Here is a 54,651-nt window from a genome sequence, read left to right as displayed (position 1 = left end):
AAGACTAGTCCGAGTTTTATTCGTCCATAGTGCTGCGATGCCCGTCCTAGACCATCCCCTGATCGACCGCTTTCTCGATGCCCTGTGGCTGGAGAAGGGCCTGTCGCCACATACGCGTTCCGCCTACCGCAGTGATCTCGGCCACTTCCACGTCTGGCTGCAGGCGCGTGGCGGTGAACTGCAGCACGCCGGGCGCGAGAGCATCCTCGATCACCTCGGCTGGCGCCTGGAGCAGGGCTACAAGGCGCGCTCCACAGCGCGCCTGCTGTCGGGGCTGCGCGGCTTCTACCGCTACCTGTTGCGCGAAGGGCTGATTGGCGAAGACCCGACCCTGCAGGTTGAGCTGCCGCAGTTGGGCCGACCTCTGCCCAAGTCGTTGTCCGAGGCCGATGTCGAGGCCTTGCTGGCAGCGCCGGAGCTAGACGATCCGATTGGCCTGCGTGACCGCGCCATGCTTGAGGTGCTCTACGCCTGCGGCCTGCGCGTGACCGAACTGGTGTCGCTGACCCTGGAGCAGGTCAACCTGCGCCAGGGCGTACTGAGGGTGTTCGGCAAGGGCAGCAAGGAACGCCTGGTGCCGCTGGGCGAGGAGGCCATCGCCTGGGTCGAGCGCTATACCCGCGAGGCACGGTCCTTCCTGCTCGGCGGCAAGCCCAGCGACGTGCTGTTTCCCAGCCTGCGTGGCGAGCAGATGACCCGGCAGACCTTCTGGCACCGCATCAAGCACCAGGCCAAGGTGGCCGGCATCGCCAAGCCGCTGTCGCCGCATACCCTGCGGCATGCCTTCGCCACCCACCTGCTCAACCATGGCGCCGACCTGCGCGTGGTGCAGATGCTGCTGGGCCACAGCGACCTGTCGACCACACAGATCTACACCCACATCGCCCGCGCCCGCCTGCAGGAACTGCATGCCCAGCATCACCCCAGGGGGTGAGCAGCACTTCTGCCTCAAGAGCCGCTTGGCGTCTGCGTTCGGCGCTGCAGGTCGGCTGTGGTAGTCTGGCGCTACTGTTACAGGAGTGCTCCATGTCTGTTGCTCGCGTTCTGAGTGGTGCCATTCTCGGCCTCGCTGCTTCCATCGCCCTGGCCGCCGATCCCGATCAAGCCATCCGATCCACCCTGAATTCGCTTGAACCAGGTTTACCTATCGAAGCTATTGCCGAGAGTCCGTTCACCGGTCTGTATCAGGTTCACCTCAAGGGTGGGCGTCTGCTGTATGCCAGTGCCGATGGCAAGTTTTTGTTGCAGGGCAATCTCTATCAGTATCGCGATGGTGAAGCGATCAACCTGACCCGCCAGGCTGAGAGCAAAGGCATTGCCAAAGAAATCAACGCAATTCCTACCAGCGAGATGGTGGTGTTCTCGCCCAAAGAGCCGGCCAAGGCGCATATCACTGTGTTTACCGACACCGACTGCGGCTACTGCCAGAAGCTGCACAGCGAGGTGCCGGAGCTCAATCGCCGTGGTATCGAGGTGCGCTATGTGGCCTTCCCGCGTCAGGGCATCGGCAGCCGCGGCTACAACACCTTGGTCAGCGTCTGGTGCGCCAAGGATCGCAAAGAGGCCATGAACCTGGCCAAGTCGCGTGAGAATGTGCCTGCGGCGACCTGCACCAACCCGGTGGCCAAGCAGTACGAACTGGGCCAGATGGTCGGCGTCAGTGGCACCCCTTCGATCATTCTCGGCAACGGCGAGATGATTCCGGGCTATCAACCGGCACCGCAGCTGGCTGAAATCGCCCTGCAGGCCAAGTGATTCGGCCTGCGCGCCGATTGACCTAGGGTACTGGCGCTTCGTAAAGTGCGGCTCTTTTGTGCGGCCGGGGCTCGCCCCGGCCGTTTCGTGTAGCAGATGGGGAAAACAACGTGAAACCGGTGAAAGTGGGCATCTGTGGGCTGGGTACCGTCGGTGGCGGTACCTTCAACGTACTCAAGCGCAACGCCGAGGAGATTGCCCGCCGTGCCGGGCGTGGAATCGAAGTTGCGCAGATTGCCGCTCGTCGCCCCAACCCGAAGTGTGAAACCGGTGCCACCCCCATCACCGCCGACATCTTCGACGTGGCCAACAACCCGGAAATCGACGTGGTCATCGAGCTGATCGGTGGCTACACCCTGGCCCACGAGCTGGTGCTCAAGGCCATCGAGAACGGCAAGCACGTGGTCACCGCCAACAAGGCGCTGATCGCCGTGCACGGCAACGAGATATTCGCCAAGGCCCGCGAGAAGGGCGTCATCGTCGCCTTCGAGGCTGCCGTCGCCGGTGGTATCCCGGTGATCAAGGCGATCCGTGAGGGCCTGGCCGGTAACCGCATTAACTGGCTGGCCGGCATCATCAACGGCACCGGCAACTTCATCCTCACCGAGATGCGTGAGAAAGGCCGTGCCTTCGAAGACGTATTGAAGGAGGCCCAGGCCCTGGGCTATGCCGAGGCCGATCCGACCTTCGACGTGGAAGGTATCGACGCCGCCCATAAGCTGACCATCCTCGCGTCCATCGCCTTTGGTATCCCGCTGCAGTTCGACAAGGCCTACACCGAAGGCATCAGCAAGCTAACCAGCGCCGACGTGAATTATGCCGAGGCCCTGGGCTACCGCATCAAGCACCTCGGCGTGGCCCGTCGCACCGAGGCCGGTATCGAGCTGCGCGTGCACCCGACCCTGATCCCGGCCGACCGCCTGATCGCCAACGTCAACGGCGTGATGAACGCGGTAATGGTCAACGGCGATGCTTCCGGTTCGACCCTCTACTACGGCGCTGGCGCCGGCATGGACGCCACCGCGTCCGCCGTGGTGGCTGACCTGGTCGACGTGGTGCGTGCCCTGACCAGCGACCCGACCAACCGCGTGCCGCACCTGGCCTTCCAGCCGGATGCCCTGAGCGACCACCCGATCCTGCCGATCGGCGAGAGCGAGAGCGCCTACTACCTGCGCATCCAGGCCAAGGACCATCCGGGCGTGCTGGCCCAGGTGGCGAGCATCCTGTCCGAGCGCGGCATCAACATCGAATCGATCATGCAGAAAGAGGCCGAAGAGCAAGACGGTCTGGTACCGATGATCCTGGTCACCCACCGGGTCGTCGAATCGCGTATCGACGACGCCATCGCCGCCCTCGAAGGGCTGGCCGACGTGGTCGGTAAAGTCGTGCGTATCCGCGTCGAGCAACTGGTCTGAGGTAAGAAAGTCATGCGTTATATCAGCACCCGCGGCCAGGCACCGGCCCTCAACTTCGAAGACGTCCTGCTTGCCGGCCTGGCTAGCGACGGTGGCCTCTACGTACCGGAAAACCTGCCGCGCTTCACCCAGGAAGAGATCGCCTCCTGGGCCGGCCTGCCGTACCACGAGCTGGCCTTCCGCGTGATGCGCCCGTTCGTTACCGGCAGCATTGCCGATGCCGATTTCAAGAAGATTCTCGAAGAGACCTACGGCGTGTTCGCCCACAACGCCGTGGCGCCGCTGCGCCAGCTCAACGGCAACGAGTGGGTGCTTGAGCTGTTCCACGGCCCGACCCTGGCCTTCAAGGACTTCGCCCTGCAGCTGCTCGGTCGCCTGCTCGACCATGTGCTGAGCAAGCGCGGCGAGCGCGTAGTGATCATGGGCGCCACCTCCGGCGATACCGGTTCGGCCGCTATCGAAGGCTGCAAAGCCTGCGAGCACGTCGACATCTTCATCATGCACCCGCACAACCGTGTGTCCGAGGTGCAGCGCCGGCAGATGACCACCATCCTCGGCGAGAACATCCACAACATCGCCATCGAAGGCAACTTCGACGACTGCCAGGAGATGGTCAAGGCCAGCTTCGCCGACCAGGGCTTCCTCAAGGGCACCCGTCTGGTGGCAGTCAACTCGATCAACTGGGCGCGGATCATGGCCCAGATCGTCTACTACTTCCACGCTGCCCTGCAGCTGGGTGGCCCGGCGCGCTCCGTAGCCTTCTCGGTGCCGACCGGCAACTTCGGCGACATCTTCGCCGGCTACCTGGCGCGCAACATGGGCCTGCCGATCAGCCAGCTGATCGTCGCCACCAACCGCAACGACATCCTGCACCGCTTCATGAGCGGCAATCAGTACGTCAAGGACACCCTGCACCCGACCCTGTCGCCGTCGATGGACATCATGGTCTCGTCCAACTTCGAGCGCCTGCTGTTCGACCTGCACGGTCGTAACGGCGCCGCTATTGCTGGCCTGATGGACACCTTCAAGCAGGGTGGCGGCTTCAGCGTCGAGGAAGACCGCTGGACCGAGGCGCGCAAACTGTTCGACTCCCTGGCCGTCAACGACGAGCAGACCTGCGAAACCATCACCGAGGTGTACAAGGAGTGCGGCGAGCTGCTCGACCCGCACACCGCCATCGGCGTGCGCGCCGCGCGTGAGTGCCGTCGCAGCCTGGCGGTGCCGATGGTCACCCTGGGCACTGCGCACCCGGTCAAGTTCCCGGAAGCGGTGGAGAAGGCTGGCATCGACGCGGTTCCGGCACTGCCGCCGCACCTGACCGACCTGTTCCAGCGCGACGAGCGCTGCACCGTGCTGGCCAACGACCTGCAGACCGTGCAGCAATTCGTCGCCGCCCACGGCAACCGCGGCAAGCCGCTGTAAGGTTGAGCCGTGACGAAGAGCCCCGCCCAGTGCGGGGCTTTTTTATGGGCGGCGCATGGCCCTGTAGTAGCCAGCTGTTACCCTGGCTTGTGTGAGGCGGCGCAGACTGGCGCCACATTCACCCAAGGAGGCTGCTGTGATGACGGCGAAGAAGATCCTGATGCTGGTCGGCGACTACGTCGAAGACTACGAGACCATGGTGCCGTTCCAGGCGCTGCAGATGGTCGGCCATACCGTGCATGCGGTGTGCCCCGGCAAGAGCGCCGGGCAGACCGTGCGTACGGCCATCCACGACTTCGAGGGCGACCAGACCTACAGCGAGAAGCCGGGGCACAACTTCGCCCTCAACTTCGATTTCGCCAAGGCATCCGAGAGCGCCTATGACGGCCTGCTGATTCCTGGCGGCCGTGCCCCCGAGTACCTGCGCCTGAATGCCGAGGTGATCGCCCTGGTGCAGGCCTTTGCCAAGGCCGGCAAGCCGATCGCTGCCGTGTGCCACGGCGCCCAGCTGCTGGCCGCCGCCGATGTGCTCAAGGGCCGCGGGTGCAGCGCCTACCCGGCCTGCGCGCCGGAAGTGCGCCTGGCCGGTGGCGAGTACGTGGAGGTGCCGATGGATGGCGTGCACGTCGACGGCAACCTGGTCACTGCCCCGGCCTGGCCGGCGCATCCGGCCTGGCTGGCGGCGTTCCTGAAAGTGCTGGGCTGAGAGAGGAGAGCAGGGACATGTGCGAGCTGTATGTAAAGGCCGATCCGATCCTCTACGAGTCGCGCTCGCGCTCCCTGCGCATCCGCGGGGTGGTCACCACCCTGCGTTTAGAAAATCAGTTCTGGGACATCCTGCGCGAGATCGCCGAGGTCGATGGCATGACCACCAACCAACTGATCACCAAGCTGTACGAGGAGGTCATGGACTACCGCGGCGAGGTGGTCAACTTCGCCTCGTTCTTGCGCGTCAGCTGCACGCGCTTCCTGGCGCAACGCCCGCAGCCGAGTGCCGAGGTGCTCAGCCTGGTGCAGTCGCGCTAGGTTAGCGCCCATAAAAAAGCCCGCAGTGAGCGGGCTTTTTTATGGCTGCCGATCAGTGCTTGCGTGGCACTGGCTTGAGCAGCTCTTCCGGCGGCATCTCGCAATTGATCTTGCGGCCGAGCAGCTCTTCGATCGGTGGCAGGGCGAAGGCGTCGTCCTCGCCGGCGAAGCTGATCGAGGTGCCGCTGGCGCCGGCGCGGCCGGTACGACCGATGCGGTGCACGTAATCGTCCGGCACTTCCGGCAGGGTGAAGTTGATCACGTGGCTGATGCCGTCGACGTGGATGCCGCGGCCGGCCACGTCGGTGGCGACCATCACGCGGATCTTGCCTTCGCGGAAGCCTTCCAGGGTCTTGATCCGTTTGTGCTGCGGCACGTCGCCGGACATCTGCGCGGCGCTGACGCCGTCGCGGATCAGCTTCTCCTCGATGCGGCGTACCTCGTCGCGGCGGTTGGCGAATACCATCACCCGCTGCCAGTCGTTCTGTGTCACCAGGTTGTACAACAGCTTGTACTTGTCCTGGCTGGAGACGGCGTAGACGTGCTGCTCGACGGTATCGCTGGCGACGTTTTCCGGCTCGATCTCGACGATGGCCGGGTTCACCGTCCACTGGCGGGCCAGGTTCATCACGTCTTCGGTGAAGGTCGCGGAGAACAGCAGGGTCTGGCGATCGCCCTTCATCGGGGTCTGGCGGATGATCTGGCGTACTTGGGGGATGAAGCCCATGTCGAGCATGCGGTCGGCTTCGTCCAGCACCATCACCTCGACCATGTCCAGGTGCACTTCGCCGCGCTGGTTGAAGTCCAGCAGGCGGCCAGGAGTGGCGACCAGGATGTCGCAGTAGCGCGACTCGAGCTGCTTGAGCTGCTTGTCGAAGTCCATGCCGCCGACGAACTGCATGACGTTGAGGCCGGTGTACTTGGTCAGGGCCTCGGCGTCCTTGGCGATCTGCACCACCAGTTCGCGGGTCGGCGCGATGATCAGCGCGCGCGGCTCGCCCATGTAGCGCTCTTTCGGCACCTGGGTCTGCAGCAGCTGGGTGATGGTCGAAACCAGGAACGCGGCGGTCTTGCCGGTGCCGGTCTGGGCGCGGCCGATGGCGTCCTTGCCCTTCAGGGTGTGGCCGAGGACCTGGGCCTGGATCGGCGTGCAGTAGGGGAAACCGAGGTCGTGGATGGCGTGCATCAGCTCGGGGGCCAGCTTGAAGTCGTGGAAGCGCGTCTTGCCTTCCTGCGGTTCGACCACGAAATCTTCCAGCTTCCAGGTATCCACCGGCTTGGCCGGGCGCTCGCGGCGCGGCTTGTCGGCGCGTGGCTTGGCGTCCTTGGCCGGACGAGGCTCGCTGGCCTGCTTCGGCTTGGCATCGCGCTGGCCGCTCTGCTTGGCGGGGGCGCTGGGAGGCGTGGCGGGAATGCTGTTGGCGGGCTGTTCGGCTTCGCCCTTGCTGAAGATTTTCTTGAGTGCTTTGAGCACGGCCGTCTCGTATTGGTCAAGGAATGAACGGTCGCCAGTGTAAAGCAAGAAGCCCGCGCGGCGAAGTGCTGCGCGGGCTGCGGCCGGTCAATCGGGCAGGTTGGCCAGCAACAGGTCGCGCACGTTGCCGCCCATGATCGCGGCGATGTCGGCGTCGCTGAAGCCGGCGCGTTGCAGACCCTCGGTGATCTGCGCCAGGCCGGTGCTGTCGAACGGCGCCGTGATCGTGCCGTTGAAGTCCGAGCCCAGGGCCACGTGGGCGACGCCGACCTTGTCCGCGGCGTAGCGGATGGCGCGGACGATGGCGCCGACCGAGGTCTCGCAGACGGCGGCGTCCCAGTAGCCGATGCCGATTACCCCTCCGGTGGCGGCGATGCGTTGCAGGTGGTCATCGGTGAGGTTGCGCGGACCGGGGCAGGTGCTGGCGACGCCGGTGTGGGAGACCAGCACCGGGCGCTTGGCCATGGCCAGCACGTCATCGATCAGCGGCTTGGAAGCGTGGGCCAGGTCGACCAGCATGCGTTTCTCTTCCAGGCGGGTGATCACCTGGCGGCCCAACGGAGTCAGCCCGCCCTTGTCCAGGCCGTGGGCCGAGCCGCCGACTTCGTTGTCGAAGAAGTGGGTCAGGCCGGCGATGCGGAAACCGGCGTCGTACAGGCGGTCGATGTTCTCCAGCTTGCCTTCGATGGGCTGCAGGCCCTCGGTGGCCAGTACGGTGGCCAGGCGCTGCGGGTCGCGCTGCCAGTCTTCCAGGTAGCGGGCCAGCTCGCCGCGGTTGTGGATCAGCACCAGTTTGCCGTCGCTGGCGGCTGCGGCCTGCTTCAGCTTGTCGGCCTGGTACAGGGCCCGGGCCAGCAGACTGCTCCAGGTTTCCCGCGGCCAGCGCTGGGCCATGGCCAGGACGGTGATGTTGTCGGTGTCGCTGGGGTTGCTCTCGTAGTTGATGCCGCGGGGGGTCTTGGTCACGGTGGAGAACACCTGCAGACCGACATGACCCTCCAGCAGGCGCGGCAGGTCGGAGTGGCCGTAATCGTGGCGCTCGAGCAGGTCGCGCTGCCAGAGCAGGGCATCGTCATGCAGGTCGGCGACGAACAGGCGCTGGTGCAGCTGCTCGGCCTTGTCGCTGGCAGGATAGGGTGCGGGGTTGGCCACGCCGTTCATGGCGCGGTCGAGCAGGGTGGGGACGGTGAAGAAGATTCCCGCGCCCACTGGCACGAGGATCAGCAGGGCGAGCAGCAGCTTGCGCATGGGAACATCCGATCGTTGTTGTTATGCGCCGGACTCTAACAAGGCGTGCCTGCGGGTGGCGATGGGCTGGCGGTTTCGCTGGGGGATTTGGCGGGGGAGGCCTGCTCAGCCGAACAGGCGATTGCGGCCTTGCTGCTTGGCCTTGTACAGCGCTGTGTCGGCTCGGGCGATCAGGCCTTCCAGGCCATCCTTGTCCTGCATCTGGGTCATGCCGATGGACACGGTGACGCCCGGTAGGATGCCCACCGGCGAATAGAAGGAGCCGATCTGCTCCAGGCTCTGGCGCAGGCGCTCGCCGATGGTGCGGGCCGCCGCGGCGTCCAGTTCCGGCAGGAGGATGACGAACTCTTCGCCGCCGTAGCGCACCAGGCTGTCCTTCGGCCGCAGCTGGTTGCGCAGAGTGTGCGCCACCAGGCACAGGGCGTAGTCGCCGGCCAGGTGGCCGTGCTGGTCGTTGTAGGCCTTGAAGTGGTCGACATCGAGCATGAGCATGCTCATCGGCTGGCCGTTGAAGGCGCAGCGGGTGCTCTCGCGCTCGTAGACATGCTCCAGCCAGCGGCGGTTGAAGCAGCCGGTGAGAATGTCGACGTTGGCGCTCTGCTCGCTGTCGAGGATCAGCCGGTTGCCCTGGCGTACGCGATCACAGAGCAGCTCCAGCAGGTTCTGCATCAGCTCGGGGGACTGGTTGAACAGCTTGATCAGCGACTCGCGGTGCAGGCGCAGCACCAGCGATGGCTGGGTGGCGACCACATAGGCCGAGGGGCGGTCGTTGTCGATGAAGCTGATTTCGCCGGCGCAGTCACCGGGGAGCAGGGTGCTCACCGGCTGGTTGTCGAGTGAGCCGAGATAGACCTTCAGTTCGCCTTCCAGCAGCAGGTAGAGGTGCTGGTTGCGATTGAAGGGGGAGAGGAGGATCTCGCTGGACTCCAGCTCGCAGGCACGGAATTCCTGCAGCAGTTGCTGCAGGTTGCTGGCCGCGACGTTCTGGAACAGTCGCAATTGGCTGATCTGCTGGAGATCCTGCTGCCAGTCGGTGTTTTTCATCGCGAGAATGAATGACCTGTCCGGCTAATGCGGGTTGTGGTGGGCATCGCTTAACACTCCCTGTCCAGGGCGAACACCTGCCGCGACCTTATGCTCGGCAATATTGCCTACGCAATGCTCAGGCCAGAGCCTCCCGACCAGCGGTCGCAAGCGATGGACGGGGCTGGGGTCGATGTCATTCGCTTGACCCTTCAGCCCCTACTTAGCACGGCCAGGGCCGCTTGCGACGGGTGCTTGACGCGGTTGTCAGGCGCCCAGCCGTTGCAGCAGCCAGTCGCCGATGTCCTGGATCTCCTCCAGTACGACTTCGTGGCCCATGGGGTACTCGCGCCAGTCCACTGCCACGCCCTGTGCGACCAGTGCATCGTGTGCGGCGCGGCCCATGGCCGGCAGCACCACCTCATCCTGGCTGCCATGCAGGCAGAGCACCGGGAGCTTGCGGCGCGATTCATCCAGTTGCAGGTCCTCATCGAAAGTCGGCGCGTAGGTGGACAGCGCCATCAGGCCGCCCAGCGGACCCTGCCAGCGCAGGAAGGCGGTGTGGAAGACCACTGCGCCGCCCTGGGAGAAGCCGGCCAGGATGATGCGTGCCGGGTCGATGCCGCCATCGCGCTGCGCCTCGATCAGTCTGATGACCGTCTGCGCCGAGACTTCCATCTGCTCCTTGTCGATGGCGCGCGCAGGGCTCATCGCCAAAATGTCGTACCAGCTGGGCATCGACCAGCCGCCATTGATGGTCACCGGGCGGCTCGGCGCCTGCGGCAGCACGAAGCGGGTGGTCGGCAGACGCTGCTGCAGCATCTGGGCGACGGGCTCGAAGTCGTAACGGTCGGCGCCCAGGCCGTGTAACCAGATGACGCAGGCGTCTGCGCGTTGTGCGGGGTCGAGTATCAAGGCGTCTTGCATGTCTGCTCCAAAATGGTGCGCTTGCGTCATTTGCGAGCGCGGCGTCTGTGTTCTTTCAGCGAATCCGTTAACAAGATGTCGCACGGCTAAAACTTTGCCTATTGACCTCCGGTCAATGCGCTAAGGCTGCGAAAGTGGTACGCGGCTTGCTGTAGTGAGCGGGTCCGGCGGGGGCCGCCATGGAGCGGAAAGCCGGACAATCTGCTGCGTCTCTTTTCCGTAAGACCTACGGAGATGGATGAGTCATTCGCCGCTCTTGAGATCGGCATCTAGACTCACTCCAGGTTCGCACCCCGGTTGACCCCGCCATGGTGGCGGGATCGAACGTGCCTCACAAGGGTACGGCGGCAGGACCGAGACTCGACCAAACAAGAACACTTGGAGGTTTTGATGAAGATGGTGAAATCCACCCTGGCAGTACTGACTACGGCCGCAGTTCTCGGGGTGAGCGGCTTCGCTCATGCCGGTGCGACCCTGGATGCGGTGAAGAAGAAAGGCTTCGTGCAGTGCGGTATCAGTGACGGTCTGCCGGGCTTCTCCTACGCCGACGCCAAGGGCAACTACCTGGGTATCGACGTGGACGTGTGCCGCGCCGTCGCCGCCGCCGTATTCGGCGACGCCTCCAAGGTCAAATACAGCCCGCTGACCGCCAAGGAGCGCTTCACCGCGCTGCAGTCCGGCGAAGTCGACATGCTGTCGCGCAACACCACCTGGACCAGCTCGCGTGATGCGGCCATGGGCCTGAACTTCACCGGCGTGACCTACTACGACGGTCAAGGCTTCCTGGTGAACAAGAAGCTCGGCGTTTCCAGCGCCAAGGAACTGGACGGCGCCACCGTGTGCATCCAGGCCGGTACCACCACCGAGCTGAACCTGGCCGACTACTTCCGCGCCAATGGCCTGAAGTACACCCCCATCACCTACGACACCTCCGACGAGAGCGCCAAGTCCCTGGAGTCCGGCCGTTGCGACGTGCTGACCTCCGACCAGTCGCAGCTGTACGCCCAGCGCATCAAGCTGGCCGCGCCGGACGACTACGTCGTTCTGCCGGAAGTGATCTCCAAGGAGCCGCTCGGCCCATCCGTACGTCAGGGTGACGAGGAGTGGTTCGACATCGTGCGCTGGAGCCTGTTCGCGCAGCTCAACGCCGAGGAACTGGGCGTGACTTCCGCCAACGTGGAAGAAATGGCCAAGACCACCAAGAACCCGGACATCGCCCGCCTGCTGGGCGCCGAGGGTGATTTCGGCAAGGATCTGAAACTGCCGAAGGACTGGGCCGTACAGATCGTCAAGCAAGTCGGTAACTACGCCGAAATCTTCGAGCGCAACGTCGGTGCCGGCAGCGAGCTGAAGATCGAGCGTGGTCTCAATGCCCTGTGGAACAAGGGTGGTCTGCAGTACGCACCGCCGGTGCGCTGACCGCCATGCCATCGCCCCTCGTGTGAGGGGCGATGGTGTTCCTGATTTCGCGAACTCCGCGCCGCAATTCATGGGCGCGGAGTTTCCATGAGGGCCGTTATGCAAAATCCCCCTATTTCTTCGCGCCCGCGGACATCGGTCTGGACCGATCCGCAGGTGCGCGGCTGGCTATTCCAGCTCATAGCCGTGGTCGCCGTCGTGGCGATCGGCTGGTACCTGTTTCACAACACCCAGCACAACCTCGCCCAGCGCGGGATCATCTCCGGTTTCGGTTTCCTTGATCACAGCGCAGGCTTCGGTATCTCCCAGCACCTGATCGATTACAAGGAGAGCGACACCTATGGTCGCGTCTTCGTCATCGGTCTGCTCAATACCCTGTTGGTGGCTGGGATCGGCATCGTGCTCGCGACCATCCTCGGCTTTATTCTCGGCGTGGCGCGGCTGTCGCCAAACTGGATGATCAACAAGCTGGCCACGATCTATATCGAGATCTTCCGTAACATCCCGCCGCTGCTGCAGATCTTCTTCTGGTATTTCGCCGTGTTCCTGCCGCTGCCCGGTCCGCGGCAGAGCGTCAACATCGGTGACACCTTCTTCCTCAGCAACCGCGGCCTGAACATGCCGTCGCCGAGCATGGCCGAAGGTTTCTGGCCATTCTTCATTGCCGTGATCATCGCCCTGGCGGCGATCTGGTTCATCGCCCGCTGGGCGCGCCAACGCTTCGAGTCCACCGGCAAGGGCTTCCCGACCCTGATCAGCAGCCTGCTGCTGATCGTCGCGTTGCCTGGCCTGGCCATGCTGGTGTTCGGCGATCCCTTCCACTGGACGGTGCCGGCGCTCACGGGTTTCAACTTCCGTGGTGGCTGGGTAATGATCCCTGAGCTGATGGCGCTGACCCTGGCGCTGACCGTGTACACCGCGGCCTTCATCGCCGAGATCGTGCGCTCCGGCATCCAGTCGGTCAGTCATGGCCAGACCGAGGCGGCCCGTTCGCTCGGCCTGCCGGCTGGCAAGACCCTGCGTCTGGTGATCATCCCGCAGGCCCTGCGCGTGATCATCCCGCCGCTGACCAGCCAGTACCTGAACCTGGCGAAGAACTCGTCGCTGGCCGCCGGCATCGGCTATCCGGACATGGTCTCGCTATTCGCCGGCACGACCCTGAACCAGACCGGCCAGGCCATCGAGGCCATCGCCATCACCATGAGTGTGTACCTGGCCATCAGCATCAGCATTTCGATCCTGATGAACTGGTACAACAAGCGCATCGCGCTGATCGAGCGGTAAGGAGAAGCGCATGGAAGTTCATCAATTTCGCCCCAGCCTGCCGCCGCCACGCATGAGCGTGGGCGTGGTCGGCTGGCTGCGATCCAACCTGTTCTCCAGCTGGTTCAACACCTTGTTGACCCTGCTGGCTATCTACCTGGTCTGGCTGATCATCCCGCCGCTGTTGAAGTGGGCGATCTTCGAGGCCGACTGGACCGGCACCACCCGCGCCGACTGCACCAGCGAAGGCGCCTGCTGGGTGTTCATCAAGGAGCGCTTCAGCCAGTTCATGTACGGCTTCTACCCGGAAGAGCTGCGCTGGCGCGTCGACCTCACCGTGTGGCTGGCGGTGATCGGCGCGGCGCCCCTGTTCGTTCCGGCGATGCCGCGCAAGGCCGTCTATGGTCTGGCGTTCCTGGTGATCTACCCGCTGCTGGCCTACTGGCTGCTGCACGGTGGCTTCCTCGGTCTGTCCACGGTCTCCACCAGCCAGTGGGGCGGCCTGATGCTGACCCTGGTGATCGCCGCCGTCGGCATCTCCGGCGCCTTGCCGCTGGGCATTCTGCTGGCGCTGGGCCGACGTTCGAAGATGCCGGCGATCCGCGTGATCTGCGTGACCTTCATCGAGTTCTGGCGCGGCGTGCCGCTGATCACTGTGCTGTTCATGTCCTCGGTGATGCTGCCGCTGTTCCTGCCCGAGGGTCTGCATTTCGACAAGCTGCTGCGCGCCCTGATCGGGGTGATCCTGTTCCAGTCCGCCTACATTGCCGAAGTGGTACGTGGCGGCCTGCAGGCGATTCCCAAGGGGCAGTACGAGGCGGCTGCGGCCATGGGCCTGGGCTACTGGCGGATGATGGGTCTGGTGATCCTGCCGCAGGCGCTCAAGCTGGTGATCCCGGGCATCGTCAACACCTTCATCGCCCTGTTCAAGGACACCAGTCTGGTGATCATCATCGGCCTGTTCGACCTGCTCAACAGCATCAAGCAAGCCACCACCGACCCGGCCTGGCTGGGTATGGCGACCGAGGGCTACGTGTTCGCCGCCCTGGTGTTCTGGATCTTCTGTTTCGGCATGTCCCGCTATTCCATGCGCCTGGAGCGCAAGCTGGACACCGGCCACAAGCGTTAGGAGTCATAGACCATGACCGAAGTTAAGAAAGAAGCCGCGGCCGAGCCGATCATTCAGCTGCAGGGCGTGAACAAGTGGTACGGCCAGTTCCACGTGCTCAAGGACATCAACCTCAACGTGCAGCAGGGCGAGCGTATCGTCCTCTGCGGCCCGTCGGGTTCCGGCAAGTCCACCACCATCCGCTGCATCAACCGCCTGGAGGAGCACCAGCAGGGCCGCATCATCGTCGATGGCACCGAGCTGACCAGCGACCTCAAGCACATCGAGGCCATCCGCAGCGAAGTGGGCATGGTGTTCCAGCACTTCAACCTGTTCCCGCACCTGACCGTGCTGCAGAACTGCACCCTGGCGCCGATGTGGGTACGCAAGCTGCCCAAGCGCAAGGCCGAAGAGATCGCCATGCACTTCCTTGAGCGCGTGCGCATCCCCGAGCAGGCGCTCAAGTACCCGGGCCAGCTCTCCGGCGGCCAGCAGCAACGCGTGGCCATCGCCCGCGCCCTGTGCATGAAGCCGAAGATCATGCTGTTCGACGAGCCGACCTCGGCCCTCGACCCGGAAATGGTCAAGGAGGTGCTGGACACCATGGTTGGCTTGGCCCAGGACGGCATGACTATGCTCTGCGTGACCCACGAGATGGGCTTTGCCCGCACCGTGGCGGATCGGGTGATCTTCATGGATCGTGGCGAGATCGTCGAACAGAACGAGCCCAATGCGTTCTTCGACAACCCGCAGAACGAGCGGACCAAGTTGTTCCTCGGCCAGATCCTCCACTGATCTGCGCTGCAGTAAAAAGAAAGGAGCCCTCGGGCTCCTTTTTCTTTGCACGCTATTCGGCGAGCGGCTGGCGCAGGCGCTTGCGGAAGGCCCCCGGCGTCTCGCCACACAGCTGCTTGAACAGCTTGGCGAAGGTGGCGCGATCGGCGTAGCCGACCTGGGCGGCGACCTGTTCCAGCGAGCGCGCCGGGTTGCGCAGTGCACTCTGCGCGGCGCTGATGCGCAGGCGCTGCAGGTAGTCGTTGGGCGTCAGGCCGGTGGCCGCCTTGAAGCGGCGCAGCAGGGTGCGGGTGGAGCAGTTGGCGCGCTCGGCCAGCAGCGCCAGGTCGATGGCCTGGGCGTGGTGCTGCTGCAGCCAGCGCAGTAGCGGGGCGATCAGCGGGTCGTCCTGCCCGGCCATCGGCAGCAACGGGGCGAAGCGGCTCTGGCCGCCGCGCTCGCGCTCCACCACCAGGGCGCCGGCCACGCGTTGCGCCAGCCAGTCGCCGCCATGCACGGCGATCAGGTGCAGGCACAGGTCGAGACCGGCCTGGGCACCGCCGGAGCAGAAGCGATTGTTGTCTTCGGTGAACAACTGGTCGATCTGTAGGCGCACCTTGGGGAAGCGTTGGCGGAAGTTGTCGGCCAGGGCCCAGTGAGTGGTGGCGCGACGGCCGTCCAGCACACCGGAGGCGGCCAGCAGGCAGGCGCTGCTGCACAGGCTGGCCAGTTGCTGGTGCTGTGGGCGAGCGGCCAGCCAGGCGAGTAGGACGGCGTTGTGCTCCAGGGTGCGGTCGAGTGCGCTGCCGGTGGCGGGTATCAGCAGCAGGTCGGCGCGCTCGGCCAGGCTCAGGTCGCCATCCACGCGCAGCTGTGCATAGCCCAGCTGCACCGGCTGGCCGTCGGCGCTGACCCGTTGCAGTTCGAACAGTGCCTCGCCGGCCATTTGGTTGGCCAGGCGGAAGGCGTCATCGGCCATGCTCAGGCTGGAGAGCACGGTCTGCGGGCAGGTGTAGAGGGCTATGCGGATCATCTGGCGATTATTGACACAAAGTTGTCTGTATCGCCAATCGCCAGCCGTCGCTCGCGCGACCATACTCTGCCCATCACAACCCGGAGCAGCGTTGCCATGGCCCACCCCAATGCCGAACTGATCGACCGTTTCTACCAGGCTTTCCAGCGCCAGGATGCCGAGGCCATGGCCGCTTGCTACGCCGACAACATCGAGTTCTCCGACCCGGTATTTCGCGATCTCAAGGGTCGTGATGCCGGCGACATGTGGCGCATGCTCTGCGCCCGCGCCAAGCAGTTCTCCCTGACCTACGAAGTGCTCGAGGCGGATGACCGCCAGGGCCGCGCGCGCTGGGTGGCGACCTACCTGTTCAGCCAGACCGGGCGCATGGTGGAGAACCACATCGAGGCCAGCTTCCGCTTCGAGGGCGGCAAGATCGTCGAGCACCGTGACCGCTTTGACCTGTGGCGCTGGTCCCGCCAGGCCCTGGGCGCCAAGGGCATGCTGCTCGGCTGGCTGGCGCCGGTGCAGAACGCCATTCGCAAGCAGGCCCTGGGCGGGCTGCGTGCCTGGCAGGCCGGGCGCTGACTGGCGTAAGCTCGGCGGCCCCGCATTGCGCTGCCGAGCCATGACCGATACTCCTCCCTCCAAGCCCTGGTCCGTCTACCTGGTGCGTGCCGAGAACGGCGCGCTGTACTGCGGCATCAGCGATGATCCGCAGCGGCGCTTCGAGCAGCACCGGGCTGGCCGCGGCGCGCGCTTCTTTTACTCCAGCCCGGCGCAGGCGCTGGTTTACATCGAGAGCTGCGCGGACAAGAGCGCCGCGCTGCGGCGTGAGCGGGCGATCAAGGCGCTGGCCAAGGCCGCCAAGGAGCGCCTGGTGCAGAGTTGCACCATGCAGGGAACTGATAGCACCCAATCAGTCTGACTGGGTAGGCCATTGCCTGTCCGGGCGTTAAGCTGCCCATCCACTGCCACCGACGCGGAGCCCGTCATGCACGAGTTGATCCTGCACCACTACCCGACTTCACCGTTCGCCGAGAAGGCGCGCCTGCTGCTGGGCTTCAAGCAGCTGTCCTGGCGCTCGGTGATGATCCCGCCGGTGATGCCCAAGCCCGACCTGACCGCGCTGACTGGCGGTTACCGCAAGACCCCGGTGCTGCAGATCGGTGCCGATATCTATTGCGACACCGCGCTGATCGCCCGCCGCCTGGAGGCTGAGAAGAGCGTTCCGGCGCTGTTCCCGGAAGGCCAGGAATTCGTCGTCGCCAGCTTCGCCCAATGGGTCGACTCGGTGGTGTTCCAGCATGCCGTGAGCCTGGTGTTCCAGCCCGAATCCGTGGCACTGCGCTTTGCCAAGCTGCCGCCGGAAGCGGTCAAGGCCTTCATCGCCGACCGTGCTGGGCTGTTCAGCGGCGGTACTGCGACTCGCCTGCCGGCGGAAGTCGCCAAGCACAACTGGCCGAGCATCATGGCGCGCGTCGAGCAGCAACTGGCGCGTGAACAGGGCGGTTTCCTGTTCGGCGAGCCGTCGGTAGCCGACTTCTCCCTGGCCCACTGCCTGTGGTTCCTCAAGGGCACCCCGGTCACCGCGCCGCTGGTCGACGCCTACCCATCGGTCAGCGCCTGGCTGGGTCGCGTGCTGGGCTTCGGCCATGGCGCGCCGAGCGAGCTGAGCGCCGCCGAGGCCATCGAGATCGCCCGTGCGGCCACGCCGGCGGCTCTGCCGAGCGAGCAGTTCGCCGAGCCCAATGGCTTCCAGGCCGGTCAGCAGGTGAAGATCGCCGCGACCGACTACGGCGTCGATCCGGTGGAGGGTGAGCTGGTGTTTGCTGGCGCCGAGGAGCTGATCCTGCGCCGCGAGGACGAGCGCGCGGGCGTCGTGCACGTGCACTTCCCGCGCCTGGGCTTCCGTATCGAAGCTCTGTAAGCAGGAACCAGGGCGGCGCTAGCGCAGCGCCGCCTTGATGCCCTCCGGATTGTAGCCGCGCAGGACGGTGTCGCCGATGGTCATCAGCGGAAAGCCCCGGCCGCCGAGTGCATCGTAGGCGCGGCGGCCTTCGCTGGACTTCTCGATGTCGAACTCGGTGTAGGGAATGCCCTGTTCGGCGAGGAAGCTGCGGGTCTTGGCGCAGTAGCCGCACCAGGCGGTGGCGTAGAGCACCACCGGCGTACTGGCGGCAACTTCCTGCGGCGTCGGCTTCAGGCCGGTGAAGGTCTCGATGCGTTCCCAGTTTTGCCAGGCGGCGAGTGCCGCCAGCAGGACGAAAATCCGTTTGCCCATGTCACTCCTTGCGACGCTTGAGTTGGTCCTTCAGTTGGGTGGGTACCTGGCGAATGATCAGCATGTCGCGCGACTCATCGTATTCGATCTTCGAGCCCAGCAGGTGGGCCTCGAAGCTGATCGACAGGCCCTCGGCGCGGCCGGTGAAGCGGCGGAACTGGTTGAGGGTGCGCTTATCCGCCGGAAATTCCGGGGCCATGCCGTAGTCCTTGTTGCGGATGTGCTCGAAGAAGGCGCGCGGGCGGTCCTCGTCGATCAGCCCGGAGAGCTCGTCGAGGGTGATCGGCTCGCCGATCTTGGCCTGGCTGGTGGCGTAGTCGACCAGCGTCTCGGTCTTGGCGCGAGCCTGCTCCTCGGCCATGTCCTCGCTCTCGACGAAGTCGCTGAAGGCCTTGAGCAGGGTGCGCGTCTCGCTCGGCGCATCCACGCCCTCGTGGCAGCCGATGAAGTCGCGGAAGTAGTCCGAGACCTTCTTGCCGTTCTTGCCCTTGATAAAGGAAATGTACTGCTTGGAGTGGACGTTGTTGCGCCACTCGGAAATGTTGATGCGCGCCGCCAAGTGCAGCTGGCCGAGATCCAGGTGCTTGGCCGGCGCCACGTCCAACGCCTCGGTCACCGCCACGCCTTCGCTGTGGTGCAGCAGGGCGATGGCCAGGTAGTCGGTCATGCCTTGCTGGTAGTGCGCCAGCAGCACGTGGCCGCCAGTCGACAGGTTGGATTCTTCCATCAGCTTCTGCAGCTGTTCGACGGCCTGGCGGCTGAAGGCGGTGAAGTCGCGTTCGCCGTCCAGGTAGGCCTTCAACCAGCCGCTGAACGGGTAGGCGCCGGATTCCTCGTGGAACAGGCCCCAGGCCTTGCCCTGCTTGGCGTTGTAGCTCTCGTTGAGGTCGGCCAGCAGGTTCTCCATGGCCTGAGACGCGGCGAGTTCGGAGTCGCGGGCGTGCAGCACGGCGGGCGAGCCATCGGGCTTCTTGTCGATCAGGTGGACGATGCAGTGGCGGATCGGCATGGGTATCGGTCTTCGGTGGTTCGCGGGAAACAGGGCGAGGAGTCTACCCGACAACGCCGCGCGGCGCGTCGGTCGTCATCCGTGGTGATGGCGATGTGCTGCCATCGTCGGTGAACTGCAGCAATATTTCGAAGAAAAAGTAGCTAACCGCTTCGCTTGCCGGAAAACCGGCGTCTACTGTTCCAGCGTCCACACGACGCAGTAAAGGGACGGTCCGCGGTGGTGCCACAAGTGCCGCCGCATCCATTTGCTCCAAAAACGGAATTGGAGAAAACCCATGCACTACAAGAAAAAGCTGCTGTTCGCCTCGCTTCTCTCCGCCACTGCCGCACCGGCCTTCGCCGGCGCAACCCAGGATCTCTCGCAGGTATTCGACAAGCTCTGGAGCCCGACGCGCCTCGGTCCGCTGGAGTGTCGCGCCGGGCTGCTGAACAGCTCGCCGCTGCTGCTGCCGCGTTGCATGCAGGCGCAGAACACCCAGCAACATCTGCAGATGCTGCACGACGTGGCCCTGGCCAACGGCGGCAACCGCGCCGCCGGCCTGCCGGGCTACGACGGCTCGCTCAACTACGTGAAGGAAACCCTGGAGCGCGCCGGCTACCGCGTCACCCTGCAGGCCTTCCCGTTCAGCGCCTTCTATCCCCAGGGGGCGGGCGTGCTGCAGACGGTGGCACCTGCGCCGGGCAGCTTCGAATGGGAGGTGGACTTCACCTATCTGTCGCAGACCGACGCCGGTGACGTGACTGCTGCCGTGGTGCCGGTGGACATCGCCCTCGGTGCCGGCAACACTTCCACCAGCGGCTGCGAGGCAGAGGACTTCGCCGGCTTCCCGGCCGGCTCCATCGCCCTGCTGCAACGCGGCGCCTGCAACTTCCAGATCAAGGCGGAGAACGCCGCCAATGCCGGCGCCAGGGGCGTGGTGGTGTTCAACCAGGGCGACAGCGAGGACCGCAAGGGCCTGCTCAGCGCCACCCTGGGCGACGCCTATGTCGGCGGCATTCCGGTGCTGTTCACCACCTATGACGTGGGCGTGAGCCTGGCGCAGACCGCCGAGCTGCGCCTGCGCATGGTCACCGACGTGGTGCGTGAGCGCACCCAGACCTACAATCTGGTGGCCGAGTCCAAGCACGGCAACCCGAACAACGTGGTAATGGCCGGTGCGCACCTGGACTCGGTGTACGAGGGTGCTGGCATCAACGACAACGGTTCGGGCAGCGCCGCGTTGTTGGAGCTGGCCGTGCAGCTGCGCAAGGTCAAGCCGACCAACAAGCTGCGCTTCGCCTGGTGGGGCGCCGAGGAGTCGGGGCTGGTGGGCTCGACCTACTACGTTACCCAGTTGCCGCCGGAACAGAAGTCGAAGATCAAGGCGTACCTGAACTTCGACATGATCGCCTCGCCGAACTTCGCCTACTTCGTGTATGACGGCGACGGCTCGGCCTACGGTCTGGAAGGCCCGCCCGGTTCGGCCGCCATCGAGAAGCTGTTCGAGGAGTACTACAAGCTGCGTGGCCTGCCGTTCGAGGGCGACGAGATCACCTTCCGCTCCGACTACGCGCAGTTCTTCACCGATGGCATCGCCTTCGGCGGGCTGTTCACCGGCGCCGAGGTGCTGAAGACCGAGGAGCAGGCCGCGCGCTACGGCGGCACCGCGGGCATCGCCCTCGACCCCTGCTATCACGCGGCCTGTGACAACCTGGGCAACATCGACGAGCGCGCGCTGGAGATCAATGGCGATGCCATGGCCTTCGTCACCAGTTGGCTGTCGCACTCGACCAAGGCCATCGACGACGAGATCGCTGCGAGCCAGGCGGCTCCCAGCCTGAAACGTGCGGCCAAGGCCTACGACATCACCCACTGGGGCAAACACTGGGTCAAGTGATCCAGGCTTGAGCAAAGCCCCGTCAGGCTGGCCCTGGCGGGGCTTTTTTCATGCTGCCGGCTCGGCAGCCTTGCGCCGCTGCACGGCGTGCAGACGTTCGATCATGTAGCGCAGGTGCATGTGCAGCTCGTACAGCTCGCTGGAGTAGGACAGCGGCACCTCGACCCGCGCCAGCTCGTCCTCCAGCTTCTCCAGGCGCTCGATCTCGGCGCCGATGTCGCCATTGAGGCTGCCCTTGTACAGCTGCTGGTCGATCTCGCGCAGGTGCTTGTACCAGCGGTAGATACGCGCGCGGATGCGCCACTGGTAGATCGGCCCGATGGCCTTGAACAGCGGGAACAGCAGCACCAGCAGCGGGATGGCCAGGATGATGTAGCGGTCGGCCAGCGAGGCGATGCGGAACGGCAGATAGCGCTGCAGGATCGGCAGGCCCTTCTCGTAGTAATAGTCGGCCTCGTCCAGGGTATGCAGCGACAGCGGCGGCCGCGCCGGATAGCTGCCGGCAGGGTCGAGCAGACTGCCGTTCTTCAGCACCTCGCGGGCGGCTTCCAGGATCAGCGGAGTCAGCGAGGGGTGGAAGCTCTCACCGGCCACCAGGGTGGCCACCGGGCCGAGGGTGACGATGTCGCGTTCCGGGGTGTTCTGCGCCATGTCGAGCATGCCTTCGCCCACCTCCAGGCGGCTCAGGTAGGGCAGGCGCGCCAGGTAAGCCTCGGTGCGGCGCAGGCTGACCAGGCGCAGCTTGGGCTCGGCGGCCAGGCGCTGGATCAGCGGGTTCTCTGCCGGGCCGACGAAGAAGGCGGCATCCAGCTCGCCAGCGACCAGCGCATCGGCGGCGCGGCTGCCGCCCAGCTGTTGCCAGGGCTTGGGATAGGCACTCGGCTCGATGCGATTGGCGGCGAACAATGCGGCGGTCACCGCCTGGGTGCCGCTGTCTTCCGAGCCGATGGCCAGGCGCAGCTTGAGCAGGTCGGCCAGGCGCTCGAACTTGACCTTGCGCGTGGTGAACAGCCACAGCGGCTCGCGATAGACCACACCGAGGCCGGCCAGCTTGCCGCGTGCCTCGTTGTCTAGGGTCAGCTCCTGGCCGCTCTGGATCAGGGCCAGCTCCACGGAGCCGTCACCCAGCTTGGCCAGGTTGTCGCGCGAGCCCAGGCTCTGCACCAGTTCCAGCTCGAAGCCCTGTTCGGCCAGCTCGTCGCGCAGGCGCTCGGCGAAGGCGTGATAACCGCCGCCCACGGCGCCGGTGGCCATGCGTGCGTGCATCGGTGGCGGCGGGGCGACGAAGTAGAACAGCGCGCCCACCAGGCCGGCGAGCACCGGCACTATCCACAGGTTGGCGAGGATGAGGATTTTCAGGTCGCGGAGAATGCGGCGCATGGTCGGTCCTTGAGGCTATCCCAGGCAGAGGATAGCCGCAGACCACTCAGCTGCGGGAGACCTGTGGCCGCTGTTGGCGTTCGAGCCAGTATCCGATTACCGCGAAGGCAGCGAGCAGGCCCAGGGCATACAGCGCCTCCACGCCGAGGGCCAGCAGTACCAGGGCGCAGAGCAGGGTGCTGAAACCGGCGATCCAGCGCCACACGCCGCGCAGCAGCACCCAGCCGGCAGCCATGCTGAGCAGGTAGACGACGATGAAGTTGCCGTTGGCGTAGCGGATCAGGTCGTCCACCGACAGCTGCAGCACGCTGGCGAGGCTCGCGCACAGGCAGCAGATCAGTACCACCAGCAGCAGCGCGCGCGCCGGCACGCCGTGACGGTTGAGCGGGGCCAGGGAGGCGGGCAGCTTGCCCTCATCGGCCAGGCTCCAGATCAGCCGGGCGAAGCCCTGCACGTAGATGTTCATCGAGGCGAAGCAGGCCAGGTAGCCAACCACGGCGACCAGGGCGCGCGCCTCGTCGCCGAGCAGCATGTGCATCAGGCGCGGCAGCGAGGCGGCGTCGCTGTGCTCGTCGCCGTACACGCCGAAACTCAGTACCGCCACGGAGAAGGCCCAGTACACCAGGCCGGCCAGCAGTACGCCGAGCAGCAGGGCCAGAGGGAAGTCGCGCTCGGGACGCTTGAACTCCTCGCCCAGGTGGGTGAAGGCCTCGATGCCGACGAAGCACCAGAACATCACGCCCAGCGCTCCGGGGATCAGGTGCCAGGATTCACCGACCTCGGGCAGCAGCGGCTGGCTGGCCAGGGGCAGGTCGCCGGCCCACCAGACCAGGCCGACCGTGCCGAGAATCGCCAGGGCGATCAGCCCCTGCACCACGCCGCTGGCGCGGGCCGGGCGCTGGCCGAGCAGGAGCATGGCGCCGAGGGTGGCGAACTGGATCAGCAGCGCGCCGCCGGCGCCGATCGGCAGCAGCGCCTGCCAGAAACCGGTGGCGATGTTCAGCGCGGCAGGCAGGCCCACCGGCAGCACGGCGAGGAACAGGAAGGCGATCAGCCGCTCCATGCGTCCGCCGAAGGCGCGGCCGATCAGGTGCGGGGCGCCACCGGCGTGGGGGAAACGCTTGCCCAGCTGGGCGAAGGTGAAGGCCACCGGCAGCACCAGGGCGATCAGGATCAGCCAGGCCCAGAGCGAGGCAGGGCCGGCAGCGGTGGCGGCCAGTGCCGGCACCACGAAGATGCCGGTGCCGAGCAGCGAGGTGCTCAGCAGTGCCACGCCCTGCAGCAGCCCCAGTTCCTTGTTCAGCCGGCTCATGTTGTATGCTCGCTCCTTCTTTCGATCCCGCCATGTTAAGCGCCCGCTCTGCCGCAGGTCGCCGCCGATCACCGGCAAACTGGCGGAATCCGTAGTCAAACTGCCTGCCGCCGAGAACCACCGTGGACAAGTTCGATCGCCAGATCATCGCCCTGCTGCGCGAGGACGCGCGTACCTCCGTCAGCCAGATCGCCCGCGAGGTCAACCTGTCGCGTTCGGCGGTGAGCGAGCGCATCCGCCAGCTGGAGGAGGGTGGGGTGATCCGTGGCTACCACGCCCAGGTGGCCGAGCCGGGCGCTGGTGGGGTCAAGGCCTTCCTTGAACTGTTCTACAAGGACGGCCGCTGCCAGGACTATGTCGAGCGCATGCGGGCCTACCCGGAAATCCGCCAGTGCTGCGGCATCAGCGGCGAGACCGACATGCTGGTGCAGGTGGAGGCGGCGAGCATGGCGCGCCTGGCCGAGATCCGCGGCGCCATTGAGAGCTTCCCCGGTATGCAGCGGGTGAAGACGCATATGGTCGTCACCGAATGGGTCATGTAGGCGCCTGACCTAGACGGCTCAGTCCCACTCCAGTCTGATCTGCCCGCGGCACAGGTTGGCCAATTGCTCGGCGGCCACCTGCAGTTGCTGCTTGGGCAGCGCCAGGTGCAGCTCCGCGCCATCGGCATCGAAGTGCTCCGCCTCCAGCTGCGCCTGCCAGTCGCCCAGGCGCGCCTTGACCCGCGCTAGCTCGGCGAAGGGCACATGGCAGTGCGCCTGCACGCGTGCCACCAGCTCGACCCGCTCGCCGCCCTGCAGGCACTTGGCCGCGCTGCCGCCATAGGCGCGGGCCAGCCCGCCGGTGCCGAGCTGAATGCCGCCGTACCAGCGGATCACCAGCACCACCACGCGGTCGCAGTCCTGGCCCTCGATGGCGGCGAGGATCGGCCGGCCGGCTGTGCCGCCGGGTTCGCCGTCGTCGCTGAAACGGTACTGCTGGCCACACTTGAAGGCCCAGCAGTTGTGCGAGGCGCCGAGATCCCTGTGCTGCTCGATAAAGGCCAGCGCCTGCTCCGCCGAGTCGACGGGGGCGGCCAGGGCGATGAAGCGGCTCTTGCGGATTTCCTCGCGGTACTCGCAGGGCGCGCTGAGGGTGAAGGCCATCAGCCGACCTGTAGCCAGGCGCGGCGCGCGTTCACGTCATGGAAGGTCCAGGCCAGGAAGCGGCTCTGCTTGTTGCCCTGAGCCATGTCCACCTGGCGGACCTCCACGGCGCCAGCTTGCTGCAGGGCCTTCTGCAGGATCGGCAGGTTGCCGGCCTTGGACACCAGGCTGCTGAACCACAGCACCTGGCCGGACACGGCCGCACTCTCGCGGGCCATGCGCTGCAGGAAAGCGGCCTCGCCACCTGTGCACCACAGCTCGTTGCTCTGCCCGCCGAAGTTGAGCTTGGGCAGCTTGCGCTTGGGGTCGAGCTTGCCGAGGTTCTTCCACTTGCGCGTGCTGCCGCTGGCGGCTTCGGCCGCCGAGGCGTGGAAGGGCGGGTTGCACAGGGTCACGGCGAAGCGTTCCTCGCTGCCCAGCAGGTCGAGGAAGATGTGCTTGGGCTCGTTCTGCTGGCGCAGCTCGATGGCCGCGTCCAGGCCATTGGCGCGGATGATCGCTTGGGCCGAGGCCAGGGCGGCGGGGTCGATGTCCGAGCCGAGGAAACGCCAGCCATAGTCGCTATGGCCGAGCAGCGGGTAGATGCAGTTGGCGCCGGTGCCCACGTCCAGTACGCGGACCTGCTCGCCACGGGGAATTTCGCCGCCGGCGGTCTCGCTCAGCAGGTCGGCCAGGCCGTGCAGGTAGTCGGCGCGGCCGGGAATCGGCGGGCACAGGTAGCCGGCCGGAATGTCCCAATGCTGGATGCCATACAGCTGGCGCAGCAGCGCGCGGTTGAACACCCGCACCGCTTCGGGATCGGCGAAGTCGATGCTCTGCTTGCCGTAGGGGTTGAGGATGACGAAGCGGCCCAGTTCCGGGCTGGCGGCGATCAGCTTGGGGAAGTCGTAGCGCCCCTGGTGGCGGTTGCGCGGGTGCAACTGGCCCTTGGCGACGGCCTTGGGTTGGCGGGGGGGCTGGGCTTTCTGACGCATGACGGGCTGTTCGGCGGGCGGGGCTGGCATTGTCCCACAGACGCTACTTCCAGCCCATCTGCCAGCGCTCGACGTCCTCCAGCTGGTGCCAGTCCAGACGCTCGCTGCGCCCGGTCAGCACGGCCTGCAGGTCGACCGTCAGTACCTCGCCGCTGTCGCTGCGCTGCAGTTCGGTGACCAGGAAGTGCCGCTCGCGATTGCGCGGTGCTCGCGCCGTCCACTTCGACAGCAGCAGCTTGCGCGGATTGATCCGGTCGGGCCTCACTGGCGATGCTCCAGTAGCCGCCGCGCCGCCTCCTGGCCGCTGAGCCAGGCGCCTTCGACCCGCCCGGACAGGCACCAGTCGCCGCAGGCATACAGGCCTAGGTCGGCATCGGCCAGGGCGCCCCACTCATGGGCGCTGGCCGGCCGCGCATAGAGCCAGCGATGGGCCAGGCTGAAGGCCGGGGCGGGCAGGGCGCAGCCGATCAGCTCGGCGAAGGCGCCATGCAGCTGCTCGATCACCGCCTCCTTGGGCAGGTCCAGGTGCTGCTTGCTCCAGGCGCTGGTGGCGTGCAGCACCCAGGTGTCGAAGGCGCCGTCGCGGCCTGGCTTGCTGCGGCTGCGCGCCAGCCAGTCGATGGCGCCGCCCTGCACGAAGCAGGCTTCGACGCGGGTCTCCAGCGGGGTGGCGAAGCCCAGGGCCACGGCCCAGGTCGGCTCCATGATCACTCCGGCGGCGGCGCTGGCCAGCTTGGGCGCAGCGGCCAGAAGGTTGGTCGCCTGTGGCGCCGGGGTGGCGATGATCACGCTGCTGTAGGGGCCGTGGCTGTTGCCGTCGGCGTCCTGCAGGCCCCAGTGCTGTTCGCCGCGGAACACCTCGGTGATGCGGCAGGAGAAGTGCACCGGCAGGGCGCCGAGCAGCGCGCGGCTGATGGCGCTCATGCGCGGCGTGCCGACCCAGCGCACCTGCTCGTCGGGCGAGGGCAGCAGGCCGTTCTCGTTGTAATGGTAGAGCTGCGGGTCCCACTCGGCGACCCAGCCGCGCGCCTGCCACTGCTGCACCACCTCGACGAAGCGGCGGTCGCGGGCGGTGAAGTACTGCGCGCCGAGGTCCAGCGAGCCGGCGTCGCTACGCTTGCTGGCCATGCGCCCGCCGCTGCCGCGGCCCTTGTCGAACAGTTCGACCTCCAGCCCTGCTGCATGCAGGGCCTGGGCGGCGGAGAGTCCCGCCAGGCCGGTACCGATTATTGCGATGGGTGCGTTCATGATGGGCCTCGTTTCCCTGAACCGGTCGCTTCTCGGAGCGATGTACTGCCGGTTACAAGTTGGACACGCATTTGGGGGTACCCATCTCACGTATTTGTACGTGAGCCTGCTGAAACTGGGACGGCAGCCCGGCCGGAAAAAGGCACGTTGCACCGTCATGATTCAGACTAGGTGGTGACGGGTGGTTAACGCCATGCGAGGAGGATGCCGTGCACATTTTGCTGACTGGCGGTACAGGTCTGATCGGCCGGGCCCTGTGTCGACACTGGTTGCCCCAGGGCCACCAGCTGACCGTGTGGAGCCGCACGCCCGAACGCGTCGCCGGGCTGTGCGGCGCGGCGGTACGCGGGATTGGCCGCCTCGAGGAGTATGACGACGGCCCGCTGGATGCGGTGATCAACCTGGCCGGCGCGCCCATCGCCGACCGGCCCTGGACGCACAAGCGCAAGGCCCTGCTGTGGGCCAGTCGCGTCACGCTCACCGAACAGCTGCTGGCCTGGCTGGAGGCCCGCGACCACCGGCCGCAGGTGCTGATCTCCGGTTCCGCCGTAGGCTGGTACGGCGATGGCGGCGAGCGTGAGCTGCACGAGGACAGCCCGCCGGTGGTCGAGGACTTCGCCGCCCAGCTGTGCGGCGCCTGGGAGGAAACCGCCCAGCGCGCGGGCGAGCTGGGCATGCGCGTGGTGCTGCTGCGCACCGGGCTGGTCCTGGCTGGCGACGGCGGTTTCCTCAAACGCATGCTGCCGCCGTTTCGCCTGGGCCTGGGCGGGCCGATCGGCAATGGCCGGCAATGGATGCCATGGATTCACCTGCGCGATGAAATCGGCCTGATCGATTTTCTCTTGCAGCGGGAAGACGCCAGCGGTCCCTATAATGCCTGCGCGCCGCAGCCGGCCCGGAACAAGGCGTTCGCCCGTGCCCTTGGCCGCGTGCTGCACCGCCCGGCGCTGCTGCCGTTGCCCGGGCCGTTGCTCAGGCTGGGCCTGGGCGAGCTGTCCGGGTTGCTGCTCGGCGGGCAGAAGGCCATGCCGCAGCGGGCCCTGGCCGCCGGCTACGAATTTCGTTTCACTGATCTCGACTCGGCCCTGGCCGACCTGTTCAAGGACACCGCATGACCGATCATGCCCTGCTGTTGATCAATCTCGGTTCGCCGGCTTCTACCTCGGTGGCCGACGTGCGTCGCTATCTAAACCAGTTCCTCATGGACCCCTACGTGGTCGACCTGCCCTGGCCGCTGCGCCGGCTGCTGGTGTCGCTGATCCTGGTCAAGCGCCCGGCCGAATCGGCGCACGCCTACTCGTCGATCTGGTGGGAGGGCGGCTCGCCGCTGATCGTGCTCAGCCGCCGCCTGCAGCAGGCGATGGTGCCGCACTGGCCGCATGGCCCGGTGGAGCTGGCCATGCGCTACGGCGAGCCGGCGATTGCCGGCGTGCTCAATCGCCTGGTGGCCCAGGGCGTGCGCAAGGTGACCCTGGCGCCGCTCTACCCGCAGTTCGCCGACAGCACCACCACCACCGCGCTGGAAGAAGTGCGCCGGGTGGCGCGCGAGCAGAACCTGCCGCTGCAGTTCGCCAGCCTGCAGCCGTTCTACGCCGAGCCGGAATACGTCGACGCCCTGGTGGCCAGCGCCAAGCCGCACCTGGAGCAGGATTTCGACCACCTGCTGCTGAGCTTCCACGGCCTGCCCGAGCGCCACATTCGCAAGCTGGTGAAAGATCCGAACCACAGCCTGACCTCGACCAGTAGCGAGGGCGTCAGCGCCGAGACCCTGGCCGTCTGCTACCGCAGCCAGTGCCTGCGCAGCGCCGAGCTGTTTGCCGAGCGCGCCGGGCTGCCGGCGGGCAAGTGGTCGGTGTCGTTCCAGTCGCGCCTGGGTCGTGCCAAGTGGATCGAGCCCTACACCGAGGCGCGCCTGGACGAGCTGGGCAAGGCCGGGGTGAAGAAGCTGCTGGTGATGTGCCCGGCCTTCGTCGCCGACTGCATCGAGACCCTGGAAGAAATCGGCCAGCGCGGCCAGGAGCAGTTCCGCGAAGCCGGTGGCGAGGAGCTGGTGCTGGTGCCCTGCCTGAACGACCACCCGCAGTGGGTCGAGGCACTGAAGGTGCTGTGCGAGAGGGCGCCGCTGGCGAACTAGAAATGCAGATCGTCGCCGCAGCGCTGGCCCTGCTGGCGCTGGCTCTCGATGTACAAGCCGCAGAGCTGCGCGTGTGCCAGCACGACGCCGGGCGCTATGCCTATCGCATCGAGCTGGCCAACCTGATCCTGGCGCGTACGGCAGCCACCCATGGTGAGCTGCATATCGCGCCGGCTCTGGTCGAGGACCCGCCACAGGAGCGCTGCCTGTTGCAGTTGCGCGACGGCGAGGTGGACCTGGCCTACGTGCCGCCCAATGCCGAGCGCCTGCAGCAGTTCGACATGCTGCCCTTCGACATCCATGCCGGCATGCTCGGCTACCGCCTGCTGCTGATCCGCCGCGAAGACGCACCGCGCTTCGCTCAGGTACGCACCCTGGATGACCTGCGCCAGTTGCGCGGTGGCTTCGTCAGCCAGTGGAGTGATTTCTCGGTATTCGCTCTCAACGGCCTGCCGGTGGTCGGCACACCACGCCCGGAGAACCTGCTGGCGATGCTCGATGGCCACCGCTTCGACTACTACCACCGGGCGCCGCACGAAGTCTGGGCGGAGATCGATGACGTAGCGGCGCAGTATCCGCAGCTGATGGTCGAGCCGAGCCTGGCGCTGGTCTACCCGTTGCCGGTGTACTTCGCCTTCAATCGGCAGAATATCGAGCTGCGCGAGCGCTTCGAGGATGGCCTGCGCCTGATCCAGCTCGATGGCAGCTTCCAGCAGTTGCTGTTCCGTCATTTCGGCAAGGAGCTGGAGCGCAGCCGTCTGCACGAGCGACGCCTGCTGATTCTCGGCAACGATCTGCCGGAAGGTTTGCCCGCGCCTGACAGCCGTTTCTGGCTGCAGCGCTAGGCAGGAGGGCTGAGGGGCGCTGGAGTGCCGAGGGCGGCGTTTCCGAGTTGAACGTGGGGGTGAGTTATCACCGGGCAATAAAAACGGAGGCCGAGGCCTCCGTTTTTATTGCTGCGATGCAGCAGTGTTTACAGCACTTCGAACAGACCGGCAGCGCCCATGCCGCCGCCGACGCACATGGTCACGACCACGTACTTCACGCCGCGGCGCTTACCTTCCAGCAGGGCGTGGCCGACCATGCGCGCGCCGCTCATGCCGTAGGGGTGGCCGATGGCAATGGCGCCGCCGTTGACGTTGAGCTTGGCCGGGTCGATGCCGAGCTTCTGCGCGCTGTACAGCACCTGGCAGGCGAAGGCTTCGTTGAGCTCCCACAGGCCGATGTCATCGACGCTCAGGCCGTGCTGCTTGAGCAGTTTCGGTACGGCGAACACCGGGCCGATGCCCATCTCTTCCGGGGCCAGGCCGGCTACGGCGATACCGCGGTACAGGCCCAGCGGCTGGATGCCGCGCTGGGCGGCCAGGGCGCCGCTCATCAGCACGCTGGCGCTGGCACCGTCGGACAGCTGGCTGGCGTTGCCGGCGGTGATGCAGCCGCCTTCGATGACCGGCTTGAGGTTCTGCAGGTCGCCGAGCACGGTCTGTGGGCGGTTGCCTTCGTCGAGGCTGAGGGTGACGTCTTCGAAGCTGACGGCGCCGGTTTCCTTGTCGACCAGTTTCTTGCGTGCGGTGACCGGCACGATTTCATTGGCGAACAGGCCGGCGGCCTGGGCGGCGGCGGTGCGCTGCTGCGACAGGAAGCCGTATTCGTCCTGGGCCTCGCGGCTGATGTTGTAGCGCTTGGCGACGATCTCGGCGGTCTGCAGCATCGGCATGTAGGCATGCTCGGCCATCTTCACCACGGCCGGATCGTAGTCGGCGCCGGACCATTTCATGTGGGTGTTCTGCACCAGGCTGATCTGCTCCTGGCCGGCACCGACGGTGACGGCCATGCCGTCGACCATGATCTGCTTGGCGGCGATGGAGATGGCCATCAGGCCGGAGGCGCACTGGCGGTCGATGGTCTGGCCGCTGACCGACAGCGGCAGGCCGGCGGCCAGGGCGGACAGGCGCGCCAGGTTGATCGCGGCGGTACCGCCCTGCATGGCGGTGCCCATCACCAGGTCTTCGATCTCGCCCGGCTCGATGCCGGCGCGCTCGACCGCGGCGCGGATGGCCACGGCGCTCATGGACGGCGACTTGAGGTCGTTGAAGGCGCCACGGAAGGCCTTGGCGATCGGCGTACGGGCTGTGGAAACGATGACGGCGTCTTGCATGGCGAAATTCTCCTGTTGTTGTCGTGTCAGTCGCGCAGCAGGCGGGCGAGCGCCGTGCGCAGCGTTTCGGGGATCGGCACCGGGCGGTTGCTGGCGCGGTCGACGAAGACGTGGACGAAGCGCCCGGCGGCGCAGGCCTCGTCTTCGCCGGCCTTGAAGATGGCCAGCTCGTACTGCACCGAGCTGTTGCCCAGCTTGCCGACCCGCAGGCCGACCTCGATGCGCTCGGGGAAGGCGATGGAGGCGAAGTAGTCGCACGACGAGCTGACCACGAAGCCGATCACCTCGCCCTCGTGGATATCCAGGCCGCCGACCTCGATCAGGTAGGTGTTCACCGCGCTGTCGAAGAAGCCGTAGTACACGACGTTGTTGACGTGACCGTAGACGTCGTTGTCGTGCCAGCGCGTGGTGATGGGCTGGAAGTGGGCGTAGTCGCCGCGCAAGTGCTGCGGTGGGTTCATGCTCGGTCCTCGTGCTTGCGTACCACCCTAAGGCCTGGGCGGCACGCGCGATACTTTGATTCGTCGGCTGTATTGCGGCCTATTGGCCGGCTCCAGCATTCGCCGGGTGGATGATCAGTACGCCGCCTGGTAGATGGCCAGGGCGTCGGCCTCGTTCACCTCGCGCGGATTGTTCACCAGCAGACGCTGCTGGAGCATGGCGTCGCTGGCCAGGGTGTTCAGCATGGCTTCCGGTACGCCGGCGTCGCGCAGGCGGCTGGGCAGGCCGCAACGCTGGTTGAGTGCGGCCAGTTCGTCGATGAAGGCGGTGCAGCGCTGCTCCGTGCTGCCGCCCTGGAAGCGCTCGCCGAGCAGCAGTGGCGCCAATTCGGCATACAGCGGCATGGCGGCCGGGGCGTTGAAACGCAGCACCTGCGGCAGCACCAGGGCGTTGGACAGGCCGTGGGGGATGTGGAAGTGCCCGCCCAACGGGTAGGCCAGGGCGTGTACCGCCGCCACCGGCGCGTTGGCGAAGGCCTGGCCTGCGAGCAGGGCGCCGAGCAGCATGGCCTGGCGCGCCTCGCGGTTCTGCCCGTTGTGCACCGCCTGGTCGAGGTTGGCGGCCAGCAGGCGCAGCGCCTCGCGGGCCAGCAGGTCGGACAGCGGGTTCTTCTTGATCTTGCTGGTGTAGGCCTCGATGGCGTGAACCATGGCGTCGATGCCGGTGGCAGCGGTCACCGCCGGCGGCAGGCCGAGGGTCAGGTCCGCGTCGAGCAGTGCCAGGTCCGGCAGCAGCAGCGGCGAGACCACGCCCATCTTGGTGGTTTCACCGGTGGTGACGATGGAGATCGGCGTGACCTCCGAGCCGGTGCCGGCGGTGGTCGGCACCTGGATCAGCGGCAGGCGCTGGCCACGGGCATTGCCGACGCCGTAGATGTCCTTCAGGGCCTGCTGGCAGTTGGGGTGGGCGAGCAGGGCGACCAGCTTGGCCACGTCCATCGAACTGCCGCCGCCGAAGCCGATCACCAGGTCGGCGCCCAGCGCGCGGGCGCGCTCCACGGCGTTGAGCACGATGGCCTCGGGCGGGTCGGCGATTACCTGGTCGAACACTTCCACGGCCACGCCGGCTTGGGCGAAGCCCGGCAGCACGCCGTCGAGCAGGCCGAAGCGGGTGATGCCGGGGTCGGTGACCAGCATCACGCGCTGGGCGCCGCGCTCCTGGCACAGGCTGGCGAGGCGCACGCTGGAACCGGATTCGCAGAGGATTTGCGCGGTGGTGGCGAAGCTGAAGGGTTGCATGACGAATCCTCCGAAAGGTCAGGGCTGCGCCGGCACGGGCTGCTGGCGGGCGAAGAAGTCCCAGATGGCCCGTGGGCCGTCGAAACCGGAAAGGGTGGGGCCGAGCAGGCGCGGTGCGCGGAAGCCGGACTGGGGCAGCAGGTGGCCGCCGCCGATCACTGCGTACAGGGCGACCTCAGGGCGGCCGTCGGCGTGCCAGTGATCGAGCTCGACCTTCTGCGCCGGCTTGTCCGGATCGCTCCAGACGCCGTCGCGGTGCATGTCGGCGGCGGCATGCCCGGCACGCTCGGCGAAGTACAGCGCCGACTGGTAGGACGAGAGCACGTTGCCGCGGTCGCCGAAGCCGAACAGGGTGACGCGGCCGCCGTTATAGGGGTTGATCGGGTCACGGGTGCCGTTCATGAACAGCACGGGCGTGGCGCCGGCCACCGGCCGGCAGTCGAGGTTGTCGGCGCTCGGCAGGTTGGCCGCCACGGCAGCGACGCCAGCCAGCAGCTGCGGGCGCTGCAAGGCGATGCGCAGGCCCAGCTGGCCGCCATTGGAGTAGCCGGCGAGGAACGCACGGCGCGGGTCGGCGCCGTGCTGGGCGGCGAAGTGCTGGATCAACGCAGCGACCAGGCCGACGTCGTCGATGTTCTGCCGGCGCGCCGGGTAGTCGGCGGTGCTGCGGCAATCGTTCCAGTTGCGCTGGTAACCCTGTGGGTAGACGACGATGAAGCCCTGCTGTTCGGCCAGGTGCTCGAAGTCGTAGGCGCTGAAGGTGCGGATGTCGTCGATGGTCTGCAGCGAGCCGTGCAGCACGAACAGCAGTGGCGCGTTGGCCGGCAGCGTGGCGGGAATGTAGTAGGCGTAGTCGCGCGAGCGGCCGCTGACCTCGATGCTGCCCTGTTGCAGGCTGGCGCTCAGGTGGGGCTGCGCGGGCTTCGGCGCATAGAGGAAATAGCCATACAGGCCGGCCAGGATCAGGGCCAGTACCAGCAGGGCTTTGAGCACAGTTCTTGTTGTTTTCATCCGTGCCTCTCGGTGAGGGGAGGGGATGCGCACGGGGCTGCCCGGAAGACCGCCGGGCAGCGCCGCGCGCAGCACCAAATCAGAACGCGAAACTCTCCTCCGGCATCGCCATCAGGCAGGCCGCGCCGCCCAGCAGGGCCTCGCGGTGGCCACTGGCACGCGGCAGCACGCGGCGCAGGTAGAACGCGGCGCTGTGCAGCTTGGCCTGGTAGAAGGCAGCCTCGCCAGTGCCGGCGTCCAGTGCCTGCTGCGCGGTGGCGGCGGCCTGCAGCCAGAAGCCGGCCAGCAACACATAGGCCGAGTACTGCAGGAAGTCCACCGAGGTGGCGCCGATTTCCTCGGCATCCGCCTGGCTCAGGGTGATCACCTGGGCCGCCAGCTCGCGCCATTGCTGCAGGCGCGCGCTGACCACACCGGCCAGTTCGGCCAGGGCCGGTTGGCTGGCGCTGCGGTCGGCCAGGGCGGCGAACTCGTCGATCAGCGCGTTCAGCTCCGAGCCGCCGTCACCGAGCAGCTTGCGGCGGATCAGGTCGAGCGCCTGGATGCCGTTGGTGCCCTCGTACAGCTGAGTGATGCGGCTGTCGCGCATCAGCTGCTCCATGCCCCACTCGCGGATGAAGCCGTGGCCGCCGTAGACCTGCACCGCGTGGCTGGAGACTTCCTGGCCCATGTCGGTGAAGAACGCCTTGACGATTGGGATCAGCAGCGCGGCGCGCTTGGCTGCGGCCTTGCGCTCGGTAGCCTCACCGGCGCCGTGCTCCAGGTCGAGCTGGCGCGCGGTGTAGGCGGCGAGCATGCGGCTGCCTTCGACCAGGGTCTTCTGGGTCAGCAACATGCGCCGTACGTCCGGGTGCACGATGATCGGATCGGCCGCCTGCTGCGGCGCCACGGCACCGTTCAGGCCGCGCGACTGCAGACGTTCGCGGGCATAGCGCAGGGCGCCCTGGAAGGCCGCCTCGCCCAGGCCCAGGCCCTGCAGGCCGACTTGGAAGCGCGCGTCGTTCATCATGGTGAACATGCAGGCCAGGCCCTGGTTGGCCTCGCCGATCAGCCAGCCGGTGGCGCCGTCGAAGTTCATCACGCAGGTGGAAGCGCCCTTGATGCCCATCTTGTGCTCGATGGCACCGCAGGACAGAGCGTTGCGCTGGCCCAGGCCGCCCTCGGCGGTGGCGATGAACTTGGGCACCAGCAGCAGGCTGATGCCCTTCACGCCGGCCGGGGCGTCCGGCAGGCGCGCCAGCACCAGGTGCACGATGTTCTCGGACAGGTCCTGCTCGCCGCCGCTGATGAAGATCTTGTTGCCGGTGACCTTGTAGCTGCCGTCGGCCTGGGGCTCGGCGCGGGTGCGCAGCAGGGCCAGGTCGGTGCCGGCCTGCGGCTCGGTCAGGCACATGGTGCCGGTCCACTGGCCGCCGACCATCTTGGCCAGGTAGGCGTCCTTGAGTTCGGCGCTGCCGTGCTTGTCGAGCGCCAATACGGCGCCCTCGGTGAGGCCGGAGTAGACGCGGAACGACAGCGAGGCGCCCATCAGCATCTCGTGGAAAGCGAAGGACACCAGCTGCGGGAAGCCCTGGCCGCCGAAGTCGATCGGCCCGGTCATGCTTGCCCAGCCGTTGTCCACGTACTGCTTGTAGGCGGAGCGGAAGCCCTTGGGTGTGCTGACGTCGCCGTTTTCCAGCTGGCAGCCTTCCTCGTCGCTGTTGCGGTTGAGCGGGGCGATCTCGTTGCCGGTGAAGGCCGCGGCCTCTTCCAGCACGCCGTCGATCAGCTCGCGGTCGAGGCCGTTGTTGAGGCGCTCGCAGTGGCCGGCGACGTCGAACAGTTCATGCAGGACGAAGCGCATGTCGCGCAGGGGGGCTTGGTAGCTCATGCGCGGCCCTCCTGTACGTCGCTGAATTTCTTGCCGTCCGCCACCAGGCGGTCGATCAGGCCGGCCGGCTGCCAGTGGGCGCCGAAGCGCTCGGTCAGCTGCAGCAGGCGCTCGCGGATCACGGCCACGCCCTGGGCGTCGGCCCAGGCCATCGGCCCGCCCTTGTCGGCGGGGAAGCCATAGCCGTTGAGGTAGACCAGGTCGACGTCATGGGCGTTGGCGGCGATGTTCTCCTCGAGAATCTTCGCGCCCTCGTTGACCAGGGCCAGCAGGCAGCGCGCCAGGATTTCTTCCGGGCCGACATTGCGGCGCTGGTAGCCGAGGCGCTCGCCCTCGCGCTGGACCAGGGCGTCCACCAACGGATCGTGCTCGGCCTGGCGGCTGCCCGGTGCGTAGGTGTAGTAGCCCTTGCCGGACTTCTGGCCGAAGCGGCCGAGTTCGCACAGGCGGTTGTCCACCTGCACCTGGGCCACGTCCTGGCCCTTGCCGGCCAGTTCGCGGGCGCGCCATTCCAGGTCGATGCCGACCACGTCGTACATGCGGAACGGGCCCATGGCGAAGCCGAAGCCCTGCAGGGCGCTGTCCACCTGGTGCGGGTAGGCGCCTTCGAGGAGCATGCTGCGCGCCTCGAACACGTAGGTGTGCAGCATGCGGTTGCCGATGAAGCCGTCGCAGTTGCCGGCCACCACGCTGATCTTGCCGATGCGCTGGCCGAGGGCCACGGCGGCGTCGAGCACGGCCGGGGCGGTGTCGGCGCCACGCACGATCTCCAGCAGCTTCATGATGTGCGCCGGGCTGAAGAAGTGCAGGCCGAGCACGTCCTGCGGGCGGGCGGTGACGGCGGCGATGGCGTCGATGTCCAGCGCCGAGGTGTTGCTGGCGAGGATCGCGCCCTGCTTCACGATGCGGTCGAGGGTGCGGAAGATTTCCTGCTTGAGCTCGAGGTTCTCGTAGACGGCCTCGATCACCAGGTCGACATCGGCCAGGTCGGCGTAGTCGTTCACCGCCTGGATGCGCGACAGGCGCAGGCTGGCTTCACCGGTGCTGATGCGGCCCTTGGCGACGTTCTGCGCCCAGGTGTCCTCGGCCATCTTCAGGCCGGCCTCGACCATCTCCGGGTTGTTGTCCAGCCAGAGGACCGGGATGCCGGCGTTGGCCAGGCTGATGACGATGCCGCGGCCCATGGTGCCGGCGCCGATCACGGCGGCCTGCTCGATCTTGTAGTTATTGCTCATAGCCTTTCCTCGAACGCGATAGCGAAAACTGACGCACCTTAAGTACCGCTGTACTATTTGAGAAATTTTGACTTGTGATAAGTTGAATTCCTCTCGTGAATATATCGACCTTCGACCTCAACCTCCTGCGCGTACTCGATGCCCTGCTGCGCGAGCGCAACGTGTCGCGTGCCGCCGAGCACCTGGCGCTCAGCCAGCCGGCGGTGAGCAATGCGCTGGGGCGCTTGCGCGACCTGCTCGACGACCCGCTGCTGGTGCGCGTTGGGCGCTCCATGCAACCCACGCCCCGGGCCCTGGAGCTGGAGGCGCCGATCCGCGCCGCACTGCGACAGATTGAGGAGAGCCTCAGCGAGGGCAGCCGCTTCGACCCGGCGCGCAGCCGCCAGCGCTTCACCATCGCCCTGACCGACTACGCCGAGATGCTGCTGATGCCGCGTCTGCTGGCACGCCTCACGGAGCTGGCGCCGGGCATCCGCATCGACGTGCGGCACCTGTCGCCACGGCTGCCGGCCGAGGCGCTGGAGAAAGGCGAGATCGACCTCGCCCTGGGCCGCTTCGAGGCCTTGCCGCCGCGCTTCAATGGCGTGCGCTGGATGAGCGAGACCCTGCAGCTGGTGGCGCGTCGGGACCATCCGCTTCTGGCGCGCGGGCTGGATCTGCAGGCGTTCCTCAAGCTGCGCCACCTCTGGGTGCACGGCGGGCAGACCCGCGGCATGGTCGAGCAGTGGCTGGGCGAGCAGGGCCTGAGCCGCGAGATCGTCTACACCACGCCGAACTACCTGCAGGCTGCGCACATCGCCGCCAGTGGCGAGCTGGTCGCGGTACTGCCGACGCGGCTGGCGCGCTACTTCGCCGGGCTGCTTCCGCTGCAGCTGTTCGACCTGCCGTTCGAGCTGGGGCCGTTCCATCTGGAGATCGTCAGCCTCGACCTGCGCAGCCGTGACACGGCCCTGCAGTGGCTGGTCGAGCAGATCCAGGCGCTGGACCAGGCCTGAGCGCTACCGTTCGTCGCGTTTTCTCCCGTGCAGGCGCCGCACAAGCGAGGCGCGATGGCTCTGCGACGCGGCTTTGCCCAGCGCAGCGGGAGGTTCGTACGCAGCGTCTCTGGCATGGGCGATAGCGCCGCACCAGCCGCGTGCCGGCAGAGCGGGGCGACCGCTTACCGCCGAAAAAGTGCTAGACCATCTGCGCCCGCGCCTTATGCCCCATCCGCCTAAAGACGCGGGTTGCAGCGCCGTAGACTGGGGCTCCCAGGCCGAGAAACCAGGGAGAACCCTATGCCTATCGCCATCAATCCGATTGGCAGCAGCCTCTACGAGTCGCGCCCGCTTCGGGCGATCGACGACAGTGACACCGCACTGGGCAGCGTGCGAAACCGTTTCGACACGGAGCTCAACCCGACCAGCGCCGAGCGACTGCAGGACCGTCTGGAGCTGGCGCGGGAACGGGCCGCCGAGCGTTCCGCACGGCAGCAGGAACTGGCCGAGGAGCGGCGGGAACTGCTGCGTGAAGAGCTGGCCGAGCAGGCGCGGCAGGCGGCGGATGAAGCCGCCAGCAACCTGCAGGATCGGCTGCGTCAGCAGCAGGTGGAGCGGGTGCTGGAGGCCCAGCGGGCCGAGCAGCTGCAGGTGAACGCCGAACAGACCGATCCGCTGGCGACGCAGAACGCCGTCCAGCAGCAGACGTCTACCCAGCTGACCTTCGGCCCGCAGCAGACGGTGACCACGCGGACCGCCATCGAGGCGATCACCACCTACCAGGAAACCCGGGACCTGATCGCCTAACGCGCCGTGTGGTGGCTGAGAAACGATCTGTGGTGATTTGCCGGCCGATGGCGGCTGTGTGCTGGTAGTGTTGTGCCGAATCGAGGAGCGGAATCCCCGCAGCAGGCGGTGGTCAACGCCTGAGCACAACAAGAAAGGAAGTACGCCATGCACACACGTTCACTTCTGCCCGGTCTGCTGGTCGCGGTTTCGCTCGCTGGCTGTAGCGATGGCTCGAACCAGCCGGTCGAGCAGGGCTACGGCCCGCAGCCGCAGTTGCCGGCGCCGAGCGAAGGGCTGCTACCCACCGTCAATATCGCCCCTGCCGTGGGCTGGCCCGACGGTGGCAAGCCGGTGGCTGCCGCCGGCACGCAGGTCAATGCCTTTGCCTCCGGCCTGGATCACCCGCGCTGGCTGTATGTGCTGCCCAACGGCGATGTGCTGGTGGCGGAGAGCAACGCACCGGCGCGCGAGGGTGGCGGGATCAAGGGCTGGATCGCCGGTAAGGTGATGGAGAAGGCTGGCGCCGGGGTTCCCAGCGCGGATCGCATCAGCCTGCTGCGCGATGCCGACCACGATGGCGTTGCCGAGATGCGCACGGTGTTCCTCGACCAGTTGCACTCGCCATTCGGCATGGCCCTGGTAGGTGATCAGCTGTATGTGGCCAATGCCGATGCGCTGCTGCGTTTCCCTTACCAGGCCGGCCAGACCCGTATCGAGGCTGACGGCGCCAAGGTCACCGACCTGCCGGCCGGGATCAATCACCATTGGACCAAGAACGTCATTGCCAGCCGCGATGGCAACAAGCTGTACGTCACCGTCGGCTCCAACAGCAACGTCGGCGAGAACGGCATGGAGATGGAAGAGGGGCGGGCGGCGATCTGGGAAGTCGATCCGGCCAGCGGCGCCAAGCGCCTCTTCGCCAGCGGCCTGCGCAACCCCAATGGCCTGGCCTGGGAACCGGTGAGCGGCAAGCTGTGGACCTCGGTCAACGAGCGCGACGAGATCGGCGATGACCTGGTACCGGACTACATCACCTCGGTGCAGGACGGCGGTTTCTACGGCTGGCCCTACAGCTACTTCGGTCAGCACGTCGATGCGCGGGTGCAGCCGCCGCAGCCCGAGCTGGTGGCCAAGGCCATCGTCCCCGACTACGCCCTCGGCGCGCACACCGCCTCGCTGGGCATCGCCTTTGCCGAGCAGGCGCAGCTGCCGCCCTTCAAGGAAGGCATGTTCATCGGCCAGCACGGCTCGTGGAACCGCAAGCCGCACAGTGGCTACAAGGTGATCTTCGTGCCGTTCAAGGACGGCAAGCCCGATGGCATGCCGCAGGATGTGCTGAGCGGCTTCCTCGATGGCGAGGAGCAGGCCATGGGCCGCCCGGTGGGCGTGGTGGTCGACGACCAGGGCGCGCTGCTGGTGGCGGACGATGTGGGCAACCTGATCTGGCGCGTCAGCGCCAAGGCGAGTGAGTAGGCGGGTGTCGCGGCGCCTCCCCGCACTCGTCGCGCTGCTGCTGCCCGGCCCGCTGCTGGCCAGTGAAGCCGTGCAGCTCGATCCCTCGGTGATCAGCGGCTCGCGCAGCGCCGAGCGCAGCTTCGACCTGCCGTTCTCGGTCGACAGCCTGGATCGGCGCACCATCAGCGAGGGGCAGCCGGGTATCAATGCCTCCGAGGTGCTGCAGCGGGTGCCGGGGCTGGTGGTGCAGAACCGGCAGAACTACGCCCAGGACCTGCAGGTGTCGTCGCGCGGTTTCGGCTCTCGCGCCACCTTCGGGGTGCGCGGCATCAAGCTGATCGCCGACGGCATCCCGGCCAGCACACCGGATGGCCAGGGCCAGCTGGCGACCTTCGACCTCGACAGTGCCGAGCGCATCGAGGTGCTGCGTGGGCCGATGGCGACCATGTACGGCAGCAACGCGGGCGGTGTGATCCAGCTGTTCTCCCGCGACGGTGAGGGGCCGCCGCAGGTGTCCGCCGGTACGGCCTGGGGCAGCGACCAGTTGAGCCGGCAGCGGTTGAGCGCCGAGGGCGGCAACCAGTGGGGCGGCTTCATCGTCGACAGCTCGCGGCTGGATACCGACGGCTACCGCGACCACAGCGCGGCCCTGCGCGAACAGACCTTCGCCAAGCTCACCCTGCATCCGGATGACGACAGCCGCCTGGCCCTGAGCTTCAGCGACTTCAACCAGCAGAGCGATGATCCGCTGGGGCTGACCTGGGACGCCTACCGTGACGACCCGCGCGCGGCGCCGGCGGTGGCCGAGCTGTTCGATACGCGCAAGAGCATCGATCAGCAGCAGCTGGGCCTGAACTTCGAGCGCCAGTTCGGCGCGGCCAGCCTGCAGAGCACCCTATATGCGGGAACGCGGCGGGTGGTGCAGTACCAGTCGATTCCAGTCGCCGTGCAGGGCAACCCGAAACACGCCGGCGGGGTGATCGATTTCACCCGCGAGTTTCACGGTGGCAGCCTGCGCTGGCTGCAACCCGTGGCGGCCTTGCCCGGCGAGTTCGAGTGGGTGCTGGGGCTCGATTACGACCATAGCGAGGACGACCGCCAGGGCTACGAGAACTTCGTCGGCAGCCAGTTGGGCGTGAAGGGCCAGCTGCGCCGCGACGAGCTGGACCGGGTCAGCAGCCTCGACCCCTATCTGCAGGCCAACTGGCGCCTGGGCGACTGGACCCTGCAGGCGGGGGTGCGGCATAACCGCGTCGAGGTAGAGGTCGACGATCACTACCGCAGCAACGGCGACGACAGCGGCAGCCGTACCTACCAGCAGAGCACGCCGGCCTTCGGCGTGCTCTACGCCTTCACCCCCGAGCTGCACGGCTATTTCAGCGTCGGCCAGGGCTTCGAGACGCCGACCCTGAGCGAGCTGGCCTATTCGCCCGATGCCGGTGGCTTCAATCTGCAGCTCGATGCGGCGACCAGCATCCAGTACGAGCTGGGCCTCAAGGCCTTGCTGAGTGAGGGGACGCGGCTGAATGCCGCCCTGTTCCAGATCGAGACCGACGACGAGCTGGTCGTGGCCGGTTCATCCTCAGGGCGCAGCACCTTCCAGAACGCCGCCCAGACCCTGCGCCGTGGCGTCGAGCTGAGCCTGGAGCAGCAGTGGGGCGAGCAGTGGCAGGCCAGCCTGGCCTACACCTACCTGCAGGCAACCTACGACCAGGACTTCAGCAGCGCCGGGCGGCAGATCGAGGCGGGCAATCGACTGCCCGGCGTGCCGGCCACGACCCTGTACGGCGAGCTGCTCTGGCGCCCCAGCGCCGCGCTCTCCACCGCCATCGAGGGCCTGTACCGCAGCAAGGTGTATGTCGAGGACAGCAACCAGCAACGCCCGGCTCCGGGCTATGCCGTGTTCAACTGGCGCGTACGGCATGAGCAGAGCCTGCAGCAATGGACCTTCGGCCAGACCCTGCGCCTGGATAACCTGCTGGACCGCGACTACATCGGCTCGGTCATCGTGGCCGAGGGCAATGGCCGTTATTACGAGCCGGCGCCGGGGCGCAACTGGTACCTCGGGGCCGACCTCGCCTTCAACTTCTGAGAACCCGTCCCCGATCTCCCGGCTCGCGGCCATACGGCGTTAAAAGCCCCCTCGGAATGCTCATTTACCACTCGTAAACTGCGCTTCCTCGGGGGCTTTTGCCTTGTCTGGCTCTAATCCAGAAGATCGTGAACAGGTTCTGGCGCGGCTGCAAGGCCAGTGCTTTGGCGCGGCGGGAATGTCCCCGCGCGAGGCGCTGTGAATTAGGCTGCAGGCACAACAACGATAAGGAAGATCGCCATGCGCAAGCTGCTGTTACTGGCCCTGCTCGCCGCCTGCAGTCATCTGCTGTTCTGGCCCACGGCGCTGCAGCCGGTGGCCTGGCAGCCCGGTCCGGTGCCCAAGGCCGAGGGCGTGTGGGCAGCCAATACCCGGCTGGATGGCGCGGTGCTGGAGCAGTCCGGCCTGGACGGCCCGGATACCGTGGTGGTGGATGGCCAGGGCCGGCGCTACAGCGGTATCGGCGACGGCCGCATCCTGCGTTGGACGACCGGGGCGGAGGCGCAGACCTTCGTTACCCTGGCCGGGCGCCCGGTGGGTATGAACTTCGGTCCGGACGGCAGCCTGTACGCGGCGGACGAGGCCAATGCCAAGGTCTGGCGCATCACGCCCGACGGCCAGGCGCAGGTGCTGGTGCAGAGCGATGCGCAACAGCGCTTCACCTTCCTCAATGATGTGTTCGTCGCCCGCGATGGCCGCCTGTTCTTCACCGAGGCTTCCAGCCGCTGGGGCCTGGCCGAAAACAAGCGGGCGCTGCTGGAGCACGGTGGCGACGGTGGCGTGTTCGTGCGTGATCCGGATGGGCGCATCGAGCGGGTGATGGATGGCCTGCAGTTCGCCAACGGCGTGGTGCTGAGCCCGGACGAGTCGTACCTGCTGGTGGCCGAGACCGGCGCCTATCGCATCACGCGCCTGTGGATACAGGGCCCGCGCAGCGGCCAGCGCGAGGTGCTGGTGGACAACCTGCCGGGCTTCCCCGGCGACCTGTCGATTGCCCCGGATGGCAGCTACTGGTGCTCGTTCTTCTCGCCGCGCAAGGCCGTGCTCGATGCTCTGGGCCCCTGGCCGTTCCTGCGCAAGGTCGCCTCGCGCCTGCCGCCAGCGCTGCTGGCGCGGCCCAGCCGTTATCCGCACGTGTTCCGCTTCGACGGCGAGGGCAGGGTGCTGGAGAGCCTACAGGCTTCGCCGGGCAGCGAGTTGCCCAGCTTCAGCAGCGTGGTGCAGGTGGGCAACGAGCTGCTGCTCGGTACCCCCGGCGGCGTCGGCGAGATCGATGCGGATCGCGCCTACCGCGTGCCGCTCTAGTTGCTCAGCGCCAGCTCGTCATCCTGCGTGGGCTGTGGCGAGCTGAATTCCAGGCAGCCGTCGTCCAGGCGCCCGTGGCGCAGCAGGGCCAGGTCCAGCAGGTAGTTCTGGTACAGCTTCCATGGCATGCGGTCGCCCTGGCTGGGCAGCAGGTGGGCGGCGCGGTCGATGTAGCCGGACTGCAGGTCGAGGAACGGCTCCTTGCCGATCTCTCCGTGCTGGCGTGGCGTCACCTGGCGCATGCCGAGCGCATCCATGTGGCGGATCACGCGGCACAGGTACTGGCTGGAGAGGTCCGCCTTGAGCGTCCAGCTGGCATTGGTGTAGCCGAGGATCACCGCGGCGTTGGGCAGGTCGCGCAGCATCAGGCCGCGGTAGCCCATGCTCTCGGCGGCGACGAAGGGTCGGCCGTCGACTACCAGTTGCATGCCGCCGAACAGCTGCAGCTCCAGGCCGGTGGCGCTGACGATGGCATCGGCTGGCAGCTCGCGGCCCGAGCGCAGCTTCACACCGGCTTCGGTGAAGGTTTCGATCTCGTCGGTGACTACCTCGGCCCGGCCCTGGCGCAGGGCGGCGAACAGATCACCGTCGGGTACCGCGCAGACGCGCTGGTCCCAGGGGTTGTAGCGCGGGCTGAAGTGGCGCATGTCGTAGCCCTCGCCGAGCTGGCGACGCGCCAGGCCGAGCAGCAGGCGGCGAATCATCCCAGGGCAGGACTTGGCCAGGCGGTAGAACAGCATCTGGAAGGCCACGTTGCGCGTGCGCCCCAGGCGATACACCCAGTTGCTCGGCAGCCAGCGGCGCAGCGCGGCGAGCAGGCGGTCGTGCTGCGGCAGGTTGATCACGTAGCTCGGCGAGCGCTGCAGCATGGTCACGCTGGCGGCCTGATCGGCCAGGGCCGGGACCAGGGTCACGGCGGTGGCGCCGCTGCCGATCACCAGGATGCGCTTGCCGCTGGGGTCGAAGTCCTGCGGCCAGAGTTGCGGGTGAATGAAGGTCCCGGCGAACTGCTCGCGGCCAGGGAAGTCCGGGGTGTAGCCGGCCTCGTAGCGGTAGTAGCCGGTGCACAGCATCAGCATGCGGCAGCGCAGCTGCAGTGGCTCGGCCGCGTCACCGCGCTGCACTTCGAGGGTCCACAGGGCCTGCTCGCTGTCCCACTGCGCGCGCTGCACACGGTGCTGGTAGCGGATCAGGGCGTCGACGTCGTGCTCGCGGGCGGTGTCTTCGATGTAGCGGCGGATCGACGGGCCGTCGGCGATGGTCTGCGGGTCGGTCCAGGGGCGGAAGCTGTAGCCGAGGGTGTACATGTCCGAGTCGGAACGGATGCCCGGGTAGCGGAACAGGTCCCAGGTGCCGCCCATGGCGGCGCGCCCCTCGAGGATGGCCAGGCGCTTGTCCGGGCACTCGCGGCGCAGGTGGCAGGCGGCGCCGATACCGGACAGGCCGGCGCCAACGATCAGGATATCCAGGTCTTCGACGGACATGCGGGCTCCTCATTCCATGTGTGCAGCAAGCCTAGCCAACCCCGAGGGGCGGGCGACACTGGCTGCAGCATGGCATCCGGAGGGCTGTCTGAGCGAACCGCGAGGAGGGCGAAAGCGCCAAACTGGCGACTGCGCCGCAATGAAAAAGGCCCCGCGAGCGGGGCCTTGGCGATCAGATCTCGGGATCGATCGGCGGGTGCTTGTGCCAGGCAGTGCCGCCCGGCAGCAGCAGGTTCAGCGCCAGGGCGCTGATGGCGCACAGGGAGATGCCGGAGAGGGCGAACTCCTTGCCGCCGATGACCATGCCACCGATGCCGAACACCAGGGTCACCGAGACGATGATCAGGTTGCGCGCCTCGGACAGGTCGACCTGGTGGCGAATCAGGGTGTTCAGGCCGACCACCGCGATGGAGCCGAACAGCAGGCAGAGGATGCCGCCCATCACCGGTACCGGGATGGCCTGCAGGCCCGCGCCGAACTTGCCGACGAAGGCCAGCAGGATGGCGAACACCGCCGCCCAGGTCATCACCTTGGGGTTAAAGCTCTTGGTCAGCATCACCGCGCCGGTGACTTCGGCGTAGGTGGTGTTGGGCGGGCCGCCGAACAGGCCGGCCGCCGAGGTGGCCAGGCCGTCGCCGAGCAGGGTGCGGTGCAGGCCCGGCTTGCGCACGAAGTCCTTGCCGGTGACGGTACCGACGGCGATCACCCCGCCGATGTGTTCGATGGCCGGCGCCAGGGCCACCGGCACCATGTACAGGATGGCGCCGAGGTGGAACTCGGGGGCGACGAAGTTGGGGATGGCCAGCCAGGGCGCTGCGGCGATGCCGGCGGTATCGAACACGCCGAAGAAGGCCGAGAGGATGCAGCCCACGGCGATGCCGGCGAGGATCGGCACCAGGCGGAACAGCCCGCGACCGAGCACGGCCACCAGCAGGGTGGTGATCAGCGCGGGCATGGAGATGAACATGGCGGTCTGGTAGGGCACCAGCTGCGCGGCGGCGTCGCCGGTCTTGCCCATGGCCATGTTCACCGCGACCGGCGACAGAGCCAGGCCGATGGCGATGATCACCGGGCCGATCACTACCGGCGGCAGGATGCGGTCGATGAAGCCCGGGCCTTTCAGCTTCACGGCCAGGCCGAGGAAGGTGTAGACGAAGCCGGCGGCAACCACGCCGCCGAGCACTGCCGGCAGGCCGAACTCACCCTTGGCGGCGATGATCGGGGCGATGAAGGCGAAGCTGGAGGCCAGGAACACCGGTACCTGGCGTCCGGTGGCCAGCTGGAACAGCAGGGTGCCGATACCGGCGGTGAACAGCGCCACGTTCGGGTCCATGCCGGTGATCAGCGGCATCAGCACCAGCGCGCCGAAGGCGACGAACAGCATCTGTGCGCCAGAGAGGATCTGCCGCGGTAGCGGGTCGTTGTACTCGCTCATGCTCAGGCGTCCTTCTGCTTGGTGCCGAAGATCTTGTCGCCGGCATCACCGAGGCCGGGAATGATGTAGCCGTGTTCGTTGAGGCGCTGGTCGATGGAGGCGGTATAGATGATCACGTCCGGGTGGGCGTCCTCGACCTTCTTGATGCCCTCGGGCGCGGCGACCAGGACCATGGCGCGGATTTCCTTGCAGCCGGCCTTCTTCAGCAGGTCGATGGTGGCGACCATCGAGCCGCCGGTGGCGAGCATCGGGTCGACGATCAGCGCCAGGCGCTCGTCGATCTCCGGTGCCAGCTTCTCCAGGTAGGTGTGCGCCTGCAGGGTTTCCTCATTACGCGCGATGCCCACCGCGCTGACCTTGGCGCCCGGCACCAGGCTGAGCACGCCGTCGAGCATGCCGATGCCGGCGCGCAGGATCGGCACCACGGTGATCTTCTTGCCGGCGATCTTCTCCACCTGCACCGGCCCGGCCCAGCCCTCGATCTCGTAGTTTTCCAGCGGCAGGTCGTTGGTCGCCTCATAGGTGAGCAGGGCGCCCACTTCCTGGGCCAGTTCGCGGAAATTCTTGGTGCTGATGTCGGCGCGGCGCATCAGACCGATCTTGTGGCGGATCAGCGGATGGCGGATCTCACGAGTGGGCATGCAGGGGTTCTCCGGGGCGGGCAAAAAATTCTGGCTAGAGTAAAGCACTGGTCATGCCAGGTAGAAGCCGCGCAGTTTAATGGTTCACCTGAGCGAGTGGTCAGAAAATGTACCCGCGGGCTTGCCCTGTGCCGCCCATCTGAGTACCTTTGCCGACCATTTTTTAACCAGCCCCTTTTTCTACCCGGAGCGCGCCATGTCCGCCGATCTCGCCCACATCCGCCAAATCATGGCCGAAGCCGATTGCCTGTTCACCGAGGCACAGGTCGAGGCGGCCATCGACCAGGTCGGTGCGACCATCAGCGCGGAGCTGGCCGAGAGCAATCCGGTGGTGTTCTGCGTGATGAACGGCGGCCTGATCTTCGCCGGCAAGCTGCTGACCAAGCTGAACTTCCCGCTGGAGCTGTCCTACCTGCACGCCACTCGGTACCGCAGCGAGACCACTGGCGGCGAGCTGTTCTGGAAAGCCAAGCCGGAAATCTCCTTCATCGACCGCGAAGTGCTGATCATCGACGACATCCTCGACGAGGGGCACACCCTGTCGGCCATCATCGAGTTCTGCAAGCACGCCGGCGCCCGCGCCGTGCACACCGCCGTGCTGATCGACAAGGACCACGACCGCAAGGCCCGTCCGGACCTCAAGGCCGACTACGTTGGCCTGTCCTGCCAGGATCGCTTCATCTTCGGCTACGGCATGGACTACAAGGGCTACTGGCGCAACGCTGCCGGCATCTACGCCGTCAAAGGCCTGTAAGTGCGCGCGCCGGCCTTCCTCGACCGCGCCCTGTTCGCCGCGCTGGCGGGCAAGGCGGCCGAGGCTCCGCGCCGGCGTGCCCACCACAACCTGCACGAGATGAGCGAGCCCTGCCATCGCCTGGCGGTGGGGCTGCAGCCCGACACCTATATACCTCCCCATCGCCACCTGTCCGCCGACAAGGCCGAAACCCTGCTGGTGCTGCAGGGCCGCATCGGCCTGTTGCTGTTCGGCGAGGACGGCACGCTCGAACAGACCCGTCTGCTCGAGGCCGGCGGCGACTGCCTCGGCGTCGACCTGGCGCCCGGCCAGTTCCACGCCCTGGCGGTGCTGGAAAACGACAGCATCCTCTTCGAATGCAAGGCCGGTCCCTACCGCCCACTGGTCGAGGCCGAGCAGGCCGCCTGGGCGCCGCGCGAGGGCGAAGTCGGCGTCGCCGACTACCTGGTCTGGATGAAGTCGCACTTCCCCAGCTGAAAACGCACCTTTAGTCGCGTTGAGCGGCGCACTGGGCGCAGGTAAACTGCCGGCCCCGTGTGAGTCCGCTACGAGCTGGAGTGCGTGATGCGTAAAGACAAGAAACAGGTGATTGGCGAAGAGATCAGCGACGACTCGATCCGTCTTTTCTTGGACGTAGAGCCGGTCGACGACACCCCGCCGTCCCTGCATAAGCTGGTCAAGGCCTACCGCGGCCTGCGCATCGACGACTTCGAAAAGTTCCTCGGCTTCTTCAAGGAAGCCGGCTACGACCTGGCTGCGAAGGATGCCAAGGGCCAGGACTTCATCGCCCTGATCCAGGACCAGCGCCTGGCCGAGCCGTACGTCGAGGCGGTAAAAGCGGCGAAAGCCTGAGGCTTTGTAGAAAAAGTGACCGTCTGACGGGGTTCGTTCATTTTTTGCGCCTGAGTCAGCGGCATTAGTGGTATTGTGCGCGCCGAAAACTCCCGCCCCGAGTGCCCTGAAAGCCTCGGCGCACATGGCCTCGGGCCGGCGCAGAGCGGTTGTGGAGTTACGGCGAATTGAAGAATTGAACGCACGGATCGCCCACAGGCGGCACGTGCCGGACGAGGTTGCTCGGTGTCTGTTCAGGCCAAGTCATCGGCCACGGTGCCAGCCCTCCGAAGCTCCAGACACCCGTCTGGCTGTCAGTGATTAGACGTCGGTGCGCGGCTCAAAAGGCCGATGTCAGCGGCTTGGTACTGCAGATCTTGGAGAAGCGTTAATGACGCAAGTCAATCACGAAACTGTGGATGTGCTGCTGGTCGGCGCTGGCATCATGAGCGCCACCCTCGCGGTGCTGCTCAAGGAGCTGGACCCGAACCTCAAGCTGGAGATCGCCGAACTGCGTTCCTCCGGCGCCATCGAGAGTTCCAACCCGTGGAACAACGCGGGTACCGGTCACGCCGGCCTCTGCGAGCTGAACTACACGCCGCAGGCGGCGGACGGCTCGATCGATATCAAGAAGGCCGTGCAGATCAACGCCCAGTTCGAAGTCTCCAAGCAGTTCTGGTCGCACCTGGCCGGCAAGCAGGGCTTCGGTTCGCCGCGTGACTTCATCAATCCGGTGCCGCATCTGAGCTTCGTGCGTGGCGAGAAGGACGTGGGCTTCCTCAAGACCCGTCACGCCACCATCAGCCAGCACCATGCCTTCGCGGACATGGAATACACCGAAGACAAGGCCACCATGGCCGAGTGGATGCCGCTGATGATGCAGGGCCGCGATGCCGATGAGCGCATCGCCGCGACCCGTTCTGCCAACGGTACCGACGTCAACTTCGGCGCGCTGACCAATCAGCTGCTGCAGTTCCTCGCCACCCAGGGCGGCATCAACGTCAGCTATAGCCAGAAGGTCACCGGCCTCGAGCGCAGTGGCGATGGCTGGACTGCCCAGGTGAAGAACACCAAGAGCGGCGAGCAGCGCGAGATCAAGGCCAAGTTCGTCTTCCTCGGCGCCGGCGGTGGTGCACTGCCGCTGCTGCAGATGTCCGGCATTCCGGAAGGTAAGGGCTTCGGCGGCTTCCCGGTCAGCGGCCAGTGGCTGCGTTGCGACAACCCGGAAGTGGTCAAGCAGCACCAGGCCAAGGTCTACAGCCAGGCCGAAGTGGGCGCGCCGCCCATGTCCGTGCCGCACCTGGACACCCGCGTGGTGGACGGCAAGACCTCGCTGTTGTTCGGCCCCTACGCCGGCTTCACCACCAAGTTCCTCAAGTACGGTTCGTTCCTCGACCTGCCGCTGTCGGTGCGTCCGAGCAACATCGGCCCGATGCTGGCCGTGGCTCGCGACAACTTCGACCTGACCCGCTACCTGATCAAGGAAGTGCTGCAGTCGCCGGAACAGCGTCTCGAGTCGCTGCGCAAGTTCTACCCGAACCTGAACCCGGCCGACTGGCGCCTGGAGATTGCCGGCCAGCGCGTGCAGATCATCAAGAAGGACGCGAAGAAGGGCGGCATCCTGCAGTTCGGTACCGAACTGGTGGCGGCCGAGGACGGCTCCATTGCAGCGCTGCTAGGCGCCTCGCCGGGTGCTTCGGTGACCGTGTCGATCATGCTCAACCTGATCGAGCGCTGCTTCGCCGACAAGACCAAGGGCGAGTGGGCGGACAAGCTCAAGGAAATCTTCCCGGCCCGCGAGAAGGCACTGGAAGACGACGCCGAGCTGTACCGTTCGGTTGCCGAGCGCAGCGCCCAGGCTCTGCAGCTGGCCTGATCCGGCCGGTAAAGAAAAAGCCGCCCTAGGGCGGCTTTTTCATGCCTGCAATTCAGGCTGCCAGTGCGCGGCGCGTGCGTGCGGCCTGCTGCGCCGCTGCGACTCTGGCCCCTGTCGGCAGGCGCTGGCCCAGCCACTGCGGGCGCAGTTCGTTGACCTCTACCCAGCCGTCTTCGCCGGGCATCTCGCTTGCCTCGCGCAGGGCGCGGCAGTTGCCCATGGCATCCAGCAGGGCGAAGCGGCGCATCCGGGCGCGCGGGGTGAGCAGGGACCACAGACTCATCATCGAAGCATTCCTCATACGACTGCGCAGCTTTTATCCCACAGGCCGGTGACAGGACCATGACAGGAACCGCCAGGTAGCTGCGGTGGTCGGAAAGACAGTCAGCGGAGCGCTGGGTATACTGCCGGCCATTTTCCGCCGCCACCTTTTCGGAGATCGCCCATGAAGAAACACCTGCTGTTCGGTCTGCTTGCCGCATTTGGCGTCACCCTCGTCGGTTGCGCCCACAGCCCACAGCAACTGCGTCCACAGCCCAAGCTCAACGCGCCGCTGGCGGCCGTAGGCCAGGGCCAGCCGGTCGTGGTGCGCGTGGTCGATGGCCGTCAGTCGCCGGTGCTCGGCACCCGTGGTGGCCTCTACCCGGAAACCAGCAACATCAGCGTCCAGGGCCAGGACATCCTGCCGCGCCTGCAGACCGAGGCCGAGGCCGCCGTGCGCCTGCTCGGCTTTACCCCGAGCGCCAACGCCTACAACGCGCCGCAGCTGACCCTGACCCTGGCCGAACTGAAGTACCAGTCGCCGAAAGAGGGCATGTATGTCACCGAGGCCGATATCACCGCCACCTTCCGCGCCGACGTGCAGAACAGCAGCCGTCGCTACAGCGGCCGCTACGGTGCTTCGCTGAACCAGCGCTTCGGCATGGCGCCGAACCAGGAGACCAACACCAAGCTGATCAGCGACGTACTCAGCGACGCCCTGACCCGCACCTTCAAGGACCCGACCATCGGCCAACTGCTCGGCCAGCAGTGACGATATAGCGGTCATGAAAAAGCCCGGCAATCGCCGGGCTTTTTGTTTCTGCAAGTCAGGCCGCTTCGGCGTAGAGCTCCGGCAGCGACAGGCCGGTGTGTTCATCGATGTCGGGCAGGTCGTAGTGCTCATGGCCGCCCATGGCGCAGTACACCAGCCAGTGGTGGTCCTGCACGTTGAAGGAGAGTTCGTCGATCACCTCTTCGATCTCGTCCAGCGAGTCGATCAGATAGTCCCGGTCTACTGGTTGCGGGTTGAGCATGGCGGTTCCTCCGCGATTATTGATGGCGCTCAGTCACTTCAGTGACTGATGAGTCACTAAGGGAGAGTCAAACCCTAGGCCAGGAATATTGCGGTTTTCAGACGATTTCGCGATTAGCACCAACGTTCGTCGGAAACGGAATTTATAACCGACCTGTTTTCAGTAGACTGCCGCCCGCCGCAGCCCAGGCCACCCGCCGCCTGCGGCCTGATCCTGCCTGTTTTTGGTGCGCATCCGAACCGCTGCGACCCGCGAGCCAGAGCCGACCGACGGTCGCTGCCTGCTGCTGGTGCCGGTCATTTCCTGCCGATGGTGCACCGCTTCCGTTGTCGAGGTGATTCGCGTGACCCTGCAGTACCTCTGGACCCTATTCGCCGACCATCCCGCGCACATGCTGAACGCGCTGGCGATGTTCTTCGCCCTGGCTGGCAGCTGGTTGCTGCTCGCCACCCGCCTGCGTGAACTGCGTGCCGGTGCGCGCCTTGCTGCGGACAGCGAACTGGACGACGTCGACGGCGAGGCCTCGCTGCTGGACGAGCGCACCCTGCGCATCAATCGCTTCTTCTTCCACTTCGCCGGCGCCTGCCTCGCCCTGGCGCTGGTGCTGTCGTTCTACAGCACTCACCTGTAAGCGCCGCAGCAAGAAAAAAGGCAGCCCTTGGGCTGCCTTTTTCGTTTGCGCTGCGACTCAGAGCGGCAGGCCGGCCTTGACCCGGTACTGGTTGCGCACCGGCGTGGCGTACTGGCGGATCAGCCAGGGGCGCTGCTCGGCAGGGCAGGCATCCAGGCGGCGCTGCCACTCGGCACGGGCGGCGGCGACTTCGGCGGCAGGGAACAGCTGCTCGGCGCTAGGCACTTGCAGTTCAGCGTCGCGCTCGTCCCACTGGGCGTAGGCCAGCAGGTGCACCGGGAACAGCCGGTAGCCGCCGAGGATGCGCTGGTCCATCAGTGCGGCCAGCTGCTTGGCATCCTCGAAACCTTCGCGCACCGCTTCGCCGAAGTGCACATGGACGCGGCCCTTGTAGCCGGTGATGCCGAGGGCGATGCTGGCATCGTCCTCGCCCGGCGCCTTCTCGTAGCTGCCGGTGCTGGCGCGGATATGCAGTTCGCGGGCCTTGGCCTGGTCGCAGGGATCGTACTCGTAGCTGATCGACACCGGCACCAGGTTCAGCGCGGCCAGGGCCTCGGCGAACGGCTCGTCCTTGCGGCTCATGTGGAACATCTTGAGGATCGCCGAATCGGTGCGGTCGTCACCGTCCTTGGCGCGACCCTCGGCCTGGGCGATCCAGATCGACTGGCCTTCCTCGCGGATCGAGTGGTTGATGTAGGCGGACAGCAACTGGAAGGCCGCCAGCTTCTCGCGCCGCCCGGCCACGCTGCGGTGCACGATGAAGCTCTTGTTCAGGCGCATCAGGTCGCTGACGAAGGGGCGCTGCAGCAGGTTGTCGCCGATGGCGATGCGCGGCGTCGGCAGCTGGGCATGGAACAGCGCGTAGTTGACGAAGGCCGGGTCCATCACGATGTCGCGGTGGTTGGCCAGGAACAGATAGGGTGTGCCGGCCTTCAGGTGCTCGATGCCGGAGAAGCTGATGCCATCGGTGGCACGCTCCACGGTACGGTCGATATAGGGCTCGATCCGCGCCTGCAGGGCATCCACCGAAGTGATACCGGCCGTCTCGCTGCGCAGCCGATGGGCTATAAGAGGTTTGAGCAGCCAACCGAATGGCCCGGCCAGGCGCGGGAAGCGGAAGCGCGTCAGGGTGCCGAGGAAGGTGTCGTCGCTCAACAGGCGCGCCAGTACGGCGGGGACTTCGTGGTCGGCGTAGGGTCGGATGGAATCGAATTCGCCCATCATGCTCTCGTGGTTAGGCTGCTCGGAATGCCCGTGCGCGGGCCTGCAATAGACCGGCGATTATACCGGCAAGTCACATGGACACAGCGAAAGCCCCGAAACTAGGGCTCATGAGGTGTGATCGAGTCGTTGATTGGCTACCGATTGTCTACGGCATGACCACGAGACCCTCTAGTCAGCAGGCACACCCGAGCATAGTGAAGGCGCTAAAATTAGGACATCTCTATAAAGAGTGCTACATGAAAAACACCGGCCGTAGCCGGTGTCTATTTTTGTTATTTATTACTGTATGCCAACAAGCCAATCGCCAACCTTTTTTTGCCCAGCCTGCTGAATAGATTGTTGCGCCGATTTATTGTGGCACTGGGTGACGAGAACTATCTGGAAAGCTCGGCCATAATTATTATTAGACGCTGCTGTTCGAGCATGCACCATTAAGCACTCCCTGTTAGGGCACTGAGCTGCGTCTCCACCCAAAGCTGTGTACTGAGTAGGGCAGTCCTTAGCGCCATCGTCATTTGATGACCACTCTAGGTGTTCTTGCCAGGTGTATGCGTATGAGCTTTGAGATGCAAGCATGGCTGTAAAAAGTAAAATATGCTTTTTCATGTTGGTGTCTCT

General features: G+C 66.3%; 55 protein-coding genes. 29 read left to right on the top strand and 26 right to left on the bottom strand.

Annotated features, from left to right (window positions below):
- Positions 1-37 precede the first annotated feature (37 nt).
- From xerD to PTT45_RS02150, 6 genes are all read left to right on the top strand, one after another.
- Entirely contained in the window at positions 38-934 is an 897-nt protein-coding gene (gene xerD, locus PTT45_RS02175; protein WP_273811277.1) for a site-specific tyrosine recombinase XerD, read from the top strand.
- A gap of 92 nt (positions 935-1,026) precedes the next feature.
- On the top strand, positions 1,027-1,755 hold the full coding sequence (locus tag PTT45_RS02170; RefSeq protein WP_273811275.1) for a thioredoxin fold domain-containing protein: 729 nt from the start codon (positions 1,027-1,029) through the stop codon (positions 1,753-1,755).
- A gap of 110 nt (positions 1,756-1,865) precedes the next feature.
- Positions 1,866-3,170 carry a homoserine dehydrogenase gene (locus tag PTT45_RS02165; RefSeq protein WP_273811273.1) on the top strand — a complete coding sequence of 435 codons (1,305 nt, stop codon included), beginning with the start codon at positions 1,866-1,868 and terminating at the stop codon, positions 3,168-3,170.
- Between the two features lie 12 nt (positions 3,171-3,182).
- Entirely contained in the window at positions 3,183-4,592 is a 1,410-nt protein-coding gene (gene thrC / locus PTT45_RS02160) for a threonine synthase (RefSeq protein WP_273811271.1), read from the top strand.
- 136 nt (positions 4,593-4,728) lie between these two features.
- Entirely contained in the window at positions 4,729-5,298 is a 570-nt protein-coding gene (locus PTT45_RS02155; protein ID WP_273811270.1) for a DJ-1/PfpI family protein, read from the top strand.
- 17 nt (positions 5,299-5,315) lie between these two features.
- Entirely contained in the window at positions 5,316-5,618 is a 303-nt protein-coding gene (locus PTT45_RS02150) for a ribbon-helix-helix domain-containing protein (RefSeq protein ID WP_043308632.1), read from the top strand.
- 52 nt (positions 5,619-5,670) lie between these two features.
- Here the strand turns inward: PTT45_RS02150 and rhlB are convergent, their stop codons facing one another.
- From rhlB to PTT45_RS02130, 4 genes are all read right to left on the bottom strand, one after another.
- The gene (gene rhlB / locus PTT45_RS02145; RefSeq protein ID WP_273811268.1) at positions 5,671-7,092 is read right to left on the bottom strand and encodes an ATP-dependent RNA helicase RhlB; all 1,422 of its coding nucleotides are present in this window, start codon (positions 7,090-7,092) and stop codon (positions 5,671-5,673) included.
- Positions 7,093-7,179: 87 nt separating this feature from the next.
- Positions 7,180-8,340, bottom strand: coding sequence for a dipeptidase (locus tag PTT45_RS02140; RefSeq protein WP_273811266.1), 1,161 nt, complete (start codon positions 8,338-8,340; stop codon positions 7,180-7,182).
- 105 nt (positions 8,341-8,445) lie between these two features.
- The gene (locus tag PTT45_RS02135; RefSeq protein WP_273811265.1) at positions 8,446-9,384 is read right to left on the bottom strand and encodes a GGDEF domain-containing protein; all 939 of its coding nucleotides are present in this window, start codon (positions 9,382-9,384) and stop codon (positions 8,446-8,448) included.
- Positions 9,385-9,630: 246 nt separating this feature from the next.
- Complete coding sequence (locus tag PTT45_RS02130) at positions 9,631-10,290, bottom strand: alpha/beta hydrolase (protein WP_273811264.1); 660 nt, start codon at positions 10,288-10,290, stop codon at positions 9,631-9,633.
- Positions 10,291-10,680: 390 nt separating this feature from the next.
- On the opposite strand from PTT45_RS02130, the gene PTT45_RS02125 reads away from it, so the two are divergent.
- The 4 genes from PTT45_RS02125 (at position 10,681) to PTT45_RS02110 (ending at position 14,875) form a co-directional block, all read left to right on the top strand.
- The gene (locus tag PTT45_RS02125; protein WP_273811263.1) at positions 10,681-11,709 is read left to right on the top strand and encodes an amino acid ABC transporter substrate-binding protein; all 1,029 of its coding nucleotides are present in this window, start codon (positions 10,681-10,683) and stop codon (positions 11,707-11,709) included.
- A gap of 99 nt (positions 11,710-11,808) precedes the next feature.
- On the top strand, positions 11,809-12,993 hold the full coding sequence (locus PTT45_RS02120; RefSeq protein ID WP_273811261.1) for an amino acid ABC transporter permease: 1,185 nt from the start codon (positions 11,809-11,811) through the stop codon (positions 12,991-12,993).
- Positions 12,994-13,003: 10 nt separating this feature from the next.
- A complete protein-coding gene (locus tag PTT45_RS02115; protein WP_273811260.1) occupies positions 13,004-14,101 on the top strand; it encodes an amino acid ABC transporter permease in 1,098 nt (365 codons plus the stop codon).
- Positions 14,102-14,113: 12 nt separating this feature from the next.
- A complete protein-coding gene (locus PTT45_RS02110) occupies positions 14,114-14,875 on the top strand; it encodes an amino acid ABC transporter ATP-binding protein (RefSeq protein ID WP_273811259.1) in 762 nt (253 codons plus the stop codon).
- A gap of 52 nt (positions 14,876-14,927) precedes the next feature.
- Here the strand turns inward: PTT45_RS02110 and PTT45_RS02105 are convergent, their stop codons facing one another.
- On the bottom strand, positions 14,928-15,887 hold the full coding sequence (locus tag PTT45_RS02105; RefSeq protein WP_273811258.1) for a GlxA family transcriptional regulator: 960 nt from the start codon (positions 15,885-15,887) through the stop codon (positions 14,928-14,930).
- A 96-nt stretch (positions 15,888-15,983) separates the two neighbouring features.
- Here PTT45_RS02105 and PTT45_RS02100 point away from each other — a divergent pair, with 96 nt between their 5' ends.
- From PTT45_RS02100 to PTT45_RS02090, 3 genes are all read left to right on the top strand, one after another.
- Entirely contained in the window at positions 15,984-16,454 is a 471-nt protein-coding gene (locus tag PTT45_RS02100; protein ID WP_273811257.1) for a nuclear transport factor 2 family protein, read from the top strand.
- A gap of 40 nt (positions 16,455-16,494) precedes the next feature.
- Complete coding sequence (locus PTT45_RS02095; RefSeq protein ID WP_273811256.1) at positions 16,495-16,794, top strand: GIY-YIG nuclease family protein; 300 nt, start codon at positions 16,495-16,497, stop codon at positions 16,792-16,794.
- A gap of 66 nt (positions 16,795-16,860) precedes the next feature.
- Positions 16,861-17,796: a glutathione S-transferase family protein gene (locus tag PTT45_RS02090; RefSeq protein ID WP_273811255.1), complete on the top strand. Its 936-nt coding sequence runs from the start codon at positions 16,861-16,863 to the stop codon at positions 17,794-17,796.
- 18 nt (positions 17,797-17,814) lie between these two features.
- Here the strand turns inward: PTT45_RS02090 and PTT45_RS02085 are convergent, their stop codons facing one another.
- A complete protein-coding gene (locus tag PTT45_RS02085; RefSeq protein ID WP_273811254.1) occupies positions 17,815-18,150 on the bottom strand; it encodes a glutaredoxin family protein in 336 nt (111 codons plus the stop codon).
- A 1-nt stretch (position 18,151) separates the two neighbouring features.
- Positions 18,152-19,159 (bottom strand): nucleoid-associated protein YejK, encoded by a 1,008-nt coding sequence (gene yejK / locus PTT45_RS02080; protein ID WP_273811253.1) that lies wholly within the window; start codon positions 19,157-19,159, stop codon positions 18,152-18,154.
- 277 nt (positions 19,160-19,436) lie between these two features.
- Between yejK and PTT45_RS02075 the strand changes: the two genes are divergently transcribed.
- The gene (locus tag PTT45_RS02075; RefSeq protein WP_273811251.1) at positions 19,437-21,038 is read left to right on the top strand and encodes a M28 family metallopeptidase; all 1,602 of its coding nucleotides are present in this window, start codon (positions 19,437-19,439) and stop codon (positions 21,036-21,038) included.
- Positions 21,039-21,086: 48 nt separating this feature from the next.
- On the opposite strand, the gene PTT45_RS02070 is transcribed toward PTT45_RS02075, so the two are convergent.
- Positions 21,087-22,418: a TAXI family TRAP transporter solute-binding subunit gene (locus PTT45_RS02070; RefSeq protein ID WP_273811249.1), complete on the bottom strand. Its 1,332-nt coding sequence runs from the start codon at positions 22,416-22,418 to the stop codon at positions 21,087-21,089.
- Between the two features lie 46 nt (positions 22,419-22,464).
- Positions 22,465-23,730: an L-methionine/branched-chain amino acid transporter gene (yjeH, locus tag PTT45_RS02065; RefSeq protein ID WP_273811247.1), complete on the bottom strand. Its 1,266-nt coding sequence runs from the start codon at positions 23,728-23,730 to the stop codon at positions 22,465-22,467.
- 122 nt (positions 23,731-23,852) lie between these two features.
- Between yjeH and PTT45_RS02060 the strand changes: the two genes are divergently transcribed.
- Complete coding sequence (locus PTT45_RS02060) at positions 23,853-24,272, top strand: Lrp/AsnC family transcriptional regulator (RefSeq protein ID WP_273811246.1); 420 nt, start codon at positions 23,853-23,855, stop codon at positions 24,270-24,272.
- 18 nt (positions 24,273-24,290) lie between these two features.
- Here the strand turns inward: PTT45_RS02060 and PTT45_RS02055 are convergent, their stop codons facing one another.
- From PTT45_RS02055 to PTT45_RS02040, 4 genes are read right to left on the bottom strand one after another with little or no spacing between them, the layout of a single operon-like run.
- On the bottom strand, positions 24,291-24,875 hold the full coding sequence (locus tag PTT45_RS02055; RefSeq protein WP_273811244.1) for an IMPACT family protein: 585 nt from the start codon (positions 24,873-24,875) through the stop codon (positions 24,291-24,293).
- Complete coding sequence (gene rlmF, locus PTT45_RS02050; RefSeq protein WP_443218140.1) at positions 24,875-25,879, bottom strand: 23S rRNA (adenine(1618)-N(6))-methyltransferase RlmF; 1,005 nt, start codon at positions 25,877-25,879, stop codon at positions 24,875-24,877. The genes PTT45_RS02055 and rlmF overlap by 1 nt, the downstream gene beginning before the upstream one ends.
- A gap of 13 nt (positions 25,880-25,892) precedes the next feature.
- Positions 25,893-26,114: a TIGR02450 family Trp-rich protein gene (locus PTT45_RS02045; RefSeq protein ID WP_273811242.1), complete on the bottom strand. Its 222-nt coding sequence runs from the start codon at positions 26,112-26,114 to the stop codon at positions 25,893-25,895.
- The gene (locus PTT45_RS02040) at positions 26,111-27,097 is read right to left on the bottom strand and encodes an NAD(P)/FAD-dependent oxidoreductase (protein WP_273811241.1); all 987 of its coding nucleotides are present in this window, start codon (positions 27,095-27,097) and stop codon (positions 26,111-26,113) included. The genes PTT45_RS02045 and PTT45_RS02040 overlap by 4 nt, the downstream gene beginning before the upstream one ends.
- A 209-nt stretch (positions 27,098-27,306) precedes the next feature.
- Here PTT45_RS02040 and PTT45_RS02035 point away from each other — a divergent pair, with 209 nt between their 5' ends.
- Genes PTT45_RS02035 through PTT45_RS02025 form a run of 3 tightly spaced genes read left to right on the top strand, consistent with a single transcriptional unit; the run spans position 27,307 to position 30,076 of the window.
- The gene (locus PTT45_RS02035; RefSeq protein ID WP_273811240.1) at positions 27,307-28,212 is read left to right on the top strand and encodes a TIGR01777 family oxidoreductase; all 906 of its coding nucleotides are present in this window, start codon (positions 27,307-27,309) and stop codon (positions 28,210-28,212) included.
- The gene (gene hemH, locus PTT45_RS02030; protein ID WP_273811239.1) at positions 28,209-29,231 is read left to right on the top strand and encodes a ferrochelatase; all 1,023 of its coding nucleotides are present in this window, start codon (positions 28,209-28,211) and stop codon (positions 29,229-29,231) included. Before PTT45_RS02035 ends, hemH begins: the two co-directional genes overlap by 4 nt.
- Positions 29,232-29,233: 2 nt before the next feature.
- Complete coding sequence (locus PTT45_RS02025; RefSeq protein ID WP_273811238.1) at positions 29,234-30,076, top strand: substrate-binding periplasmic protein; 843 nt, start codon at positions 29,234-29,236, stop codon at positions 30,074-30,076.
- A 128-nt stretch (positions 30,077-30,204) separates the two neighbouring features.
- Here the strand turns inward: PTT45_RS02025 and PTT45_RS02020 are convergent, their stop codons facing one another.
- The 6 genes from PTT45_RS02020 to PTT45_RS01995 all read right to left on the bottom strand — a co-directional run bounded on the left by PTT45_RS02020 (position 30,205) and on the right by PTT45_RS01995 (position 37,244).
- A complete protein-coding gene (locus tag PTT45_RS02020; RefSeq protein ID WP_273811237.1) occupies positions 30,205-31,389 on the bottom strand; it encodes an acetyl-CoA C-acyltransferase in 1,185 nt (394 codons plus the stop codon).
- A 26-nt stretch (positions 31,390-31,415) separates the two neighbouring features.
- Entirely contained in the window at positions 31,416-31,850 is a 435-nt protein-coding gene (locus PTT45_RS02015; protein WP_273811236.1) for an acyl-CoA thioesterase, read from the bottom strand.
- 114 nt (positions 31,851-31,964) lie between these two features.
- Entirely contained in the window at positions 31,965-33,128 is a 1,164-nt protein-coding gene (locus PTT45_RS02010; protein WP_273811235.1) for an iron-containing alcohol dehydrogenase, read from the bottom strand.
- 18 nt (positions 33,129-33,146) lie between these two features.
- Positions 33,147-34,139, bottom strand: coding sequence for an alpha/beta hydrolase family esterase (locus tag PTT45_RS02005; RefSeq protein ID WP_273811234.1), 993 nt, complete (start codon positions 34,137-34,139; stop codon positions 33,147-33,149).
- A 79-nt stretch (positions 34,140-34,218) separates the two neighbouring features.
- Positions 34,219-36,009, bottom strand: a complete 1,791-nt coding sequence (locus PTT45_RS02000) for an acyl-CoA dehydrogenase C-terminal domain-containing protein (RefSeq protein ID WP_273811232.1) — start codon at positions 36,007-36,009, stop codon at positions 34,219-34,221.
- The gene (locus PTT45_RS01995) at positions 36,006-37,244 is read right to left on the bottom strand and encodes a 3-hydroxyacyl-CoA dehydrogenase (RefSeq protein WP_273811231.1); all 1,239 of its coding nucleotides are present in this window, start codon (positions 37,242-37,244) and stop codon (positions 36,006-36,008) included. Before PTT45_RS01995 ends, PTT45_RS02000 begins: the two co-directional genes overlap by 4 nt.
- Positions 37,245-37,339: 95 nt before the next feature.
- Between PTT45_RS01995 and PTT45_RS01990 the strand changes: the two genes are divergently transcribed.
- From PTT45_RS01990 to PTT45_RS01970, 5 genes are all read left to right on the top strand, one after another.
- The gene (locus tag PTT45_RS01990; RefSeq protein ID WP_273811228.1) at positions 37,340-38,239 is read left to right on the top strand and encodes a LysR family transcriptional regulator; all 900 of its coding nucleotides are present in this window, start codon (positions 37,340-37,342) and stop codon (positions 38,237-38,239) included.
- Between the two features lie 282 nt (positions 38,240-38,521).
- Positions 38,522-39,028, top strand: coding sequence for a hypothetical protein (locus PTT45_RS01985; protein WP_273811227.1), 507 nt, complete (start codon positions 38,522-38,524; stop codon positions 39,026-39,028).
- A gap of 147 nt (positions 39,029-39,175) precedes the next feature.
- Positions 39,176-40,483 (top strand): PQQ-dependent sugar dehydrogenase, encoded by a 1,308-nt coding sequence (locus PTT45_RS01980; RefSeq protein ID WP_273811225.1) that lies wholly within the window; start codon positions 39,176-39,178, stop codon positions 40,481-40,483.
- A 4-nt stretch (positions 40,484-40,487) separates the two neighbouring features.
- Positions 40,488-42,557: a TonB-dependent receptor family protein gene (locus PTT45_RS01975; protein WP_273811224.1), complete on the top strand. Its 2,070-nt coding sequence runs from the start codon at positions 40,488-40,490 to the stop codon at positions 42,555-42,557.
- A gap of 240 nt (positions 42,558-42,797) precedes the next feature.
- Positions 42,798-43,862, top strand: coding sequence for an SMP-30/gluconolactonase/LRE family protein (locus PTT45_RS01970; RefSeq protein ID WP_273811223.1), 1,065 nt, complete (start codon positions 42,798-42,800; stop codon positions 43,860-43,862).
- Here the strand turns inward: PTT45_RS01970 and PTT45_RS01965 are convergent.
- The 3 genes from PTT45_RS01965 to upp form a co-directional block, all read right to left on the bottom strand.
- On the bottom strand, positions 43,859-45,346 hold the full coding sequence (locus PTT45_RS01965; protein WP_273811222.1) for a flavin-containing monooxygenase: 1,488 nt from the start codon (positions 45,344-45,346) through the stop codon (positions 43,859-43,861). The genes PTT45_RS01970 and PTT45_RS01965 overlap by 4 nt on opposite strands.
- Before the next feature lie 172 nt (positions 45,347-45,518).
- Complete coding sequence (locus tag PTT45_RS01960) at positions 45,519-46,781, bottom strand: uracil-xanthine permease family protein (protein ID WP_273811221.1); 1,263 nt, start codon at positions 46,779-46,781, stop codon at positions 45,519-45,521.
- Between the two features lie 2 nt (positions 46,782-46,783).
- Positions 46,784-47,422 carry a uracil phosphoribosyltransferase gene (upp, locus tag PTT45_RS01955; RefSeq protein ID WP_273811220.1) on the bottom strand — a complete coding sequence of 213 codons (639 nt, stop codon included), beginning with the start codon at positions 47,420-47,422 and terminating at the stop codon, positions 46,784-46,786.
- Positions 47,423-47,618: 196 nt separating this feature from the next.
- Between upp and PTT45_RS01950 the strand changes: the two genes are divergently transcribed.
- The 4 genes from PTT45_RS01950 (at position 47,619) to mqo (ending at position 50,883) form a co-directional block, all read left to right on the top strand.
- Positions 47,619-48,176, top strand: a complete 558-nt coding sequence (locus tag PTT45_RS01950) for a hypoxanthine-guanine phosphoribosyltransferase (RefSeq protein WP_273811218.1) — start codon at positions 47,619-47,621, stop codon at positions 48,174-48,176.
- The gene (locus PTT45_RS01945; RefSeq protein WP_273811217.1) at positions 48,177-48,653 is read left to right on the top strand and encodes a WbuC family cupin fold metalloprotein; all 477 of its coding nucleotides are present in this window, start codon (positions 48,177-48,179) and stop codon (positions 48,651-48,653) included. It abuts the gene before it with no gap.
- 87 nt (positions 48,654-48,740) lie between these two features.
- Positions 48,741-49,028, top strand: a complete 288-nt coding sequence (locus PTT45_RS01940) for a PA4642 family protein (protein ID WP_273811216.1) — start codon at positions 48,741-48,743, stop codon at positions 49,026-49,028.
- Between the two features lie 370 nt (positions 49,029-49,398).
- The gene (mqo, locus tag PTT45_RS01935) at positions 49,399-50,883 is read left to right on the top strand and encodes a malate dehydrogenase (quinone) (protein WP_273811215.1); all 1,485 of its coding nucleotides are present in this window, start codon (positions 49,399-49,401) and stop codon (positions 50,881-50,883) included.
- Positions 50,884-50,935: 52 nt separating this feature from the next.
- Here the strand turns inward: mqo and PTT45_RS01930 are convergent, their stop codons facing one another.
- Complete coding sequence (locus PTT45_RS01930; RefSeq protein WP_273811214.1) at positions 50,936-51,169, bottom strand: hypothetical protein; 234 nt, start codon at positions 51,167-51,169, stop codon at positions 50,936-50,938.
- 159 nt (positions 51,170-51,328) lie between these two features.
- On the opposite strand from PTT45_RS01930, the gene PTT45_RS01925 reads away from it, so the two are divergent.
- Positions 51,329-51,916: a YajG family lipoprotein gene (locus tag PTT45_RS01925; protein WP_273811213.1), complete on the top strand. Its 588-nt coding sequence runs from the start codon at positions 51,329-51,331 to the stop codon at positions 51,914-51,916.
- A 55-nt stretch (positions 51,917-51,971) separates the two neighbouring features.
- On the opposite strand, the gene PTT45_RS01920 is transcribed toward PTT45_RS01925, so the two are convergent.
- Positions 51,972-52,178, bottom strand: a complete 207-nt coding sequence (locus tag PTT45_RS01920) for a hypothetical protein (RefSeq protein ID WP_273811212.1) — start codon at positions 52,176-52,178, stop codon at positions 51,972-51,974.
- 226 nt (positions 52,179-52,404) lie between these two features.
- Between PTT45_RS01920 and PTT45_RS01915 the strand changes: the two genes are divergently transcribed.
- The gene (locus PTT45_RS01915; protein ID WP_443218139.1) at positions 52,405-52,809 is read left to right on the top strand and encodes a hypothetical protein; all 405 of its coding nucleotides are present in this window, start codon (positions 52,405-52,407) and stop codon (positions 52,807-52,809) included.
- Between the two features lie 57 nt (positions 52,810-52,866).
- On the opposite strand, the gene PTT45_RS01910 is transcribed toward PTT45_RS01915, so the two are convergent.
- Together PTT45_RS01910 and PTT45_RS01905 are read right to left on the bottom strand one after the other, a co-directional pair.
- Positions 52,867-54,033, bottom strand: coding sequence for a 1-acyl-sn-glycerol-3-phosphate acyltransferase (locus tag PTT45_RS01910; protein ID WP_273811211.1), 1,167 nt, complete (start codon positions 54,031-54,033; stop codon positions 52,867-52,869).
- Between the two features lie 279 nt (positions 54,034-54,312).
- On the bottom strand, positions 54,313-54,639 hold the full coding sequence (locus PTT45_RS01905) for a hypothetical protein (protein WP_273811210.1): 327 nt from the start codon (positions 54,637-54,639) through the stop codon (positions 54,313-54,315).
- Positions 54,640-54,651 lie beyond the last annotated feature (12 nt).

The sequence above is a fragment of the Pseudomonas sp. Gutcm_11s genome (assembly GCF_028649395.1).
GTDB lineage: Bacteria > Pseudomonadota > Gammaproteobacteria > Pseudomonadales > Pseudomonadaceae > Aquipseudomonas.
This window is presented reverse-complemented; position numbering and strand designations above follow the sequence as displayed.

What these genes read in the sequence shown, in the direction of transcription:
- xerD (WP_273811277.1), top strand. Translation starts at nt 38, where the DNA reads ATGCCCGTCCTAGACCATCCCCTGATCGACCGCTTTCTCGATGCCCTG.
- PTT45_RS02170 (WP_273811275.1), top strand. Translation starts at nt 1,027, where the DNA reads ATGTCTGTTGCTCGCGTTCTGAGTGGTGCCATTCTCGGCCTCGCTGCT.
- thrC (WP_273811271.1), top strand. Translation starts at nt 3,183, where the DNA reads ATGCGTTATATCAGCACCCGCGGCCAGGCACCGGCCCTCAACTTCGAA.
- PTT45_RS02150 (WP_043308632.1), top strand. Translation starts at nt 5,316, where the DNA reads ATGTGCGAGCTGTATGTAAAGGCCGATCCGATCCTCTACGAGTCGCGC.
- PTT45_RS02140 (WP_273811266.1), bottom strand. Translation starts at nt 8,340, where the DNA reads ATGCGCAAGCTGCTGCTCGCCCTGCTGATCCTCGTGCCAGTGGGCGCG.
- PTT45_RS02135 (WP_273811265.1), bottom strand. Translation starts at nt 9,384, where the DNA reads ATGAAAAACACCGACTGGCAGCAGGATCTCCAGCAGATCAGCCAATTG.
- PTT45_RS02130 (WP_273811264.1), bottom strand. Translation starts at nt 10,290, where the DNA reads ATGCAAGACGCCTTGATACTCGACCCCGCACAACGCGCAGACGCCTGC.
- PTT45_RS02125 (WP_273811263.1), top strand. Translation starts at nt 10,681, where the DNA reads ATGAAGATGGTGAAATCCACCCTGGCAGTACTGACTACGGCCGCAGTT.
- PTT45_RS02120 (WP_273811261.1), top strand. Translation starts at nt 11,809, where the DNA reads ATGCAAAATCCCCCTATTTCTTCGCGCCCGCGGACATCGGTCTGGACC.
- PTT45_RS02115 (WP_273811260.1), top strand. Translation starts at nt 13,004, where the DNA reads ATGGAAGTTCATCAATTTCGCCCCAGCCTGCCGCCGCCACGCATGAGC.
- PTT45_RS02110 (WP_273811259.1), top strand. Translation starts at nt 14,114, where the DNA reads ATGACCGAAGTTAAGAAAGAAGCCGCGGCCGAGCCGATCATTCAGCTG.
- PTT45_RS02105 (WP_273811258.1), bottom strand. Translation starts at nt 15,887, where the DNA reads ATGATCCGCATAGCCCTCTACACCTGCCCGCAGACCGTGCTCTCCAGC.
- PTT45_RS02100 (WP_273811257.1), top strand. Translation starts at nt 15,984, where the DNA reads ATGGCCCACCCCAATGCCGAACTGATCGACCGTTTCTACCAGGCTTTC.
- PTT45_RS02095 (WP_273811256.1), top strand. Translation starts at nt 16,495, where the DNA reads ATGACCGATACTCCTCCCTCCAAGCCCTGGTCCGTCTACCTGGTGCGT.
- PTT45_RS02090 (WP_273811255.1), top strand. Translation starts at nt 16,861, where the DNA reads ATGCACGAGTTGATCCTGCACCACTACCCGACTTCACCGTTCGCCGAG.
- PTT45_RS02085 (WP_273811254.1), bottom strand. Translation starts at nt 18,150, where the DNA reads ATGGGCAAACGGATTTTCGTCCTGCTGGCGGCACTCGCCGCCTGGCAA.
- yejK (WP_273811253.1), bottom strand. Translation starts at nt 19,159, where the DNA reads ATGCCGATCCGCCACTGCATCGTCCACCTGATCGACAAGAAGCCCGAT.
- PTT45_RS02075 (WP_273811251.1), top strand. Translation starts at nt 19,437, where the DNA reads ATGCACTACAAGAAAAAGCTGCTGTTCGCCTCGCTTCTCTCCGCCACT.
- PTT45_RS02070 (WP_273811249.1), bottom strand. Translation starts at nt 22,418, where the DNA reads ATGCGCCGCATTCTCCGCGACCTGAAAATCCTCATCCTCGCCAACCTG.
- yjeH (WP_273811247.1), bottom strand. Translation starts at nt 23,730, where the DNA reads ATGAGCCGGCTGAACAAGGAACTGGGGCTGCTGCAGGGCGTGGCACTG.
- PTT45_RS02055 (WP_273811244.1), bottom strand. Translation starts at nt 24,875, where the DNA reads ATGGCCTTCACCCTCAGCGCGCCCTGCGAGTACCGCGAGGAAATCCGC.
- rlmF (WP_443218140.1), bottom strand. Translation starts at nt 25,879, where the DNA reads ATGCCAGCCCCGCCCGCCGAACAGCCCGTCATGCGTCAGAAAGCCCAG.
- PTT45_RS02040 (WP_273811241.1), bottom strand. Translation starts at nt 27,097, where the DNA reads ATGAACGCACCCATCGCAATAATCGGTACCGGCCTGGCGGGACTCTCC.
- hemH (WP_273811239.1), top strand. Translation starts at nt 28,209, where the DNA reads ATGACCGATCATGCCCTGCTGTTGATCAATCTCGGTTCGCCGGCTTCT.
- PTT45_RS02025 (WP_273811238.1), top strand. Translation starts at nt 29,234, where the DNA reads ATGCAGATCGTCGCCGCAGCGCTGGCCCTGCTGGCGCTGGCTCTCGAT.
- PTT45_RS02020 (WP_273811237.1), bottom strand. Translation starts at nt 31,389, where the DNA reads ATGCAAGACGCCGTCATCGTTTCCACAGCCCGTACGCCGATCGCCAAG.
- PTT45_RS02015 (WP_273811236.1), bottom strand. Translation starts at nt 31,850, where the DNA reads ATGAACCCACCGCAGCACTTGCGCGGCGACTACGCCCACTTCCAGCCC.
- PTT45_RS02010 (WP_273811235.1), bottom strand. Translation starts at nt 33,128, where the DNA reads ATGCAACCCTTCAGCTTCGCCACCACCGCGCAAATCCTCTGCGAATCC.
- PTT45_RS02005 (WP_273811234.1), bottom strand. Translation starts at nt 34,139, where the DNA reads ATGAAAACAACAAGAACTGTGCTCAAAGCCCTGCTGGTACTGGCCCTG.
- PTT45_RS02000 (WP_273811232.1), bottom strand. Translation starts at nt 36,009, where the DNA reads ATGAGCTACCAAGCCCCCCTGCGCGACATGCGCTTCGTCCTGCATGAA.
- PTT45_RS01995 (WP_273811231.1), bottom strand. Translation starts at nt 37,244, where the DNA reads ATGAGCAATAACTACAAGATCGAGCAGGCCGCCGTGATCGGCGCCGGC.
- PTT45_RS01985 (WP_273811227.1), top strand. Translation starts at nt 38,522, where the DNA reads ATGCCTATCGCCATCAATCCGATTGGCAGCAGCCTCTACGAGTCGCGC.
- PTT45_RS01980 (WP_273811225.1), top strand. Translation starts at nt 39,176, where the DNA reads ATGCACACACGTTCACTTCTGCCCGGTCTGCTGGTCGCGGTTTCGCTC.
- PTT45_RS01970 (WP_273811223.1), top strand. Translation starts at nt 42,798, where the DNA reads ATGCGCAAGCTGCTGTTACTGGCCCTGCTCGCCGCCTGCAGTCATCTG.
- PTT45_RS01965 (WP_273811222.1), bottom strand. Translation starts at nt 45,346, where the DNA reads ATGTCCGTCGAAGACCTGGATATCCTGATCGTTGGCGCCGGCCTGTCC.
- PTT45_RS01960 (WP_273811221.1), bottom strand. Translation starts at nt 46,781, where the DNA reads ATGAGCGAGTACAACGACCCGCTACCGCGGCAGATCCTCTCTGGCGCA.
- upp (WP_273811220.1), bottom strand. Translation starts at nt 47,422, where the DNA reads ATGCCCACTCGTGAGATCCGCCATCCGCTGATCCGCCACAAGATCGGT.
- PTT45_RS01950 (WP_273811218.1), top strand. Translation starts at nt 47,619, where the DNA reads ATGTCCGCCGATCTCGCCCACATCCGCCAAATCATGGCCGAAGCCGAT.
- PTT45_RS01940 (WP_273811216.1), top strand. Translation starts at nt 48,741, where the DNA reads ATGCGTAAAGACAAGAAACAGGTGATTGGCGAAGAGATCAGCGACGAC.
- mqo (WP_273811215.1), top strand. Translation starts at nt 49,399, where the DNA reads ATGACGCAAGTCAATCACGAAACTGTGGATGTGCTGCTGGTCGGCGCT.
- PTT45_RS01930 (WP_273811214.1), bottom strand. Translation starts at nt 51,169, where the DNA reads ATGATGAGTCTGTGGTCCCTGCTCACCCCGCGCGCCCGGATGCGCCGC.
- PTT45_RS01925 (WP_273811213.1), top strand. Translation starts at nt 51,329, where the DNA reads ATGAAGAAACACCTGCTGTTCGGTCTGCTTGCCGCATTTGGCGTCACC.
- PTT45_RS01920 (WP_273811212.1), bottom strand. Translation starts at nt 52,178, where the DNA reads ATGCTCAACCCGCAACCAGTAGACCGGGACTATCTGATCGACTCGCTG.
- PTT45_RS01910 (WP_273811211.1), bottom strand. Translation starts at nt 54,033, where the DNA reads ATGATGGGCGAATTCGATTCCATCCGACCCTACGCCGACCACGAAGTC.
- PTT45_RS01905 (WP_273811210.1), bottom strand. Translation starts at nt 54,639, where the DNA reads ATGAAAAAGCATATTTTACTTTTTACAGCCATGCTTGCATCTCAAAGC.